The 57671-nt window shown below is 57.6% G+C and carries 43 protein-coding genes and 2 tRNA genes (1 of these 45 running past the window's edge); 28 read left to right on the top strand and 17 right to left on the bottom strand.

Annotated elements, in window-relative coordinates; genetic code table 11:
* The 12 genes from cobA to HFP54_RS20005 form a co-directional block, all read left to right on the top strand.
* A protein-coding gene (cobA, locus tag HFP54_RS20060; RefSeq protein WP_315853944.1) for a uroporphyrinogen-III C-methyltransferase crosses the window boundary here: on the top strand, nucleotides 1-1419 show its 3' portion. 129 nt of this gene lie to the left of the window's left edge; 1419 of the gene's 1548 nt are visible here — the last part of the coding sequence; the start codon falls outside the window, past its left edge; the stop codon is at nucleotides 1417-1419.
* Nucleotides 1403-1789: a group I truncated hemoglobin gene (locus tag HFP54_RS20055; RefSeq protein ID WP_146416314.1), complete on the top strand. Its 387-nt coding sequence runs from the start codon at nucleotides 1403-1405 to the stop codon at nucleotides 1787-1789. The genes cobA and HFP54_RS20055 overlap by 17 nt, the downstream gene beginning before the upstream one ends.
* Nucleotides 1790-2143, top strand: a complete 354-nt coding sequence (locus tag HFP54_RS20050; RefSeq protein ID WP_197138447.1) for a carboxymuconolactone decarboxylase family protein — start codon at nucleotides 1790-1792, stop codon at nucleotides 2141-2143. It begins immediately after the preceding gene.
* Nucleotides 2144-2213: 70 nt separating this feature from the next.
* Complete coding sequence (locus HFP54_RS20045) at nucleotides 2214-3989, top strand: molybdopterin-binding protein (RefSeq protein ID WP_168566541.1); 1776 nt, start codon at nucleotides 2214-2216, stop codon at nucleotides 3987-3989.
* 237 nt (nucleotides 3990-4226) lie between these two features.
* Nucleotides 4227-5321, top strand: coding sequence for an isocitrate/isopropylmalate dehydrogenase family protein (locus HFP54_RS20040; RefSeq protein ID WP_168566540.1), 1095 nt, complete (start codon nucleotides 4227-4229; stop codon nucleotides 5319-5321).
* Nucleotides 5318-6259 (top strand): 3-hydroxyacyl-CoA dehydrogenase family protein, encoded by a 942-nt coding sequence (locus HFP54_RS20035; RefSeq protein WP_168566539.1) that lies wholly within the window; start codon nucleotides 5318-5320, stop codon nucleotides 6257-6259. The genes HFP54_RS20040 and HFP54_RS20035 overlap by 4 nt, the downstream gene beginning before the upstream one ends.
* 194 nt (nucleotides 6260-6453) lie before the next feature.
* Complete coding sequence (locus HFP54_RS20030; RefSeq protein WP_168566538.1) at nucleotides 6454-7746, top strand: MFS transporter; 1293 nt, start codon at nucleotides 6454-6456, stop codon at nucleotides 7744-7746.
* Nucleotides 7743-8774, top strand: a complete 1032-nt coding sequence (locus HFP54_RS20025) for a Gfo/Idh/MocA family protein (RefSeq protein WP_168566537.1) — start codon at nucleotides 7743-7745, stop codon at nucleotides 8772-8774. The genes HFP54_RS20030 and HFP54_RS20025 overlap by 4 nt, the downstream gene beginning before the upstream one ends.
* Complete coding sequence (locus HFP54_RS20020) at nucleotides 8771-9409, top strand: cyclase family protein (protein WP_168566536.1); 639 nt, start codon at nucleotides 8771-8773, stop codon at nucleotides 9407-9409. Before HFP54_RS20025 ends, HFP54_RS20020 begins: the two co-directional genes overlap by 4 nt.
* 57 nt (nucleotides 9410-9466) lie before the next feature.
* Complete coding sequence (locus tag HFP54_RS20015; protein ID WP_168566535.1) at nucleotides 9467-10870, top strand: four-carbon acid sugar kinase family protein; 1404 nt, start codon at nucleotides 9467-9469, stop codon at nucleotides 10868-10870.
* A 76-nt stretch (nucleotides 10871-10946) separates the two neighbouring features.
* The gene (locus HFP54_RS20010; RefSeq protein ID WP_146416444.1) at nucleotides 10947-11363 is read left to right on the top strand and encodes a VOC family protein; all 417 of its coding nucleotides are present in this window, start codon (nucleotides 10947-10949) and stop codon (nucleotides 11361-11363) included.
* Nucleotides 11364-11521: 158 nt separating this feature from the next.
* The gene (locus HFP54_RS20005; protein WP_168566534.1) at nucleotides 11522-13066 is read left to right on the top strand and encodes a sulfatase family protein; all 1545 of its coding nucleotides are present in this window, start codon (nucleotides 11522-11524) and stop codon (nucleotides 13064-13066) included.
* A gap of 74 nt (nucleotides 13067-13140) precedes the next feature.
* Here the strand turns inward: HFP54_RS20005 and HFP54_RS20000 are convergent, their stop codons facing one another.
* Together HFP54_RS20000 and HFP54_RS19995 are read right to left on the bottom strand one after the other, a co-directional pair.
* Entirely contained in the window at nucleotides 13141-13389 is a 249-nt protein-coding gene (locus HFP54_RS20000; RefSeq protein ID WP_146416305.1) for a hypothetical protein, read from the bottom strand.
* A gap of 101 nt (nucleotides 13390-13490) precedes the next feature.
* On the bottom strand, nucleotides 13491-13703 hold the full coding sequence (locus HFP54_RS19995; protein ID WP_146416304.1) for a hypothetical protein: 213 nt from the start codon (nucleotides 13701-13703) through the stop codon (nucleotides 13491-13493).
* Nucleotides 13704-13766: 63 nt separating this feature from the next.
* On the opposite strand from HFP54_RS19995, the gene HFP54_RS19990 reads away from it, so the two are divergent.
* On the top strand, nucleotides 13767-15236 hold the full coding sequence (locus HFP54_RS19990; RefSeq protein ID WP_146416303.1) for an SDR family oxidoreductase: 1470 nt from the start codon (nucleotides 13767-13769) through the stop codon (nucleotides 15234-15236).
* 138 nt (nucleotides 15237-15374) lie between these two features.
* Nucleotides 15375-15752, top strand: coding sequence for a carbon storage regulator (locus tag HFP54_RS19985; RefSeq protein ID WP_146416302.1), 378 nt, complete (start codon nucleotides 15375-15377; stop codon nucleotides 15750-15752).
* Here the strand turns inward: HFP54_RS19985 and HFP54_RS19980 are convergent.
* From HFP54_RS19980 to HFP54_RS19945, 8 genes are all read right to left on the bottom strand, one after another.
* Nucleotides 15749-17170, bottom strand: a complete 1422-nt coding sequence (locus HFP54_RS19980; protein WP_206036310.1) for a sulfatase — start codon at nucleotides 17168-17170, stop codon at nucleotides 15749-15751. The genes HFP54_RS19985 and HFP54_RS19980 overlap by 4 nt on opposite strands.
* 56 nt (nucleotides 17171-17226) lie before the next feature.
* Nucleotides 17227-18294, bottom strand: a complete 1068-nt coding sequence (locus tag HFP54_RS19975; RefSeq protein WP_168566532.1) for a nucleoside hydrolase — start codon at nucleotides 18292-18294, stop codon at nucleotides 17227-17229.
* A gap of 194 nt (nucleotides 18295-18488) precedes the next feature.
* Nucleotides 18489-19289, bottom strand: a complete 801-nt coding sequence (locus HFP54_RS19970) for a PEP-CTERM sorting domain-containing protein (protein WP_168566531.1) — start codon at nucleotides 19287-19289, stop codon at nucleotides 18489-18491.
* A 120-nt stretch (nucleotides 19290-19409) separates the two neighbouring features.
* Nucleotides 19410-21602, bottom strand: coding sequence for a DUF1559 family PulG-like putative transporter (locus HFP54_RS19965; protein ID WP_168566530.1), 2193 nt, complete (start codon nucleotides 21600-21602; stop codon nucleotides 19410-19412).
* Between the two features lie 20 nt (nucleotides 21603-21622).
* Complete coding sequence (gene pilM, locus HFP54_RS19960; RefSeq protein ID WP_168566529.1) at nucleotides 21623-23767, bottom strand: pilus assembly protein PilM; 2145 nt, start codon at nucleotides 23765-23767, stop codon at nucleotides 21623-21625.
* Nucleotides 23764-24954: a DUF1573 domain-containing protein gene (locus tag HFP54_RS19955; protein WP_168566528.1), complete on the bottom strand. Its 1191-nt coding sequence runs from the start codon at nucleotides 24952-24954 to the stop codon at nucleotides 23764-23766. Before HFP54_RS19955 ends, pilM begins: the two co-directional genes overlap by 4 nt.
* A gap of 95 nt (nucleotides 24955-25049) precedes the next feature.
* A complete protein-coding gene (locus HFP54_RS19950) occupies nucleotides 25050-26324 on the bottom strand; it encodes a DUF1559 family PulG-like putative transporter (protein WP_146416295.1) in 1275 nt (424 codons plus the stop codon).
* 364 nt (nucleotides 26325-26688) lie between these two features.
* Nucleotides 26689-27864, bottom strand: a complete 1176-nt coding sequence (locus HFP54_RS19945) for a DUF1559 family PulG-like putative transporter (RefSeq protein WP_315853943.1) — start codon at nucleotides 27862-27864, stop codon at nucleotides 26689-26691.
* Nucleotides 27865-28253: 389 nt separating this feature from the next.
* Here HFP54_RS19945 and HFP54_RS19940 point away from each other — a divergent pair, with 389 nt between their 5' ends.
* The 3 genes from HFP54_RS19940 (at nucleotide 28254) to HFP54_RS19930 (ending at nucleotide 31272) form a co-directional block, all read left to right on the top strand.
* Nucleotides 28254-29549 (top strand): phenylacetate--CoA ligase family protein, encoded by a 1296-nt coding sequence (locus HFP54_RS19940; protein ID WP_168566526.1) that lies wholly within the window; start codon nucleotides 28254-28256, stop codon nucleotides 29547-29549.
* A gap of 163 nt (nucleotides 29550-29712) precedes the next feature.
* Nucleotides 29713-30093, top strand: coding sequence for a DUF971 domain-containing protein (locus HFP54_RS19935; protein ID WP_168566525.1), 381 nt, complete (start codon nucleotides 29713-29715; stop codon nucleotides 30091-30093).
* Between the two features lie 147 nt (nucleotides 30094-30240).
* Complete coding sequence (locus tag HFP54_RS19930; RefSeq protein WP_146416291.1) at nucleotides 30241-31272, top strand: calcium/sodium antiporter; 1032 nt, start codon at nucleotides 30241-30243, stop codon at nucleotides 31270-31272.
* Here HFP54_RS19930 and HFP54_RS19925 read toward each other — a convergent pair.
* Nucleotides 31269-32765, bottom strand: a complete 1497-nt coding sequence (locus HFP54_RS19925) for a sulfatase (protein ID WP_168566524.1) — start codon at nucleotides 32763-32765, stop codon at nucleotides 31269-31271. The genes HFP54_RS19930 and HFP54_RS19925 overlap by 4 nt on opposite strands.
* Nucleotides 32766-33150: 385 nt before the next feature.
* On the opposite strand from HFP54_RS19925, the gene carB reads away from it, so the two are divergent.
* The 8 genes from carB (at nucleotide 33151) to HFP54_RS26245 (ending at nucleotide 45480) form a co-directional block, all read left to right on the top strand.
* A complete protein-coding gene (gene carB / locus HFP54_RS19920) occupies nucleotides 33151-36402 on the top strand; it encodes a carbamoyl-phosphate synthase large subunit (RefSeq protein ID WP_146416289.1) in 3252 nt (1083 codons plus the stop codon).
* Nucleotides 36403-37663: 1261 nt separating this feature from the next.
* Nucleotides 37664-39103, top strand: coding sequence for a sigma-54-dependent transcriptional regulator (locus HFP54_RS19915; RefSeq protein ID WP_146416288.1), 1440 nt, complete (start codon nucleotides 37664-37666; stop codon nucleotides 39101-39103).
* 62 nt (nucleotides 39104-39165) lie between these two features.
* Entirely contained in the window at nucleotides 39166-40125 is a 960-nt protein-coding gene (locus HFP54_RS19910; protein WP_168566523.1) for a rhomboid family intramembrane serine protease, read from the top strand.
* An 85-nt stretch (nucleotides 40126-40210) separates the two neighbouring features.
* A tRNA-Arg gene (locus tag HFP54_RS19905) sits at nucleotides 40211-40284 on the top strand.
* Nucleotides 40285-40444: 160 nt separating this feature from the next.
* The gene (locus HFP54_RS19900) at nucleotides 40445-41848 is read left to right on the top strand and encodes a glycoside hydrolase family 140 protein (RefSeq protein ID WP_168566522.1); all 1404 of its coding nucleotides are present in this window, start codon (nucleotides 40445-40447) and stop codon (nucleotides 41846-41848) included.
* The gene (locus HFP54_RS19895) at nucleotides 41845-42462 is read left to right on the top strand and encodes an esterase/lipase family protein (protein WP_168566521.1); all 618 of its coding nucleotides are present in this window, start codon (nucleotides 41845-41847) and stop codon (nucleotides 42460-42462) included. The genes HFP54_RS19900 and HFP54_RS19895 overlap by 4 nt, the downstream gene beginning before the upstream one ends.
* A gap of 234 nt (nucleotides 42463-42696) precedes the next feature.
* Entirely contained in the window at nucleotides 42697-44055 is a 1359-nt protein-coding gene (locus HFP54_RS19890) for a PhoH family protein (RefSeq protein WP_146416284.1), read from the top strand.
* A gap of 390 nt (nucleotides 44056-44445) precedes the next feature.
* Entirely contained in the window at nucleotides 44446-45480 is a 1035-nt protein-coding gene (locus HFP54_RS26245) for a GGDEF domain-containing protein (protein WP_146416283.1), read from the top strand.
* A gap of 16 nt (nucleotides 45481-45496) precedes the next feature.
* On the opposite strand, the gene HFP54_RS19880 is transcribed toward HFP54_RS26245, so the two are convergent.
* Entirely contained in the window at nucleotides 45497-46564 is a 1068-nt protein-coding gene (locus HFP54_RS19880; protein ID WP_146416282.1) for a tRNA dihydrouridine synthase, read from the bottom strand.
* Nucleotides 46565-46745: 181 nt separating this feature from the next.
* Here HFP54_RS19880 and HFP54_RS19875 point away from each other — a divergent pair, with 181 nt between their 5' ends.
* Nucleotides 46746-47789, top strand: coding sequence for an aldose epimerase family protein (locus HFP54_RS19875; RefSeq protein ID WP_168566520.1), 1044 nt, complete (start codon nucleotides 46746-46748; stop codon nucleotides 47787-47789).
* Between the two features lie 193 nt (nucleotides 47790-47982).
* Nucleotides 47983-49248: a 3-keto-disaccharide hydrolase gene (locus tag HFP54_RS19870; protein ID WP_168566519.1), complete on the top strand. Its 1266-nt coding sequence runs from the start codon at nucleotides 47983-47985 to the stop codon at nucleotides 49246-49248.
* Nucleotides 49249-49298: 50 nt separating this feature from the next.
* On the opposite strand, the gene HFP54_RS19865 is transcribed toward HFP54_RS19870, so the two are convergent.
* The 4 genes from HFP54_RS19865 to HFP54_RS19850 all read right to left on the bottom strand — a co-directional run bounded on the left by HFP54_RS19865 (nucleotide 49299) and on the right by HFP54_RS19850 (nucleotide 53619).
* The gene (locus HFP54_RS19865; protein WP_168566518.1) at nucleotides 49299-50225 is read right to left on the bottom strand and encodes an ABC transporter ATP-binding protein; all 927 of its coding nucleotides are present in this window, start codon (nucleotides 50223-50225) and stop codon (nucleotides 49299-49301) included.
* A complete protein-coding gene (locus HFP54_RS19860) occupies nucleotides 50222-52792 on the bottom strand; it encodes a hypothetical protein (protein ID WP_168566517.1) in 2571 nt (856 codons plus the stop codon). The genes HFP54_RS19865 and HFP54_RS19860 overlap by 4 nt, the downstream gene beginning before the upstream one ends.
* A gap of 87 nt (nucleotides 52793-52879) precedes the next feature.
* On the bottom strand, nucleotides 52880-53206 hold the full coding sequence (locus tag HFP54_RS19855; protein ID WP_145292771.1) for a DUF6793 family protein: 327 nt from the start codon (nucleotides 53204-53206) through the stop codon (nucleotides 52880-52882).
* Nucleotides 53207-53445: 239 nt separating this feature from the next.
* Nucleotides 53446-53619, bottom strand: a complete 174-nt coding sequence (locus HFP54_RS19850) for a hypothetical protein (protein ID WP_168566516.1) — start codon at nucleotides 53617-53619, stop codon at nucleotides 53446-53448.
* A gap of 443 nt (nucleotides 53620-54062) precedes the next feature.
* Here HFP54_RS19850 and HFP54_RS19845 point away from each other — a divergent pair.
* Nucleotides 54063-54136: transfer RNA gene (locus HFP54_RS19845), tRNA-Asp, on the top strand.
* 865 nt (nucleotides 54137-55001) lie between these two features.
* On the opposite strand, the gene HFP54_RS19840 is transcribed toward HFP54_RS19845, so the two are convergent.
* On the bottom strand, nucleotides 55002-56756 hold the full coding sequence (locus HFP54_RS19840) for an integron integrase (RefSeq protein ID WP_315853942.1): 1755 nt from the start codon (nucleotides 56754-56756) through the stop codon (nucleotides 55002-55004).
* Nucleotides 56757-57671 lie beyond the last annotated feature (915 nt).

Here is a 57671-nt window from a genome sequence, read left to right as displayed (position 1 = left end):
CCATCGGCCACCCAGATTTGTGTCGGCAAACACGGCCAATCGCGGATTTGGTCCCAGAATGAAATCAACGCTGAAATTGTCCGCCATGCTTCGGCGGGCCTGCGCGTCGTGCGGCTGAAGGGGGGCGATCCGGCGGTGTTCGCTCGAACCGGCGAGGAAATTCAGGCCGTGCGATCGGCGGGGCTGCGGTTCACGATCGTTCCAGGGATCACCGCCGCGTTGGCGGCCGGGTCCTACGCCGGCATTCCGATTACCCACCGCGGCGTCGCATCGGCGGTTGCCTTGGTCACGGGGCACGAAGAGCCCGGTAAGCCACAGTCCGCACTGGATTGGCCTGCCCTGGCCCGATTTCCGGGCACGTTGGTGATCTACATGGGCGTGACCACGGCAAAGGTCTGGTCCGAATCTCTGATTGCCGGGGGCAAGCCGGCCGATACGCCGGTGGCGATCGTACGGCGTTGCAGTCTGGCCGATCAGCAGGTGATTCATTGTCGCTTGGACGAAGTCGCCGACCGTCTGGCACCCGGGCAACGAATTCGCCCGCCTGTGATTTCGATCGTGGGCGATGTCACACGTCTGGCCGAAACGATGTCTTGGTTCGATCGTCGCCCTTTGTTCGGAAAACGCGTGCTGGTGACGCGGCCTCAAAGCAAAAACGACACGCTGGTTCAGCGGTTGTCGGCTTTGGGAGCCGATGTTCGTCACCAACCCGCGATCGCGGTCGGCGCGTTGGATGACCCGACGGACCTGGATCAGGCGATCGACCAGCTGGAACGACAAGATTTTCTGGTCTTCTGCAGCGTCCACGGGGTGGAGTTTTTTTTGGATCGGTTCTACCAGCAGCACGACGTTCGAAAGCTTGCGGGCCTACGGATTGCCGCGGTCGGAAGAAAAACGGCCCAGGCACTTCGCGGGCATCGAATCCATGCTGATCTGGTTCCCAACGATTACACCGGCGACGCGTTGGTGGACTTGTTGGTCGACCAGAAGCTGTCGCGTGGGCTGGTCGTCCGCGCCAGTCGTGGCAACGACGCATGGGTCCAACGGCTGTGCGAATTGGGTGTCAATGTGTCGCAGGTGGCTGCGTACCGCAACGAAGATGTGCAAGATTGGCCGTCGTCGGTGTGCGATGATGTCCATAGTGGTCGGATCGACTGGGTGACGGTCACCAGCAGCGCGACGGCGCGTTCGGTGGATCGATTGCTCGGCCACCGCTGGGGAAAACTTAAAGTGGCGGCTCTCAGCCCCGTGACGGCGGACACGTTGTCGCAGTTGGGGGTGCGCCCCGATGTGGTGGCCGATCCATACACGATGGACGCGCTTGCGGACGCAATCGCACACTTCGAAACCAACGTCTCGGCTAAAATGGACGCGGGGTCCGATCAACCATCAGGGGAATCCGATGAACGGCGAAACTAACCAACAACTGTTTGAACGGATCGGTGGCCCCGATCAGATGAAGGCGATCGTCGACGACATGTACGCTCGTGTGTTGACCGATCCGGAACTGGCGCATTTTTTTGCCGACACGTCGATGGAGCGGTTGAAGAAGATGCAGTTTCAGTTCTTGGCGTCCGCGTTCGACGGACCGGTCGAATACACCGGCGCCGAATTGACCAAGGTGCACGCCGGTCGCGGCATCATGGCTTATCACTTTGCCAAGTTTTGCGGCCACTTTGCCGATGCGATGGAAGCCCACGGGATTGAAAAGGTCGATATCGATCTGGCGCTTGCTCGTTTGGCGATCTACAAGGACCGAGTCACCGGCGACACCAACGTGGACGGCTGAATGATTCCCAAACGCTATAAGCAGATGCACCAGGACCATCCCGAGTTCATGCGTGCCTACGAATCGTTGGGCAAAGCCGCGCGGGAAGCCGGACCGCTTTCGGATCGCGAAGTCGCTTTGGTCAAGCTGGCCATTTCTTTGGGGGCCGGATTGGAAGGCGCCGCGCATTCCCATTGTCGAAAGGCGCTGGAAGCGGGATGCCGCCCGGATGATCTTCGGCATGTCGCGATGCTGTCCGCACCGACGATCGGTTTTCCCACCATGATGCGTGCCAAGTCTTGGGTCGAAGACGTCTTGGCAAAACACGAATCGCTGTCCGCGAGCGATGGCGATTCACCCACGTCCACCTCCTAGGCGTGTGAGGCTCATGGCCGCGACGGACTCGTGTTCCCAGGCCCGGGATTCGGATGAATTATTTCCGGTCGTGGGTGCCGTGCTTTGTGGTGGGCGGTCGTCGCGTTTGGGGACGGATAAGTTTGCCCTGCGTCATCCCAGTGGGCCCACGCTGTTGCAACACGCTTGCCGGCGGCTGGCGGCGTTGACTTCATCGGTCGCCGTCGTTGGTGGTGGCGACGCTGATCCCGATTTCCTGGCTTTGCCCGATGCTGCTGATGATCAAGGTCCGGTCGCGGGCATCGTCGCGGCGCTTCGCTGGGCCAAGTCGCAAAACGCCGCAGGTTGTCTCGTCACTCCGGTGGACATGCCCAGTTTGATGGTCGCCGATCTGGCCGCATTGTTGGGCCTTTGGAAACGAAACGCATCACAGCCGGCGTGTCTCGTTCATGCCGACGACGGACGGGTACAACCGCTGGTCGGTGTTTATCCGATCGCTGTTTTGGACCAGTTGCAGGCTTTGCTTCACACGCCACACCGTAGTCTGTCTCGCTGGCTGAACCGGCATCCTTTCGATTCGCTGGTGCTGTCCGCCGATCGAATGGTCAACATCAACCGGCCACAGGACTGGCAAGCTTTTCTTCAATCCTTCCGATCTAGCATGAACGCAAACCTCCGCTTTCAAACACCCGGCCAAGCCATTGATGCTGTTGCCGATCGCTTGTCGGTCGTTTCGGTGGATCAAACCGTCGATGACGTTTGCGGTCGTGTGTTGGCGTCCGACGTGACGGCCGATCGCGACAGCCCGGCGGCCGATGTGTCCGCGATGGATGGCTACGCCCTTCGCGAAGAAGATCGAAAACAAGGCGTTGCACTGGAGATTTCAGGTCACGCGATGCCCGGAAGTCCGCCGCCCCGCATCGCGCCCAGGTGCGTGGTAAAGATCTTCACTGGTGCGGTGGTACCCGACGAAGCGGATTTGGTCATTCGCCGCGAAGATGTGATCGAATCCGAGCATTCAATCGTGCTGGCGGATGCGGCGATGGCGTGCCCCGCGGGAGCAAACATTCGACGCGCCGGTGAAAACGTTCCTTGTGGTGGACCTGTGTTGTCCCGCGGCCAGTTGATTCGGTCGCCACAGCGGGCCGCCTTGGAAAATGTTGGCGTCGATCGCCCGCCGGTCTATCGTCGTGTCCGTGTCACCGTGATCACCACGGGTGACGAATTGGTCAATGCATCCCAATCGCCGCTGAAACCATGGCAGATTCGCAACAGCAACCAAGCGGCATTGGTTGCAGCGCTTCGGCCACACCGGTGGATCGATTTGGCAAACCCCCTTCACGCGATCGACGATCCTGAAACGCTTCGCCAAACCGTTGATCAAGCGATCCATGACAGCGACGCGGTCTTATTGACCGGCGGTGTTTCGGCCGGCGATCACGATTACGTTCCCGCGATCGTTCGCCAACTTGGCGCAGACGTGGTCTTTCACAAATTGCCCATTCGCCCGGGCAAACCGATTTTGGCCGCCGTGTCGGAACAGGGGAAGCTGATTGTCGGACTGCCCGGCAACCCCGTCAGTGCCACAATGGGATGTCGGCGATTCGTTCAACCTTGGCTGTCGAAAATGGCTGGCATCGCCGATTGGACGCCGTCGCCGCCGTCGGTGCACTTACAGTCCCCGGGGACAAAGACTTTGCCGCTGCACTGGATGCGTGGTGTGCGTCTGATCGCACCGGGGCTGGCCGTCCCCGTCGTCGGTCGTGGTTCCGGTGACTTGGTCGCGTTGGGCCAGACTGACGGATTCGTTGAACTGCCGCCCGATGCTTCCGGCGAAGGTCCATGGCCGTTTTTCGGTTGGGCATGATTCCATTGGGTGTTCGCCACGCCGGGCGTGTTCATGCGACTATGATTGCGGCATCGCGTGAGTTCCGGCGACCTGTTCTCGGCATACTTCAAGGGTGAACCGCGGGTTGGATAAGACGCCGGACGACGTGTTGCGGATACGTCGAAGTCCTTGCCGTTTCGGCCGCGTGTGGGCATGCTAAGACGACTCCCGAAACGCCCTCCCGCCTTCGTTTATTCCAGCCTTATTAACATTTCTATGACCAAGACGTTTCACATTGTCGTCCTCGGTGGCGATGGCATCGGACCCGAGGTATGTGATCAGTCGGTTCGGCTGTTGCAACAGATGCAGCCGCATTTGGACGGCGTTGAATTCCACTTGGATCCGCATGACGTCGGTGTGGGCGAATACCAGCGCAGCGGTGAAGCATTGCCTGATTCGGCTTTCGAAGCCTGCTTGGCATCCGATGCAGTCTTATTGGGCGCGATGGGCTTACCAAATGTCCGGTATCCCAACGGCAAAGAGATCGCGCCGCAACTTGATCTGCGCGAACGATTGCAGCTGTACGGTGGAGTTCGTCCGATTCAGTTGTTTCATGAATCCGACACGCCGCTGAAAAATTATGGTGCCGGCGACATCGACTTTGTCCTGGTTCGTGAAAGCACCGAAGGGCTTTTTTATGGTCGTGACGCGGTCGCCGATCTGTCGGCCGATGAAGCCACCAATCAATTGCGAATTTCCAGACAGGCTTCCGAGCGAGTTTGTCGGTTGTCGTTTGAATTGGCACGACGACGTGGCGGCAAGAAGAAGGTGTCGCTGATTGATAAGGCCAATGTTCTGTCGACGATGGTCTATTTCCGACACATTTTCGACGAAGTCGCCAAGGATTTCCCCGATGTGACCGCCGAACACATCTACGTCGACGCGATGGCGTTGTTCATGGTTCGACGCCCGCATGACTTTGACGTGATGGTGACCGAAAACATGTTCGGTGACATCTTGTCGGACCTGGCCGCCGGCATCGTTGGCGGAATGGGCATGGCCCCGTCGGGCGACATTGGTGACAACGCCGCCGTCTTTCAACCATCCCACGGATCTGCACCCGACATTGCCGGCCGTTCGCTTGCCAATCCGATCGCCATGCATCTTTCGACCGCGATGATGTTGGACTGGCTGGACCATCCGGAAGCCAAACGCGGTGCCGAAGCGCTGAAGGCGGCCGTTGCCGACGTTTTGAGCGATCCCAATCAGCGTACCGCCGACATGGGCGGAAAACTGTCCACGGTGGAAATCACCGACCGAATCGCACGGTCACTGGATCGGCAACTTCAAAGTCAAGGATCAACGGCGTGAATCTGGACGACATCCAGACGATCGCGATCGCCGGCATCGGTCAGATGGGAACCGCATGCGCGGTGGCTTTCCGACGTGCCGGGTATCGAGTCCTGTTGTGGGGCCGCAATGCGGAAAAGCTTGCTGCCGTCCAGCCGACGCTTCAGCAGATGGATCAATGGTGCGACCAGAACAGCGACGACCCGGTCGTTTCCGGCGGCCGAATCGATTGCCAAGACGACGTAGCGATCCTGGATCGCGAAGCCGATGTCGTCCTGGACTGCGTCGTCGAAGTCATGGATGACAAAGTCGATGTGCTGCAAAAGTTCTCGTCCGCGGCACGTCGTGACGTCCTGTTTTTGTCGGCAACCAGTGCATTGTCGGTCACGGAAATGGCCGCCCGTGCGAAGGTGACCGAGTTGTTGGTGGGGGCACATTTCTGGAACCCTCCGCATCTGATTCCCGTCGTGGAAATGGTTCGCGGTACGGACACGCCCGAGTCAAAAGTTCAATTGGCTTGTGACCTGATGCAGCGGATCGGAAAGATACCGATCGTATGCAAGGACGTTCCTGGGTTTGTGGGCAATCGGTTGTTGCATGCGATGTGGCGGGAAGCACTGCATATGATCGATGAACAAGTGTGTTCGCCCGCAGACATCGATCGTATCACGCGATTGACCTTTGCCCTGCGCCTGCCCTTGCTGGGACCGATCGAAAACATGGACTACGTCGGGTTGGACGCGACCGAGCGTTTGCAGCGGTTCATGGCACCGCGATTGTGTAGTCAGACAACGCCTGCACGGTGTCTGACTGAAAAGACCCGGTCGGGTGACTTGGGCGTCAAGTCGGGTAAAGGCTTCTACGATTGGTCCGAACGAGACATCGATCAAGTCATCCGCAAACGTGATCAACAAGTCGTCCAACAACTGAAATGGCTGAAGGAAATGGGCGAACTGTAAGATTTATTGTGCGCAATACGACGGCAGCATCACAAAAATGGTCCTGCCGAAAGTGGCAAGCCGTGATTGCCGTTCGATGATTGCCCTGACATTACTCAATTCTTTGTTGGGCAGATCGATGCCCAACCCATGACCTGCGACGGTATGGTTATCATTCCGATGCTCGTTCAATGTTTCGTTATTGGTTCTAGTCGATGCCCACACGCTTCTTTCTGATCTTTGGTGCGTTTCTAGTCTCGGTTTTGATGTGGGTGGACCGCGCCTGTATTTCTGCCGCGAAAGAAGACATGGCGACGGACCTGGGGTTTTCGGATCAGCAGATGGGCTGGGTCATGTCCGCCTTTGCCTTGGGGTATGCCCTGTTCCAAGTCCCCAGTGGTAAGCTTGCCGATCGGTTCGGACCACGTCGGGTGATGACGGTGGTTTGCCTCGTTTGGTCAGCATTTACGGCGTTGACCGGCGTGGTGCGTGGGCTGGCGCCGATGATCGGACTGCGGTTCTTTTTTGGAATGGGAGAAGCGGGGGGGTATCCAACGCTGGCCAGGGCTTTCACGTCTTGGTTGCCGATGAACGAACGTGGCATCACCAATTCCATCAGCTTTTCCGGCGGTCGCTTGGGAGCCGCCTTGGCGATGCCAGGGGTCGTCTGGCTGATTCATACGCTGGGCGGATGGCAGCAAACCTTTTGGTTCTTCGGCGCCCTGGGGATCGGGTTTGCGGTGATGTGGTTCTTGCTGTTTCGTGACCTTCCGGAAAACCATTTTGCCGTATCCGAGGCGGAAGCCAAACATATTGTTCATTCGCGTTCGCCTAAGCGTGATAATGAAAATGGCAATGTTCGTTCAGCTGAAATGCCCATTCGTTTTACACAGATGTTGCAATCGCCCAACATGCTGATGCTGATGGTTCAGTATGTCGCGCATAACTTCACGTTTTTCTTCACGGTCACCTGGTTCTTTCCTTATTTGAAGGGCGAATATTCGCTGACCAGCGAACAAACCGGTCTGTATGCCGCAGCGCCGTTGTTGTGTGGCGTCGTTGGTAACTGGCTGGCCGGATTCACCGTCGACCGGTTGTACAGCCAAGGTCGATGGACGCTTTCACGTCGCTTGCCCGCGGCGATCGGTTTTGCTTTGGCAGCGATCGGAATGAGCTTGTGCGTGAACATGACCACGCCGGCAGCGGCCGTGATCTGTATGTGTGTTGCCATTTTCGGCAGTGATATGATTCTTAGCCCGTCTTGGTCGACCTGCATGGACATCGGCGGCAACAGTGCGGGTGCGGTCAGTGGGGCGATGAATATGGTTGGCAACCTGGGGGCATTTGCAACCTCATTGTCATTCCCGTACTTGCTAGCGTACTTTGACGCGCATCAACCGTTTTTCTACATCGCTGCGGCATTGAATGTGGCCGCGATCTTCATGTGGTTCCGAATTCGTCCGGACCGTTCCATGCATGAAGAACTGAATTTGAGTGCAGCATCATGAGTCAGCTTAAAGGCGCGGTCATCGGCGCCGGCTATTTCAGCCAATTTCATTATGACGCTTGGAATCGGATCTCCGACGTGGAAATTGTTGCTTGTTGTGATCGCGATTTGACACGAGCAAAGGACGCGGCACAGCAGTACGGCATCGACCATGTTTACGGCGACGTCGGCGAAATGTTGGATCGGCACGACGTTGATTTCGTCGACATCATCACGCGTCCCGACACGCACTTGCCTTTGGTGCAATTGGCGGCTGCCCGTGGTTTGGCGGTGATCTGTCAGAAGCCATTGGCCCCCACCGTAGCCGAGGCAAGAAAGTTGGTCGATGCGGCCGATCAACAGGGGGTTCGGCTGATGGTGCACGAAAACTTTCGTTTTCAGCCGTGGTACCGAGAGATCAAAAAACTCTTGGATGACGGTGCGATCGGAGACCGTTTGCACACGCTGTCATTTCGTAATCGTGCCGGCGATGGTCATGGCGATGATGCCTATCTTGCCAGACAGCCGTACTTTCAAACGATGGAACAGTTCTTGATCTTTGAGGCTGGGATTCACACGATCGACACCTTTCGTTACTTGGGCGGCGAAATCACCCAAGCGTGGTGTTGGCACCGAAAACTGAATCCGGTGATCGCCGGCGAAGATACCGCCATCGGCGTGTTCCGTTTTCAGGAGGGTGCGACGGGACTATACGATGCAAATCGTTACAACGAATCGACGGCAGACAATCCACGATACACGTTCGGGGACGTCTTGGTCGAAGGAAACAGCGGATCGATTCGGCTTTATGACGATGGTCGTCTGACAATACAGCGGCTTGGTCAAAAGGAAACGCCCCACGACTATTCACCCAGTCGTCATGGGTTTGCCGGCGATTGTGTCTTTGCGACCCAGGAACACTTCGTCCAGAATCTTTTGTCGGGCCAACCGTTCGAAACCGATGGCCCCAGTTACCTGAAAAGCTTGGCCGTCCAAGAAGCGATGTATGCGTCGTCGCAATCCGGGTGCTGGGAGTCGACCGAACGATGAAGATCATCGATTTAACACTGACGCTGCAGCCTGGGATGCGTGGTGTGGAATTTGAGACCAAGTACACGGTGGAACGCGACGGCTGGAACGCGCGGACGTTGCATCTGTATTCCCATTGCGGGACACACATGGATGCTCCACTGCATTTCGAGGCATCCGAGCAAACGATCGACCAAATTCCTTTGGATCGATGCATCGGTAAAGCTTGGGTTGTGGATCTATCGGACCTGCCCCCGAAGACGCCCATCGATGTGTCGCATCTGGGAGACATCGCTGAGCGGCTTCAGCCGGGCGACGCACTGTTGTTGCGGACGCTTTGGAGTCGCCACGTCGATGACGCCCAGTACTATCGCGATCATTTTCAACCCATATCACCAGAGCTCGCCCGATGGATGGTGCAACATCATGTTCGGATGGTCGGCGTGGAACCACCGTCCGTGGCTGACGTCAACGATCTTGCTGCCGTGACGCTGGTTCATCAGATCTTGTTGGGTGGCGACGTCATTATTGTCGAAGGTTTGACAAATCTGGACGCGATCCCGGGACCGTCGTGTACGTTTGCCGCACTGCCCTTGAAGATTCACGGTGGCGATGGTGCGCCGTGTCGGGCCTTCGCAATGGTCGACGATGAATGATCACCTGCATTGTGAATGCCTGGGACGCACCGTAACAGCTTTTCGAAACGACCGACCATGACGATCAATCTACAAAAGGCTTTGGCGGGACTTCCGAATCCGCGAAGCGAATCGCTGTTGCCCGCGATCCGACAACACCACGAAGGAACGCGACGGAAGATCGTCGTTCTGGACGATGACCCGACGGGGACACAGACAGTTTATGACACGCCGGTATTGACCACGTGGGGTGTCGACGAATTGCTGCATGCCATGCGGGCCGACGGTGACTTATTCTATGTGTTGACCAATTCGCGGTCTTTGGTCAAACAGGACGCCGTCGATCTTGCCCGGCAGATTGGCAAAAACTTGCAGCAGGCCGCCGCGGCATCTGGAAAAGACTTTGTGTTAATTAGTCGCAGTGATTCAACACTGCGAGGACATTATCCCGCCGAGGTCGATGCCGTCGCCGCGGCAACGGACCAGCCGGACGCGATTCACGTCATTGCACCGTTCTTTTTGCAGGGCGGTCGTTACACCGTCGATGACGTTCACTATGTCGCCGACGGCGACGACTTGATACCAGCGGCGGAAACGCCTTTCGCCCAAGATGCCGCGTTTGGTTTTCAAAACAGCAACTTGATCGATTGGGTGATGGAAAAATGGTCTGGCACGATTGAACGACAGCAGATTCACTCGGTCGGTCTGGCCGACTTGCGGGCCGCCGATCTGTCGCCGGTGGTGAAGCAATTGCGTTCGTTGGCACCACGATCGGTCTGTGTGGTCAACGCGGCGGCTATGCGTGACATGGAGGCCTTTGTTTACGCGGCGTTGCAGGCCGAGTCATCTGGTCAGCGATTCATTTATCGAACGGCCGCTAGTTTTGTTCAAGCGTTCGCGGGGATGGAACCCAACCCGTTGTTACGATCCGATCAGATGGTCGATGCCAACGCAAAATCAGGACTGATCGTGGTCGGGTCATACGTGCCAAAGACGACCGGGCAACTGAACGCATTGTTGTCGGCCGAGCCGAATCTTGTCCCCGTCGTCTTGGACGTCGCGGAACTGTTGGCCGACTCCACCGATGCCTACGCCGGGTCGCTTGCCCAGCAGGTCAACGAGGCTCTGGCATCGGACCAAGATGTTGCGCTGTATTCGTCTCGACAGCTGGTCAAAGGTGATGATGCGCGATCCAGTTTATCGATCGGAAATCGCGTATCGGCCACGCTTGTGGACATTGTGCGTGGTGTTCAACAGCGACCGCGATTTTTGATTGCCAAAGGCGGAATCACCTCCAGCGATGTGGCGACCAAGGGCTTGGACGTTCACCGCGCGATGGTGTTGGGCCAAATTTTACCCGGCATTCCGGTTTGGCAACTTCAACAAGAGAGCCGTATGCCGGGTATGCCCTATGTCGTTTTTCCGGGCAACGTGGGCGGTGAATCGGCGCTACTGGATGCGTACCGGATTCTGAAACGCTGAAGCACACGGTGGTTTACCCTGTGTCGCCCTACCCTGTTCATTGGATTCGATCACCAGTCGACCTAGGAATTGAATGATGTCAAACAAACCCTTGTTTTCACGTCTGGATCACATTGCGATCGTCGTCCGCGATACTGACGAAGCGTTGACGTTCTATCGTGATAAGCTTGGGTTGCCGGTCGTTATCGATGAACGAATTGAATCGGGTAATGTGCGTCTGACTCACTTGGATATGGGCAATTTGCATCTGCAATTGGTCCAGCCCTTAACGGCGGATCATCCGCTGAACCAGCATTTGGACCAGCATGGCGAAGGTCTGCATCATTTGTGCTTCGAAACGGACGATGTACGCACCAGTTTTGCCGCATTGCCGGAACGTGGGATGAAGCCAAAAAGTGACACACCCCATGACGGGCCTTTGGGACGAAAAGCGGGATTCATTGATCCGTCAACCAGTCGTGACGTGATCTGGGAAATGACTGGCCCGCAGTAGGCTGCGGGCGTGCGGGTCGATGGAGACGGCAAAAACACAGCATGTCGTCCTCCACCGGGGTACATTGTGACGCTGCGCGTCCGAACTACCGTGCGTTTCGTTTCGGAACGGACGGCGCTATCCCGCCCATTCATCCCATTGCCCACGGGAAAAGTCTCATGAGATTGGTATTGCTGTGTGCCACCGTTGTTTTACTCGGATGTTCGTTGAACACTCCGGTGCGAGCGTCGGATCGTCCGAATGTGTTGATCGTCACCGTGGATGACATGTCGTGCGATTCAATCGGTGTGTTCGGATGTCCGGTTCCCGAGACCACGCCCGCGATCGATGCGTTTGCTAAAACGGCCCTTCGCTTTACCAAAGCGCACGTGTTGGTGGGCAATTGCATGCCGGGACGCAACTTGATGTGGTCGGGTTTGTACAGTCACGTCAACGGTGTGGAGGGGTTTCGTCAAAACCCCGAACCCGATTATCCGGTGCTGTGTGACTTGGCCAAAGATGCGGGCTACTTCACCGCGATTCGTGGAAAGGTCAACCACAGCACGCCCTACACTCCCTACGCTTGGGATGCCGTGCTGGACACCGATGCCGACGGCAAAAAGTACGGTGTTAAAGACGTTGAAAGCTACGGAAAATCAACCCGCGATGCGATTCGTTTGTCCAAGCAATCGGGCAAGCCCTTTTGTTTGATGGTCAACATCAGCGATCCACACAAACCGTTTTACAGTCAGGGTTTCAAAGAAGGAAAGTCGGATCCGAACGTTCCCAGCAAGGTCTTCACGGCGGATGAAGTCGTCGTACCCGGCTTCCTGTTCGATGATCCAGTCGTTCGTGATGAACTTGCGCTGTACTACAGTTCGGTACGCCGTGCCGACGATTGTTTCGCGACGGTCATGGATGCTTTGCAGCAAGAGGGCGCCGCCGAAGAAACGATGGTGATGTTCTTGTCGGACCATGGCATGCCATTGCCGTTTGCCAAAACCCAGTTGTATCACCACAGCACTCACACGCCATTGATGGTCCGATGGCCCGGCAAGACTGAGCCCGGATCGATAGACGACCAGCATATGGTTTCGGCGATCGATTTTCTGCCGACGCTGATCGATGTGATGGGGATGTCACATCCCACTTCGGATCGTCTTCACGGGCAATCATTCGCCCCAGCATTGACGGGCCAGTCTGTTGACGGATTTGGGTACGTGATCAAACAGTACAACGAAAATTCGGGACGTTGGCGTCAACCCATGCGAGGAATCCAAACGTCTCAGTGGCTGTATCTGTACAACCCATGGAGCGACGGCAAACGGATTTTTTCAACGGCGACCAACGGCACGAACACGGCGCGACGGATGGCCGTGCTGGCGCGTTCGAATCCCAATATCCAGCGTCGGCATGACATCTATCAGCATCGAACGGTGGAAGAGTTGTATTTCGTTTCGAACGACCCCGATTGTCGCGTCAATCTGTTGGAACACCCGACCGCCGACCGTGCCAAAGTCCAGCAGACGGTCGACAAGTTGCGTGAACAACTGGCGATGGAATTGGAACGCATCCACGATCCGGTTGCGCCATTGGTACGCGATGTGGAAAATGCTCAGTTGCGGCAGCAGTACATGCAGCGGCAAGACCAGTTTGGCGACCAACTGCGAGGCAAAAAACGCAAACGAGCCAATCAGAAGAAGTCATCCACCAAGGCAGGATGAACCGATCGCAACAGCGGCGAAAGAAAATCATTTTGGTGCACTCGCCGCCAATCTAAGTTTGACTGCGTGTTGCTTCAGTGGCCGACAAGACGTTGCATCGCGAGCGTCCACCAGGCCGTTGATAGTTTCGCGGTGCCTTCGTTGGACACACGAACGCGGACAACCTGCTTGCCTTGGTGACCGATGATGATGTCGTGACCGACTAGCAGGGCGAACTCGCGTAAAGCGGATCGGAGTTGGAAGAATTTCCGCAGCGGTACTTTCGGAAGTTCGCCCACCGAATCGATCCGCAGGGCGCGATCCGGTGTTGTCGTGATGGACATCGACTGAAGTTGCCCAGAAGCATCGAACCGCTCCAGCCGCAATTCGGCATCAATGTCCAGATGAAACCTGGCGTTTGCTGGACTTGTGGACCCTGGCAAGCTCATGCGCCCTGTGACGTGTCACGAGTGCGGATCTTCAGGACGCCGTTCAGCTTCCAATGAGCGTGTTGGACGCTTTGTCCGCCTGTTTTCGCGGGCACGTGGACCTCCATGTTTTGGAAATCGTAGGTGATCTCGGCGTTCCGACCGGTCAAGGCATCGTAAAGACCACCGGCAAGTTCGGGCCATGTGTGCGTTGCTGCGTCTGTACTCATCGCTAACCTTCTGTTGTGTGTGATGAAACTCGTTCGGCTTCTCTTTTCCAGCCACGGCAGTCTATGGCGACAGCAACCCCTGACAGTTCTCGAATTTTGGTTTGTGGTGCCACCGGATATGTAGGCGGTCGATTGGTCGGACGGCTTCTGGAAAAGGGTTACCGAGTGACTTGCTTGGTTCGCAGTCCCGAAAAGCTGACGAAGTTCGCGTGGTTTCGTCATGAGCGATTGCGTGTCGTGGAAGGCGAACTGGAAGACCCCGTTGCGACCAAAAAGGCATTGGCGGATGTGCATGCCGCTTACTACTTGGTTCATTCGATGCAGTCGGCCAAGGGTGAATATGCCAAACGTGATCGAGAGCTGGCTGTTTCGTTTCGGCAAGCGGCGGAAGCCTCGGCTTGCAAACGCATCATTTATCTGGGCGGGCTTGGCGAACTCGGACCCGATCTGTCGCAACACTTGGACAGCCGTCGTGAAGTCGGCGAAATCTTGCAAGCGGGCGCGGTACCAACGACAGTCTTTCGTGCCGCCATGATCATTGGTTCTGGTTCGGCTTCGTTCGAAACACTGCGGTATCTAGTCGAACGGTTGCCCGTGATGGTGACACCTAAATGGGTCAAAACCGAAACGCAACCGGTCGCCATTCGCGATGTGTTGCGTTACCTGGTCCAGTGTTTGGAAGTTCCGGAGACGACCGGCCGGACGTTGGACATTGGCGGGCCAGACGTGATGACTTATCAAGAAATCATGCAAGTCATGGCGGAGAAGCTGAAACTAAGGCGACGGATCATCTTTCCGGTTCCCGTGTTGACCCCAAGGCTGAGTAGTTTGTGGATCGGCTTGGTCACGCCGGTCAGTGCCAGCATTGCGCGTCCACTGGCCGAAGGACTGAAGAACCGGACGGTTTGTCGTAACGACGATTCGGTTCGACTGATTCCCGGCGAAAGGCTGGGGGTTGAATCCGCGATTGATGCGGCGCTGGGAAAGACGAATCGAGGTGAGATCGAGACACGTTGGTCCACCGCGGGGCAAATGCCGGGCGACCCCGACTGGGCCGGCGGCACGACGCTGACCGATCAACGTCAAACGGTGGTGGAAGGTTCGGCCAAGCAAACGTTTGCCGAAATTCGCTCGATCGGTGGTGCCAATGGTTATTGGGGCGCCGGTTTCTTGTGGCACGTTCGCGGCTGGATGGATCAAGCCATCGGAGGTCCGGGACTACGACGCGGACGCCGGCATCCGACCGACTTGCACTATGGCGAAGCGGTCGATTTCTGGAGAGTCACCCGATTGATTCCAAACGAACGTCTGACGCTAAGGGCGGAGATGAAACTGCCGGGAGAAGCCGAACTGGATTTCCAGTTGCAGCCACAGGAAATCGATAAAACGCAACTGGTGATGACGGCTCGGTTTCGACCGCGAGGCCTGTTGGGGCTGGCCTACTGGTATGCCGTTTACCCGCTTCACGGCTTCGTCTTTCCCGTCATGCTGCGAGGAATCGCAAGGAATGTACAGTCGGCCAAAAGCCCCTGAATTTGTCGGGCACGCCAACGGATTGGCTCAAAACGGGAGAGGTGTTTTTTTGGCCAGTGGTGGACTTGTGTTACGTTTCCCGTGTGGGTAACTTGTTATTGGTTCAAGGAGTCTTTGCAAGTTCGATGGAGTGAAACAATGTTGGTTCTGTCTCGAAAAGTCGGCCAGGAGATCCTGATTCCTGAGCTGGGAGTCGTCATTCAGGTGACCAGCACCGGGTCATCGAAAGTCCAGTTGGGCGTTCAGGCGCCGCGCGACGTTCGAATCTTGCGGGGCGAGCTTGCCGACTGTGATCGTCAGGTTGCGGAACTTCCTTGTCGCAAGCAGCGGGCTTCGACCGTTTCCGAATACCTTCGATCCTGTCCGTCTGGCGAATCTACGAAGTCCGAGGGTGTCGAGAATAATGATGTGGCACGTCGTGTTCGCGAAACGTCGATCGGTTATCGAATCGATCGTTTTGAGAACCAAGAATGGACCTCCGGGCTGACGGCAGCGCCGGCACGTGTTTCCGCCTAGCGTTTCAATTCATGACGCTTGATTTTGTCGTCCATGCGTCGACGTGATGCTTCCAAATGCGCCGCGTATTCCGGCAACTTGGCCAAGTTCCGGAATTGGTTTGGATCGGAATCCATGTCGTACAACTCTTCTGACCCATCGACGTACCGCATGTAGGCCCATCGGTCACCGCGATCGGCGAATTCCCATCCGGATTTGATTCGGTCAAGGGACAACGCGCTGTCACGGACCGATCGCATCGGATCGTTCAGCACGTTGACCAGGCTGACACCATCCAGATCGTTCGGTGCGGCCAGTCCAAGCAATTCAGCCACCGTGGGATAGATGTCGACAAGTTCGACAATGGCATCGGTTTGGCCGCTTGCTATACCCGGGACCGAGATGATCAGCGGAACCCGTGTGACTTCCTCGTGAAAATTCTTCTTTTGCCAAAGTGTGTGTTCGCCAAGGTGGTATCCGTGGTCGCTGGTGAAGACGATCGCGGTGGAATTGGCCAACCCCAAGCGATCCAGTTCATCCAAAATGCGTCCGACCTGCCGATCCATGAACGTCACCGTCGCATAGTAACCCTGCCACATCCGTTTTTGATTTTCGGGGTACTGGCCGATCGTATTGTTTCCGTTACGGGTTCCCCGTAGTCCGGCCGCAGGGATGTCGTCCAAGTCGTTTTCGGGAACATGTGGCGTTTCAATCGACGACAGTGGGTATTGGTTGAAGTAGTTCCGAGGTGCCACCATCGGGTAGTGTGGACGAACGAATCCGACGGCCAAAAAGAAAGGCTGGTCGGCGTGTTCACGAAGCAATTCGATGCTTTTCGCCGCCGATTTGGCGTCCGGTTGATCATCGCCGGAACCGTCGTATTGGACCGTCACAAACATGCGGTGTGGCATGCGGGTGGACTGACGATTCTCCGGTGCATCGGTGAAAATGTTTTGATTCAAACAGGCGTAGTCACCCGGTGTGTGGGCTTCGCGACCGGCGCTGTTGAAACGTTCGGTCCAACACGCTTCGACATCTTCCCCATGGGTGCCGTCGATGATGTCACCGGGGACTCGCATATGAAAGATCTTGCCCACCCGGGCGGTGTAATACCCATGTTCCTGCAGAAAGCCCCCGAGTGTTTTCTGGGAAGTGCCCTGGTACTTGCTGTACATGAACGACTTCCGCGAAGGTAAACACCATGTTCCCTGGCAATAGGCCCTTCGGAACAACATGCCGCGGGCGGCCAGTCGATCAATGTTGGGTGTTTCGCATCGGGGATCGCCATAGCATCCCAAAACGCTGGCCTTCAAATCGTCCGAGACGATCATCAGCACATTCTTGATCGGTTCATTTTCGGCGGCATGTGTCGCCGGCCCCGCGGTGGCAATAGCGATCAAATACAATCCGCAAAACAGAATGGATGTCGTATGTTTCATCGACAATCTCCACTTCAATAGGGGCGAACGTTTCATCGCCGGACATTGGTCAGTTTCTATCGTGATGGTTCGGGCGAAACGCTGGGCGGTTGGCTGGATAGCAACACCAAAGCTTCGGTGATCCGATCGGCCTTGCCGTCAGGAATGATCAGATAGCGGTGCTTTCCATCTGCTTGTGCCATGAAGGTGGTCAGGCTGTCGTCGGCAACGGTGACAGTTCCCGGCGGCGACAGATCAAAGTAGTGGTGATCAGGGCGAATCGCCACCAACACGCTGGTCAAATCCCAGGTCGGGCGATCGTGTGGTGGCGGGATGTACAACGTGTAGGCTTCGGATAGCGGGTGATGGTCCACATAGTCATAGTCGTTCAAGATGCTTTGGTGCGGGTACGGCAACGCCTTGCCAATTTCAAATCCGCTCCACCAAATCGGCGTCGGCCATTGTGATGCCAGCTTCTGTGCCGCCGGTATGTCCATTTTGACGTTGTACTCTTGGTGATCGTACAGTTGGCCTTTGTTGTTCTTGATTTGTGTGAAAGCGCCCGCCATGGCCGAAACCAGACGAACCTTTTGACGCACCAACTCGTTCCCAGACATGGGGCTGATCGAATCGCCGGGGCTGTCCAATAGATTGGCCAAGTTGGTTGAAAAACCGACTTGTGCGATGACCACGCTGTGATCTTTGGCGTCGGCCAAGGCTTTGCGCAGAACAGAAACCGCATCGGGGGCCTGTTTTCCATCCCGAAGGTCGTGGGGAAATCGCAGATGGCCCGAATCGTCTTTCGCATCGGCAAGCACGTTGAAGCGACCGGCATGATTCGTCACGCCACTGTCGCAGACGCCGATCGGGATCTGACCTCGACCATAAAACGTGTTCACCGCGTCAGTAAACGCGGCGGCCTGTGGATGATCTTTGGTAATCGTGACGGCCAACAACTCGCATTCGCCGCGGGATTGCAAGGCGTGGATCATTCCCAGGGCCAAGACGTCGTCGCAATCGTTGCCGATGTCCGTGTCGAAGATGATCGGTACCGGGGCGTCCTGGCAACTTGCCGTTGAGCAGGCGACCAACGGGAACATGACGCCAAACGTGATCAAGGCAACGACAAACGAAGCCGCTTTCATGGCAGGGACTCGGGAAGGCATTGGGCGGGATGGTGGGAGGGGGCCGAGGTCGTTTCAGTCGACATCGACGACCCGGACAGTCTAACCCAACGATCGGCGGCGGGTGGCGCACGAAAAAAGCCGAGCCCCAGAAGGTGGGGACTCGGCTTTTGCGTTCGAATCAGCCGGTGTGCCGGACCGACGAAGGAGGTCGCTTAGGCGGCAAGTTTGGTTCGTCGCTTTCGCCACGCGACAACGCCGCCCATGGTCGCCATTGCAAACAGGCTGGACGGTTCCGGGACCGCGGCTGCGTCCAAATTGTCGATCACGATGTTGTCGAACTGGTGACGACCGACGTGGGTTTGCGACCAACGAATACTGTTGGCCACATCAAAACCTGCTGTCGAGGTAAAATCAACGGTGAAAGGACCTGCGTTGCTGTTGAATGAGGCACCGGCCGAGCCAAATGCAAAGGATAGTGATCCGATGACTGCATCACTGGTATCTAGCGCCTGGAATAGGACCGTTTGGTTTGACGAAGTAGACTCGCCGGGATCAAAAAATGTGCTCAGTTGCAACGATCGAAAGTCAAAGTTGGATCCGTCGGTTTGCTCCAGAAGGAACCTGATTGCAGTGTTACCACTACCGGAGAAGGTGCCATCAAGATTGTCCTTGCTCGTCACATTCACTGTCGACAAGCCGGTCGACGTCGCCGATGTATCAACGTGGTTGCCTGATCCATTTTGCCCATAGATGAAATTGGAAGAAACATCAACGCTTCCCGTTGATAAAGCAGTGATACGGAACCCTTCCTCCTCATAGACATTGGAAGCAGCCGCAAGGCCGAAGGTAGGATCCGCGGTTTGACCGGAGCCGGGTAAGGCATCAATCACAGATCCCGGTACACCTTCGCCGTCGCTGAAATCCATCATGACGATTTCGGCGTTGGAGTTGCCGGCGTGACAGGCGTGAAAGACTGCGACCGTGGCGGCGAGCACAAAGCCTGCGGGTTTCATTGATATTCTCATCGGATGTGTGATGCTATTTCTAATGGTCGTGAGTCTACTAGCCGGGGGGCTATATTCTGTGTGGATTTGATGAAATCCAATTGGATTCCGTCGAAACTTGTTCACTGTTTAATCGTCGTCATCATCGTCGTTTCCGAACGCACGGCCGTTCCCGGTGGCAAGTTGTTCCAACGTTGCATCGGGAGGAATTTGTAGATGCAGACTGAGTTGTCGCAGGGCTGCAAGCGGGCTGCCGGGAACCCCTTCGTTCAATTCATCCAGACGCGCTTTGACGTGCAGCTTGTCCAACGATTCCGGCATCACTTCGTAGACCGATTCGTACCAGAAACCGGCGCGATCCAACGCACCTTGCTTGTACACGCCGGCCTTTGCACGCTGGCCAAGTTCCCACCACATGTCGCCTAGGGCGACCTGTTCGCCGACGTTCGCCGCGCCCTGCAAGTCCCGCTGCGCCGCGGTTTGCAACGCTTCGATACCGCCTTGGGTTAGCAACGGCAAACCGGTTTGCCAATCGCCTTTGATGAAGCAAAGAAAGCGTCCGACCGATGAAGCGGCATCGCCGTCGCTGTCGTCTTGCCGAAACCGAGCCAATTGTTCCGCCGCGTCGGCATAACGTTGCTTGGTCGATGACAAAAGACTGCTAAGCCGTGTCCATAACTTTTGAGGGTCAACTTCGTTTCGGTTGCGAAGATTCAATTGATAACGGTTGCCCGAGGCAGTTTTCTGCATCGCCGCGGCCATGCTGGCCAGCTTGCCGCAACCGTCATAGTCGTCTTGCAGGATTCCGTCACGGATCGTCACCACGGCCCGTTTGGCAAACTCGCTGGCGGCGCGTCGCGCGTTGTCGTTTCGCATGTTCCGTTCGGCAAACGCCGCAAGTGCGGTTGCGTTGACTTCGTACGGGTCGACGGCAAAACGTTGAACCCGTGAATCAACGGCTCGCAGTAACGATCGGATGTCTCCGGTATCGACCGCCAGTTTCATCGCGGCGGATCGCAGCGCGTAGGCTCCCGCCGGATCGGCTTCCAGTCGTTCCGCCTGGATCAACATTTCGCTCAGGATTTTGCGCTTCTGTGTCAGCTGTTCTGCTTCGCGAATGCGATCGGCATAGATGTCCTGCAGCCGTTTGCCCGCGCGATTGATTTCTTCGCGGCTGGGTTTCATTTCATTCAGACGCTCGACGGCTCGGCCGCGGGGCCGCGAGCCTTGCGAAACTGTTGCGGTCGTGGTCCGTGGCGTGCTTGGCGATGTTGCCGCCGCCGTCGTCGTGGAGACGGTTGATGTCATCGCGTTGCTCGCGACGGGACCGACATCGGGATCGCGATGAATTTGAGCGGCCCGGAAAGGTTCCCCCGATTCATAGCTCATCGCGGCGGCCAATTGACTTGCGCCCACGCCGCTGGAAAGAAACGTTGTGTAGCCGTTGGCCCATGCGCCCAAGATGCCGTCGCCACGTTGGGCGCCCAACAGGTCTTTGAAATCACGGCGATCGGGTGGATCGAAATCTTTAGGCTGGGTCCACTCCACGGCCAAGCCGTCTTGGACCTCGACCAGCATCAACGTGTCGCCCAGACCGTCTTCGATCCGAACATCACGTGGGGCACGGTTTTCGCCAAAGATGAAGGCCTCGTGTGCTGGCAGCAACCAATTCGTCTTGGTGTCAAATCGTTCCGGCGAGACGTACACATCCGGAATGTATTTCAGCAATTCCTTGTTCTTGCCACGGTTCCACGGCAATGTTGGATCGAACTGGTCATACAGATCCTGGTAACCGAGATACGGCAGCAGGCTGACGCGCCAAGACAACGTCGGGAAGCCTTCGTGCACCATTGCGGCGGTGGGCAATCGACCGTTGTCGTCCTTGTAAGAAATCAACGCCTCGGTGATGGCTTCCAAGTTTTTGATCGCCATCGCCCGGCGTTGCTGATCGTCCAGCGGCGCTTCGGGCTTGCGTTGTTCGATCGGTTGCATCCCGATCGACGGTGCGTCATCCGGGGTGGCGTCGCCGGCCGGTGGATTGGCGGATTCTTGCGCAGCGGGGGCCGGCTTCGACGGAGCCTGTGCCGCGGCGGCAACCTTTTTTTCCGGTGCCGGTTCGGCGGCGGGCTTTGGCGCGGGTCGGGATGCGGGCGGATCCGGTTCGTCACCGTCGGCTTGCGGACGAACGCGCATCGCGGCCCGCATCATTTTGTCTTCGGCACTTTCGCCACATCCCGGCAAGGTGCCGAAAAGGGCCAGCGTGATGAACATCAGCGACCATCGACGGGCAATGTCTCGACGCGAAATACTGCAAAGGGACATGAGGAAAACTCGTGGGGTCATCAAGACGTGGCGGCCAGCATGACGCGTCGGATCCAAGCATGCGCTAAACACGCGCCGCCGAAGCACCAGGTCTGTTGCACTTGAAAATGTTCATGTTCGCCCAGTCCTTCGCCGGCGATACGTTCCAGTCGGCCGCGAAGTGCCGCCAATTTCTGTTCCACCGGGTCGTACATATCCGCCGGCTTGGGCAACGCGGCGGGGTTGCACTTCAGTTTCTCCGCCTCTTCCTTGGTCTTCTGAGAGATGCGTGCCAGAACACTGGTCAGTTCTTCGCTGCCTGAATCGATGGTCCAGTACCAACAATGCTCGGCTGATACAAACGCCAATCGTGTTGATGAGGCACCGGCATCGACCAAGGCGACCGATGGGACTTTGGTCACGCCGCCGGCGGGTTCGATTTCTTCTTCGAAAACGTCTTGGAATTCGAACGCGGCGAAGTTCACCAGAGCGACCGATTCGTTTTGTAGGCCGACGACATTCAGCCCGCTGTCTTTCAACAGGTCCATCCGAATTTGGACCAAGTGTTTCTTTGCGGCGGCAATCAGAGCCGGTCGACCTTTGGATTCGTCGTCGCCCAACTTGCCCACATAGGTGACCACGTCCAAATCTTCGATCGGGATTGGAATCTGTTGCCGTGTTTCCTGTTCGATCAAGTTGGCGACCATCTTGTCTTTGACCGGTGGCAAAGTCAGAAAGCGGCTGACCACCTGGCTGGACGAAAAACTGGAAAAGACATCGGTGTCACCGACATCAATGGTCTCCAGCATCTTTTCGATTGCGGCCTTGATGATGACTGGTTCCCGTTGGTCATTGCCGACGCGACAAACCGGGCTTTCCAATTCCGCAAAGTAGGTTTGCACCACCACGGGACGTTCATCGGACTTTTCCTTGCGTAGTAGGACCGCGTGGATGGTCGACGTTCCGATGTCGATTCCCCAGCAGGTCGTTCGCCCGCGACCACCGAGTCCGCCCAGCAACCGCTTCTTCATTCCCAGTGCACGATCGATTCGCGCCAACCCCAAACCCTGAAGGGCCAACCCCGTGGCGACGGCAAAACGGCCGGGCCGACGGCGAAAGTCGGGGGCGGCCTGGGTATCGATCGATTTGGGTAAGGCAAACAACGCCACGTCACCGCCAACCCAAGCGGCCGGTGACGCAAGGTAGGACGGCGATGCCCGCCGCTGGTCTTGCGGTGCCTTTTTTAAACGTGCCGCCAAATCGTTGACCAATTGTGTGGCACGTCCGTCATGCGGTGAGTCCTTGGAATAACGTACCGCGATGCGTCCCAACGTGGCGGTGGCGTAGGGCTCGGGTTCGAACTGAGACGCCAGCCAGTGGATGTTGCGAATTCGATTCAGCTCAGCAGCGTGTTCATCGTTACGACAGAATTCGGGTACCGCGTCCAGTTTGCCTAACGCACCCAAGTAATCATGTCGGGCGGCACGACGGCCGGCGCTCTTGATCAGTTTCCCGGCCGCCTGTTGTGCCAGCTTCGTGTACTTCGGATCGCCCGGCACGAGTTCGAGCAACTGTTCCAACAAATGCCCCGCGGTTGCCCAATCCTTATGTTCGATTCTTTCGGACAGTTCGCCTCGCAAGGTGGAAACTTGTTCGATGTGATGACGACTGACACGAAGGATGCGTTTGGCTTCCTCCGTCAAAAGCGATTCAGAAACCTTGCTCAGGCATTCAACCACTTGGGGGTAATCACGCGACTCGAAAGCCTGTTGAGCCAGCTGTAGTCGTTGCTGTGTGTCCGATTGAAGAGTGTTGGAGATGCCTTCGACTTTCTCGATGGCCTTCTTGGCATGGTCGGCCAAATCGCGATAGCGGACGTCGGTTTGATTGGCGACACGGTTCAACAAAGCCAACGATTCTTTGAAATCATTTTGCTTTGTTTTGTCGATGGCCATCGCCATCCAGCTTTCCAACTGGGCACGATGTTTTTGAACCGCGGCATTCAGGTCCGCACCGCATGAACCACAGAATTTTTGATCCAACAGAACCGGCTTTCCGCATTGGATGCACGATTCATACAGACTGTGTCCACAGCCCGCACAGAACTTTGCGGACGGATCGTTGCTGTGCTGGCAGGCAACGCAGGCAATCCCGGTGGACCCGGCGGCAGAGGCAGGCGGATTCATGATTTCTCCAGTTCGACCACACAACCTTGGATGGGAAACCAATTCGACAGTCCGGGCGTGTCGGGATCGCCGACCTGCACATAGCCTTGCTTGTTGTCCAGGTTGAAGATGGCTGGTGTCGCGCCCGCGGGGACTTCGATCGTTAGTCGATAATTGCCCTCCTTGGCCAACGGTTTCATCGATGCCTGCAACGATTCGGGTTCGACCTTCAGTACCTTCAATTGGCGATCCAAGCGGTCACGTTGTCGGACCAGCACGTGGGTGACGTGCTGGCGGTCGTTGACCATCGTGCCCAGTTCCAGGCCGGTTTGGGAATGAATGTCGGGGCTGTGAAAGCTGATCGCTTGGTGAACGCGTCCGGTGATAATGGCTTCGCGGATCATCGTTTCGTCGTTGTCCGTTTGGCGGAAGGTCAAGGTCGCCGGGATTTCAAAGATCCCCGACGATGCGGACACGCATGACAGTTCCACTTTCCAAGCCGACCGGGCTTCGGCATCGGCCAAGCGGCTTTCCTTGGTTGGGTCCAGCTGAGTGACGTTCCACTGCAGACCCTCCGCATCGGATTGAATGCTTTCCAAAACTACGTCGCCGGGCAATTGGCTGTAATACAGAAACGATCCCTGGTTGGGCTGTCCCGGATTGGCCGCTTGCAATGGGATGGATTCGGGCGCGACCAAGCGTGCGCGGATCGTGCCTTCGATGGTCAGCTTGATGGTGGGTCGGCCCGGATCATTGGTTTCGATCAGGGCGGTTTGTTCGTAGTGTTCGGCTTGATAGCCCGTGTTCCACTGCAATGAGACGTCGGTGGATTCACCCGGCATCAGAAGTTTTTGCTGCACGTTGCCGACCGTGCATTTGCAAGTGGTGTCGGTCACGTCCAAGGTCAGTGGTGCGTCACCTCGATTGGTGACGCGAAACTGGTGGGTTGCGGTGACGTGAGGATCCAGCATCCCGAAATGATGCCGTGTCGCATCCACGGTGGCTTTGGGCTGTGCCGTGTCCGCGTTTTGTTTGCGGTCCAATTCATGTTGACGAAGGGCGGCAACACGGGCTTCGTATTCGGCACGGCGGTGGTCCGGAACGCCGTAGGGTTTGTAGCGAACGATCAGGGTCAACGAAGCGGCGACCAGGCCGATGAAAGCAAGCCCGCCCAGTGTGGCGAGAAGGCTTTTAGAAAACCGAGACATAACGGACTGCAGAAAGCAATGAAGGTCAAATCAAAGAAACCCTCGCCACCATGACGGCGGCGAGGGTCGTGGTATTCAAGGTCAGGACACGAGGATCACTCGAAGATGCCCTTGAAGTATCCGTCGTCCAGGAAGATGCCGGCGAAGAACTTGTCGCGAGGCATTTCCAAAACGTCGTCGGCGTAGCCAACGCCGGAAACTTCGGCGTCGGTCAGACCGGTGACGGGGAATCCGGGGTTCAGGAATCCGTCGGCGTTGGTGTCGACGAAGACTTCGACGTGACCATCGCCCATCAGGATGTTGCACGAACCTTGGTGAACGGCGAACCAGTCACGGGTGTCTTGCAAGTAGAATCCGTTGCCGGTCGAACCGGTCGGGGCTGCACAACCGGCGGTCGTCGGTTGGCCACGCTCACACGTTTGTTGTGCGGCCAGCGAAACGCCCGAGCCGATCAGGTCCAAGTTCTTTGCACCGTCGTTCCAGAAAGCCGGACCGTCGTTGAAAGCTTCGGTCAGCAGCGAGCCGGCCGGGATGTATTCGACACTGTCGGAGGTGCCCAGGGCGGTACCGAAGGTGCCCGACGGGTCGTGCGAAATGGTGGCGGCCATGATGGCTTCGTCGACGTCGCCGGGGGCTGCACAGCCGATGAATCCGATGTTGCTGCTGCTGATGCGGCTACGCTCCAGAACGTTGACGCTCAGCGGGCCGGTCGTTCCGGCCAGCCCCTTGAATCCGCCGGTGGTCGCGGTGGTCAGGACCGGAGGCGAAACCGAGGTGTCGGTGTCGGTGCGGACCATGCCGCGGACCAAGTGCCAGCTGGCGGCGTAGTTGGTGTTGTAACCGTTGGTCAGGAAGTGGCGCGAGATCAGCTCGGCTCGCTCGTCGGTCAGCGGGTCGGTGCTGGCAAAGGTGGTGCCGCCACCGGTTCCCGAGATGCCTTGCCAATCGGCAGCACCGCAAACGCCGGCGCTCAGGCGAGCAAGCGGGGCACCGTCTTTGTTGTCGGACGTGTCTTTACCGTACAAGTCGTTCAGCTTTTCCGAACCCTTCAGCGGGTTGGACGGGTCCAGCGACTCGTTCATGTTGGCATCGCCAACGTTGACCAAGTCGGCAACCCAGCCGTAGGTGTCCATGCATCCGTCGCGACGGAAATCGCTGGCACCGCTGCAGAACGTGCCGCCGGGGCTGCGGACGCTGTACTTGTACAGGCCGATGCCGACGTTCTTCAGGTTGGCTTGGCACTGAGCCGCGCGGGCGGCTTCACGTGCACGGGTGATGGCCGGCAGCAACAGTGCAGCCAACAAGGCGATGACGGCGATCACCACCAACAATTCGATCAGGGTGAAACCTGATTTTTGTTGAGATTTCATGAAGGTTCTCTTGGTAGTTTCTCTGGACTTGGACACACGTCCGGGCCCAGAATGGGGTGTCACAGGGAGGAATGCGGCGTGGAACACTGGTTTCGTCCGGTCCGTCGGTAGCGGGCCTGGCGAACGTTCTGCGTCGCGTCCTCTTTTGTTATTTGGATGTATGAAAAATCGTTCGTGTCATGTTCAGCGGCACATCGAAGCGGAACGTCGCCTCCACGGCCAAGGTTTGGGTCAGGGTTCGATGCAGGTGAGGGCTCCTTGTCAAAGGTGATGGGGGGAGAGTTGTTCGGTCGTCAAGGCGAGCAAGCCTGGGGTGGCTTCTTCTGGATCCGCGGTGGGCATGTTTTGGTCGCCGGTCGGCGGGTTAGTTCTGTTCGCCTTTGCTGGTCAACGTGTAGTAACTGGCAAGCGTCAGGTCCGTGGTTTCTTCCTCGGCACTGGTCCACATCCCGGTGACCGCGGGAAAGCCGTTGTTGATGAAGCCGTCGCCGTTCTTGTCGGTGATGCCGTGGACCGAACCGTCGGCCATCAACACATTCACCACGCCGCTGTGAATGGGGGCCATGCCCCGGTAATCTTGGCGAGTTTCGTAGTTCCAGCTTCGCAGCCATCCGCTAGCACCCGTCCGCGTCGTACCGGCTGGAAAACTTGGGATCTGAAGCACACCCGACTTCGACGGGGCCGACGGTGTTTCCACGTGATGAACGGGCATCCCAACCATCGGCACGGTGAACGGTGTCCCTGACAACAGTTCGCCCGCGGATGAGGTCATGATGCCGCCGTAGGATGCATCTGCCAAAAGAGGAACCGTGCTGATGGCCGCACGACCGCTGTCCAGCAAACGTGTGGTTAACGGTCCTCGGGTCACATGGCGTCCACGAGGATCTGCATCGCAGCCGGCCGCATCCAATTGGGGATTGCCATCGGCATCCAACCGAAACTCGCTGCGGGTCAGGAACCAAGACGCGGCAAAGTTCGTGTTGTAGCCTTCTTCCAACATTTGAACGCGAACCAGTTCGCTGCGTTCATCCGACCCGGGTGCGAAGCCGCCTTCGGCGATGCGTCGGGCGATGTTTTTGACTTCGACGCCCATTTCGTCGACGTAACCGGGGTTGCCCAGTCGGTCGTTGCAATTATCCGTTACGAATGCTGTCAGCGGAGAATCCAGGATCTGGTGGATCGCTTTGGATGTCTGGGCACCGTTGCTGGGACAACGTAACTCCGACGCCAGGAAGCCTCGTTTGACCATGTCGGCGACCCAGCCGATTTCCGTCGGCACACCGTCACGTTCGAAATCAAAACTGCCGCTGCACAAAGCCCCGCTGGGATCCGCCGCCGCGCGGCTGGCCATGCCGATGCCGAATTGCTTCAAGTTGTTTTGGCACTGGGTGCCACGTGCCGCTTCGCGAGCGCGAGAGATCGCTGGCAACAATAACGCCGCCAAGATGCCGATGATGGAGATCACCACCAGCATTTCGATCAGCGTAAAACCGGTTCGCCCAAAACGACGTTGCGGTCGTTGGGCCTTACAATCTGTCACGTTCAATCGGGAACCGCCTGCGGAAGAATACATACGTCCGGTCATTCGGGCCGTAATTCAAACGCAGCCCCGTTGACGTGCAACGGGCAATTGCCGATCTCACAAGTTCTTAACGCAATCTTTAGCGTGCCCTCGTATTGACAGCAGGCTCAAAGTGAAGGTGTGCTTTGATGGATGAAGGTGCACTTGTGGAACCCTCCAGCCCCTTTGGAAGGCGGTAACGGGGGATGGCTTCACTTTGGGCCGTCGCAGAAGTTGCCGTGTTGACTGTGGCGACCGAAAGTTTCCCGCTGGCGGCCAGTTTGTGGCCGTTTGTTCATTGATGGCGGCGCCGCAAATCTTCATCTTTCAAAACTCCCTCGAACCACCTGATCCAGGCGAACTTTGACATGTCCGTGCCCAGCTTTGACGATCCGAACCGCTATCCGACGTCGGTGCGTCTGAAGCAGCTTCAGCTGCAGAAGCTGAACCGGACGTTGGCCGCGTTGGTCGATCGCCCGTTTTATCGCCAGCGCCTGACGTCGCTGACATCGGCTGGACTGAAATTGCCGCTCTCGGATCTCAGCCAGCTGGAACAGTTGCCACTGTTGCGAAAAGAAGAACTGGTTCCCGAACAGCCGGGGCAGCCGGCGAAGATTTTCGATCTGCCGTCAATGCACGACTACGTTCGCATCCACCAAACCAGCGGCAGTCGCGGGTGGCCGATGCCGGTGTTTGATACTGCCGAGGACTGGGATTGGTGGATCGATTGTTGGCAGTATGTATTGGACGCCGCGGGCGTGACGGAGCGTGATGTCGCGATGATGGCGTTTTCGTTTGGGCCGTTCATCGGATTCTGGACGGCCAATGATGCGCTGATTCGACGTGGTGCATTGGTGGTGCCCGGCGGCGGTCTATCCAGCGAAGCCCGGCTAAAGATGATTCTGCAACATCGGTGTACGGTCGTTTGTTGTACCCCCACTTATGCCCTGCACCTTGCCGGGGTGGCCGACGGCGACGGCGTCGATCTGGCGGCGTCCGATGTTCGGACGGTGATCGTCGCCGGTGAACCGGGTGGCAGTTTGCCCGCGGTCCGCCAGCGAATCGAATCCGCGTTCGGAGCCACCGTGGTCGATCATGCCGGTGCCAGCGAAGTCGGCGCCTGGGGGTGCGGCGATGCCAACGGGGCCGGCATGCATGTGATCGAAACGGAGTTCATTGCGGAACGCTTGGTGATCAATGATGACGATTCGTGGCGAAAGGCCGATGACGGCGAAACCGCGGAATTGGTTCTGACCAATCTGGGACGCCTAGGCGGACCCGTTTTGCGGTATCGCACGGGGGACTTGGTACGGGGCATACAAAACCACGACCAAGCTTGCCCGTTTTTGTGGCTCGACGGCGGCGTGCTGGGGCGAGCCGACGACATGCTGATTGTTCGTGGTGTCAATATTTTTCCCAGCAGTATCGACACCATCGTTCGAGAGATTGAACCCGCCGGTGAATACCGCGTGACGGTGACGCGGAGAGAATCAATGGATCAACTAAAGGTTGAGATCGAAACATCGACCGAGCGCATGGACCAAATCCGTACCGCCTGTCGCGACCGATTGGCGATGCGGGTGGACTTGGTGGCGGCGGTGCCGGGCAGCCTGCCACGATTCGAAGCAAAGGCCAAACGTTGGGTGGATCGACGCACGGACTAGGCGATGATCGCGTGGACGTGCCAAACCCGGCGCACCGATACCGTCGTTGTGATGTTGTGCATTGCACTGACGGTGCTGGGCCGCTTTACGAGAAGAGCCCGCTTTACAGCAAGATCGAACTTTCGCGAAACGAGAGTCCCATGACCACGACGAGACCCCTGTGATGACGTCTGAACCACAACGAAACAGTGAAAGCAGCAACGCCACGCCGACGGAGATTCGTCGTGACGGGGAAGCTGCGATTTGCATCGTCTGGTCTGACCAGCAGACGACCCGTTGGACGGCCAAGGAACTGCGTGACCGGTGCCCCTGCGCAACATGTCGAGAAAAGCAGCGGGCAAGCGATTTGGATTCGTCGTCCGCTACTGGGCCGATCGCCCTGCCCGTACTGAGTGCCGCGGAGGCGCGGCCGTTGACCATTGTGGCGATGCAACCGGTCGGGACCTACGCCTACAACATCGCATTCAGTGATGGTCACAACAGCGGGATCTATACGTTTGATCGGCTGCGGCGGGACAATCTCGATGATGCCCAGACCCCTTGAGCGATTATCTGTGCGATCATCCGGTGGTTTAGTGGGGCTTGGGGCGATGTTGATCCGGCCAGGGACGTGCCGATACAACAGTCGCGACCGACGCCACGTTCGACTTCGGTTTTCATTGATCTGACCTGCGACATCGAGCCGACAAGCATGTTCCTGACGATTCTTGCACTGCTTGCCGGTGGCGTTTTATTGGTCCTGGGCGGGGAACTGGTCGTTCGTGGTGCGTCGCAGTTGGCGTTCGCCGCGCGTCTTTCACCGCTTTTTGTCGGATTAACGGTCGTGTCTTTTGGGACCAGTGCGCCGGAGCTGGCCGTTTCGGTGCTGACCGCTCTGCAAGGTCAGGCCGATATCACGGTCGGCAATGTCATCGGCAGCAACCTGTTCAACCTGTTGATGATCGTCGGGCTGTCGGCCGCATTCGTTCCGCTGGAAGTACGCAGCCAAGTCGTGAAATTCGATTTGCCTGTGATGATCGCCGCGGCCGTATTGATGTACCTGCTCAGCGACAACTTGAACCTGTCACGCATCGATGGGTGCGTGTTTCTGATTTTTCTGTTCGTTTATTTCACCGTTTCCTTTCGACTGGGCCGACGCCAGTTCGAATCGGATGCGGCTCGGGACACGTCACAGACCGATTCCGACGATTCCGATGCCGCCGCCCCGGTGGATGATCCGTCGTCGCCCCTGGTTTGGCGGGTGATCAAGAACCTGTTCATCTTGGCGGTCGGCATCACACTTTTGGTCGTCGGTTGCCGCCTGTTTGTTGATGCCAGCGTCGCGATCGCTCAGCGGTTCGGAATGTCGGAAGCATTGATCGGTTTGACGATTGTTTCGGTCGGTACGTCGCTGCCAGAATTGGTTACCAGTGTCATGGCCAGTTTGAAAGGCCAACGCAGCATCGCCATTGGCAACGCGGTGGGCAGCACGACGTTGAACATCCTGGCCGTGTTGGGCGTGACCGCCGTGGTCGCACCGGCTGGAATTCCGGTCGCCGAAAAGCTATTCGCCAGCGACCTGCCGATGATGATCGGCAGCTGTGTTTTGATTTGGCCTTTATTCGCGACGTCCAAACGCGTGTCGCGGTTGGAAGGCCTGTTTTTGTTGCTGGTCTATGCGGCCTACATGGCGTACTTGATTTATCAGCAAGTCAGCCAGAATGCCGTGGCGGTTCCCGCCTAGCGGTTGCGTTTGTTTTTCGCGGCTTTTCGCTGCACGTCGGCCATCGCCTTTGCTTCGGCCTCGGCGTCAAACTTTGGATTTGCCGTCGAAGGCACCGGTGCATCGGTTCGTTCGCGCCAGCGGATCATGGCTTGGTGCAATTGGGCAGCCTTGTCGGGCATCGAATCCGCCAAGTTCTTGGTTTCCCCGATATCGTCCTTCAAGTTGTAAAGTTCCAAGTCTCCGGATTCAAAGTACTCGTGCAGTTTCCAATCGCCCTGGCGGATGATCCCGCACGGTCGAGTTCGAAACAGCGGGTCACGTTGTTCGTCGACGTTGGAATAGCCTTGAAGGTAAGCCGGGAAATGCCAGAACAACGCTCGACTGGCCAACGTTTGACTTGGCTCGGTCAGCATCGGCCACAAACTGACACCATCCAACGATTGGTCATCCGATCGTTCCAGTCCGGCAATGTCCAGAATCGTGGGGTACCAATCCAGTTGGGAAACCGGTGTGTCGATGCGTCGTCCGGCCGTCACCTGTCCCGGCCAGCGGACGAACATGGGCACACGGATTCCGCCTTCGTAATACGTGCCTTTGTATCCTTTCAGCGGATGCATGTCGGTGGCCGGACCATATCCGCCGTTGTCCGACGAAAACAAGACAACCGTGTTTTGGTCCAAATCGAGCTCGTTGATCGTGCGCATGATTCGACCGATCCCTTGATCAACCGCTTCGATCATCGTCGCCATGGCAACATGTTGGTGCAATTCACCCGCTGGCTTCGATTCATACTTGGCAACCAGTTCACGTTTGGCAATCAGCGGAGTGTGAACGGCAAAGTGCGTCAGGTACAGCATCCACGTCTGATCGGCCGAGCGACGGATGAACTTGACCGCTTCGTCGCTCAATCGATCCGTCAGGTACTCGTCCTCCGGTGCATCGTCTAGTCCGGGGGCGTTCGGGTGCGGCGGATAGTATCCCTTTGGCGGGCTGCCCGAGTGGGAACCGCCGACGTTGATGTCGAATCCATATTGGGTCGGATCATCGCTCAGGTGCCACTTGCCCATCAATGCGGTTTTGTAGCCTGCCGCATGCAGACGCTGTGGCCATGTCGTGATGGACGGGCGCAACGTGTCGGTGCCCGGGACGTGCAGCAATCGTCGGTGCTGGGCTTTACCACGCGGGCCGGTTCCCACGTTGAAGATTTCGTGACGTGGCGTGTACTGGCCCGACATCAAGCAGGCGCGAGACGGTGCACAGTTGGCCGCACCCGCGTACGCGTCGGTGAAGACGGTGCCCTGTTCGGCCAGCCGGTCCAAGTTCGGGGTTTCGAAAAAATCGCTGCCCATGAATCCACAGTCTCGCCAACCGAAATCGTCCAGATAGATCACCAAGATGTTGGGTCGGTCGGACGGCCGCTGGGCCGCCCCGGCTTGGCCCACGCAAAGGCAGCTCAAAGCGGCCAGCGTCGCGACGGAGATTCGGAGAAACGTGGCGGGAATCTGGATCATGGCAGGAATCTCGGGGTGGAACGGGGGGCAGCTTTGCCCGGCGGGCCCGCTGGGCAACGTTGATCGATATCGTCGCGATGGATCTGCGTCGGAGGCAATCGCCGGTGTTTGCGGTCGGTTATCGGCCGATTTGATGGCTGTTCGTTCAATCGGGGCGAGCCGGACGATTCGATCCCAAGCGGTCAATTCGGCCAAAGCAGCGCAATCGGGGGCGAACCGGTGGGATGCCCCGGACAAGAGACGGCTAACGGAGCGAAACGGCCCGTCGACGGCCAGTTCGCGGTCCGCACCCTACGCAATGGATAGGGTAGCGTGATATCCTGCCCGGAATTTTGCATACCGCTGGTCTTCACGACCAATCTCTCGCTTTGATTTTAGGTGTTCTGTGCCACGTCGCGACGACATCAAGAAAATTCTGTTGATCGGTAGCGGGCCCATTGTCATTGGACAGGCTTGCGAATTCGATTATTCCGGGACCCAGGCCTGTAAAGCCCTACGCGAAGAGGGTTACGAGGTGGTTCTGGTCAACAGTAACCCCGCGACCATCATGACCGACCCCGCCACCGCGGATTCGACCTATATCGAACCGTTGACTTGGCAGGTTTTGGAAAAGGTCATCGCCAAGGAACGTCCCGACGCTCTACTGCCCACACTGGGCGGTCAGACCGGTTTGAACGTGGCGATGGATCTGGAAGCCAACGGTGTGCTGGAAAAGTACGGCGTGGAAATGATCGGCGCTCGGGCCGACGTGATCGACAAGGCCGAGGCGCGGGACAAGTTCAAGGCCGCGATGGAAAAGATCGGCTTGGACGTCTGCAAAGGTTTCACCGTGCACACCTTGGAAGAGGCCCGTGCGGCGATGGAACAAGTCGGGCTTCCCGCAGTCGTCCGGCCCAGCTTCACGATGGGCGGCAGCGGTTCGGCAATTGCCTACAACAAAGACGATTTTGACGCTCTGGTCCGCAACGGTTTGGACCAGTCGCCGGTGACGGAGGTCTTGATCGAAGAGTCCATCATCGGTTGGAAGGAATACGAGATGGAAGTCGTCCGAGACATGGACGACAACGTGGTCATCATCTGCAGTATCGAAAACTTTGACCCGATGGGCGTCCACACCGGTGATTCGATCACCGTCGCCCCGGCCCAAACACTGACCGACAAAGAATACCAACGGATGCGCGACGCCAGCTTGGCGGTGATGCGTGAAATCGGCGTCGAAACGGGCGGCAGTAACGTCCAGTTCGCGATCAATCCGAAAACCGGCCGGATGATCGTCATTGAAATGAACCCGCGGGTCAGCCGGTCCAGTGCCCTGGCCAGTAAAGCGACGGGGTTTCCGATCGCAAAGATTGCCGCCAAGCTTGCCGTGGGTTATCGCTTGTGGGAAATCCCCAACGACATCACCCAGAAAACGAAAGCATGTTTCGAACCGACGATCGACTATGTGGTGACGAAGATCCCGCGTTTCGCGTTCGAAAAATTTCCCGACGCCGATGCCACGCTGACCACGCAAATGAAAAGCGTCGGCGAAACGATGGCGATCGGTCGGACGTTCAAAGAATCACTTCAAAAAGCGCTGCGTGGTCTGGAGATCGGCGCCTTCGGTCTTGGCTGCGACGGACGCGACCTCTGGGGAACCGAAGACCAACCGAGCAACGATGAAATTCGAGCCAAGTTGACCGTCCCCGGCGCCGAACGAATTTTCCACATTCGTTATGCGCTGAAGTCCGGTATGACGATCGATGAGATCTACAAACTGACTCATATCGATCGCTGGTTCTTGGACCACATTGCCCAAATCGTTGAACGCGAAGAATGGCTGGGCACGGTTGGATCGTTGGAATCGTTGACCGCGGATCAAATGCGTGACGCCAAACGCGACGGTTTCTCCGATCGCCAGCTGGCCAAGCTGACCGGTACGAACGAAGTCAAGGTCCGCGCACGCCGCCTGGAACTGGGTGTCCGGCCGGTCTTCAAGAGTGTCGATACGTGTGCGGCGGAATTCGAAGCCTACACGCCGTACTATTACAGCACCTATGAAACCGAAACCGAATTGCCCGGCAAATCGGACAAGAAACGGATCGTGATCTTGGGCGGTGGTCCCAACCGGATCGGCCAAGGAATCGAGTTCGATTACTGTTGTTGCCACGCCAGCTTCGCCGTCAAAGACATCGGCTATGAAGCGATCATGGTCAACAGCAATCCGGAAACGGTCAGTACCGACTACGACACGTCGGACATCCTGTTCTTTGAACCGCTGACCATCGAAGACGTGTTGAACATCTGCGACGCGACCGAGCCGGACGGAGTGATCGCACAGTTCGGCGGTCAAACACCGTTGAACCTGGCCCGCGGGCTGCAAACCGCCGGCGTTCCGATCATCGGAACCAGCGTCGATACGATCGAGGCGGCCGAGGATCGCGAACTGTTCCAACAACTGATCGAAGAATTGGGCTTGCGCCAGCCGCCCTCGGGCATCGCACGAAACATGTCCGAAGCCAAACGCGAAGCCAAACGCATCGGCTATCCGGCCCTGGTGCGTCCCAGCTTTGTTCTGGGCGGTCGGGCGATGGAAATCTGTTATGACCAGTCACAGTTCGAACGATATGTGGCCGAGGCCTTCATCGTCGCCGACGGACAACCCGTGCTGATCGACTCGTTCCTGGAAGACGCCATCGAAGTCGATGTCGACGCGGTCGGCGATGGCACCGATTGTGTGATCATGGGAATCATGGAACACATCGAAGAAGCCGGTGTGCACAGTGGCGATTCGGCGTGCTGTATCCCGCCGTTCAGTTTGACCGAACAAACGATCGCGGAAATTCGTGACGCCACCGTGCGGTTAGCCAAGCGGATGAACGTCGTCGGGCTGATGAACATTCAATACGCGGTCAAAACCGAAGACGGCCAACCGGTCTTGTATATCTTGGAAGTCAATCCGCGGGCCAGCCGCACCGTGCCTTTCGTTGCCAAAGCCACGGGGGTTCCCGTCGCCGGCATTGCGACCAAAGTCATGAACGGAATCAGCTTGAAGGAACAAGGCATTCTGGACCAACCGGTGCCCAAGCATGTGTCGATCAAAGAAAGTGTGTTTCCGTTCCGCAAGTTTGCCGGTGTGGACATTGTCCTGGGACCTGAAATGCGGTCGACCGGCGAAGTCATGGGGATCAGCGACCAGTTTTCCATTGCGTTTGCCAAAAGCCAAATCGCCGCCGGCAATGTGTTGCCCGAATCGGGCAAAGTCTTCCTCAGCCTGAACGCCCGGCACAAACACGCCGTGGTCGACTTGGGACGGCGGCTTGGTGAACTCGGGTTTGAAATTTTGGCGACCGAAGGCACCGCCCAGCGGCTGGATGAAGCCGGGGTGCAGTGCACGCGTGTCCGGAAACTGGCCGAAGGGCATCCGAACCTGATCGACTTCCTGAAGAACGACGACGTCCAGCTGATCGTCAACACGCCCAGCGGCAAAGGAGCGCGAACCGACGAAGGTCGAATTCGTGCCGCGGCGGTTCAGTACGGGGTGCCCTGCATCACGACGTTGTCCGCAGCCGAAGCGGCGATCAACGCGATGCAAGCCATGCGGGAAAACCCGATCCAGGTCGAATCGCTGCAGAAACGCTACGCCGGCGCATCCTAGGACATCGCGAACCTCAGAATCGGTTCGTCTTGGCAGGTGCGGGCAACGCCCGTTCGCGGCAACGGAGCGACAGGTTTTCAACAGGCGACATGCGGTATCGCGACTCGGCACGGCGTCGTGCGGACATTTTATGAAGCCATTCTTTCGAAAACCGCTTCGCGGAACGGTCGCGAAATTTTGTACCGACCGGTGTGTCTGAGGCTTCGTGTTCGGGGCAATCGCGGGGGCAAATTCACGGCTGCAGCGTCCGAGATGCCCGGTCAGCTGCGTCGGGATTCGGCCGTTTTTCGGCTCCTTGGATGCCATTAAGGCGTGTGCAAATGCGCGCCGCGAACCGTCACAGCGGACCGCGGTGGATCCGGCATTCGATGTGCGCTGGGGCACGGCGACCTGCGGGGTGCGACAATTTAGCGTCGCATCCACTGCGGTAGTGTTCGGATGCGAAGGAATCGCGTGAGCGAAAAAGTTCGCGGACTGCCCCGTTGCCCTTGGTTGACGCAGTCCGTGCGATCCATAAACTTTGCCCAGCTTGCCAGCTAGGCGGGCATTCCACTACTTCATTTGTGTAGAGAGTGAATCAGATGATTCGAACGATTATGGCCTTGACCCTGTTGGTCGCCGCTAGCATCGTCGCAGCCCCGCAAGCCGACGCTGGTTTGTTCGGACGGTTCTGCAAGAAAGACGCTTGCTGCCCCGAGCCGGTTTGCTGCGAGCCTGCTCCTGTTTGTGCTCCCGAGCCGGTTTGCGCTCCTGAGCCCGTTTGCTGCCCCGAGCCGGCACCGGTTTGTGCTCCTGAGCCAGTTTGCGCTCCCGAGCCGGTTTGCTGCCCCGAGCCCGCACCGGTTTGTGCTCCTGAGCCCGTTTGCTGCGAACCCGCCCCGGTTTGCGCTCCCGAGCCCGTCTGCTGCGAACCTGCTCCGACCTGCTGCCCGGCTCCCAAGAAGCACTGCGGACTGTTCGCGAAGCTGAAGGCAAAGTTTGCCGCTCGCAAATCGTGCTGCCCCGATCCTTGCTGCTACTAATCGGCACAGGATTGGCTTTGGCGCCAATAGCGAAATAAACGGGCCGGCGGTTTGAATCGCGGTCCGTTTTTTTATGCGCCCACAGGTCGGAAAATCGCTGATCGGGACGCCCCGGACCTGATCCGATGGTCGGCTGGCGCTGGGGCGTCACGATGGTTCTAAGCCGTCACAGATTGTCGTAAGCTGATCGGTTCGATCCACCCGATTTTTCTTACCCGCTCGATTTGCTTGACGACGACATGTCAAAGAAGACGGACGCCTCCGACGCCGAATCTGATCAGCCATCGATCGACCCGTCCAATTTACGTTTGTTGGTCGTCGACAACGAAGCGGCGCACGCTCGTGCGATGACGGACAGTTTGGAAAAGGTCGGGTACCAGTGCGATGTCGCCACCAGTGGTCCGGAAGCGGCCAAGCGGATTGAAAGCGATGTGTACGACATCATCGTGACCGACATGGTGATGAACGATGTCGACGGGATGCAGATCCTTTCGCTCGCGCGGCAAAAACTGCCCGACAGCGAAGTCATCATGGTCACCGGCCATGCCACCGTGCCCGTCGCCGTCGAAGCGATGCAAATCGGTGCGTTCAATTTCTTAGAGAAACCGATCACGCCCAACCGGTTGCGTGCGATCGTGGCCAAGGCGGCCGAACAGGTCGGGCTGAAACGTCAAAACACCGAACTGCGGCAGCGTTTGGACGAACGTTTCGGCTTCGAAGGCATCATCTATACCAGCAAGAAGATGCAGACGGTCATCGATCGTCTGCGACGCATTGCGGCCACCGATGCCACCGTGTTGATCACCGGCGAAAGCGGGACCGGCAAGGAGATGATCGCCCAGGCGATTCATCAAAACAGCCCCCGCCGGAACAAACGGATCGTCGCCATCAACACACGTGCGGTCAGCGAACAGTTGGTCGAAAGCGAGTTGTTCGGCCACGTCAAAGGTTCCTTCACCGATGCGGTGTCCGATCGCGAAGGCGCTTTCCAGTACGCCAACGGCGGCACACTGTTTCTGGACGAAGTCGGCGATATGCCGATGAGCACGCAGATCAAACTGCTGCGGGTGTTGGAAGAAAGTCAGATCACCCGCGTCGGTGACAATAAACCGATCAAAGTCAACGTGCGTCTGGTCAGTGCTACCAACCGGCCGCTGGAGGAAATGGTCGAAGCCGGAACGTTCCGCAACGACTTGTATTTCCGGCTGAAGGTCGTGACCGTGGAACTGCCCCCGCTTCGCGACCGACGCGACGACGTGATTCCGTTGATGGATCACTTCCGCAAGTATTTCTTGCGACGCCACGACAAATCCACCGCACACTTCACTCCCGCGGTGACCAAACGTTTCTTTGCGTACGACTGGCCCGGGAACGTACGCCAATTGCGCAATTTCGTCGAAACCATGGTGGTCCTGGATACCGATCAGTCATTGGATGTTGACGACTTGCCGCCGGAATTGATGGGCGAAGGCCAGGATGATTCCGGCGAAATCGTCGTCGCCTCCGGCGGTCCAAGTGACTTGATCGGCCAACCGCTCAGCCAGATCGAACGGTGGGCGATCGAGGAGACGTTGAAGCTGACCGGCGACAACCGCGAAGAAGCCGCCAAGATTTTGGGTATCGGTGCACGAACCCTGTACCGTCGATTGGACCAATACAAGAACGACGAAGAAGCCTGACGCCAGGCCGTTGATGTCGGCGATCGGGGGATGTCAGGGGATGGCGTCCGACCCTTTCATTCATGGACCGAATTGCAAAAGGCTGTCACGTGTTCCAACCGGCCGAGGGTTACGAGATCGTCGCGCAAACGCGATGTTCCGCCACCAGTTCCGAATATCGCTTGGTGTTGGGCGCCACCGGAATTCCGTTCGAATTGGTTCGTCAGCAACGGACGTGGTACCTGGTCGTTCGCAGCGAAGACGCGCCACGCGCGCTGGCCGAACTGGGCGAGTACCAACGCGAAGAATCGGCCACCGGTCACCCGTCGTCGCCAGTGGATGCACCATCCAGCATCGTTCGCACCGGATCGCTTTTCGGTGTCGTCGTATACTGCGTGGTATTGATGTTGGTTGCCTATCTGACCGCCAAGCATGCTCTGGGACACGACTGGTACTTGGCCGGGCAGATGAGTGCTGCCGATGTCATCGCCGGGCAGTGGTATCGAACCGTGACCGCGCTGACACTTCACGTGGATCCGGGGCATCTCGGATCCAATTTGGTTTACGGTTCGGTGTTCGGATTCATGGCATCTAGGATTCTGGGCGCCGGTCCGGGTTGGTTGGTCGTCTTGTTGGGCGGTGCTTTGGGCAACGGGATCAATGCCTTGCTGCGACCGGCCGAACACGTTTCGATCGGGGCATCGACGGCGGTGTTTTCGGCGTTGGGGGTGATCTTGGCGCACGCGGTCGTTTCGACCCCGCGCGGATCGGAAACGCGTCCGCTGGTGCGATGGGCGCCGGTCATCTGTGGGCTGATTCTGTTCGGCTACCTGGGCATCGGCGACGAACGCACCGATGTTGGCGCACACGCCGCAGGCATGGTGGCGGGATTTTTCCTAGCCCTGCCGCTGCTGCGAGTGTCCGATCGTTGGTTGGATTCACGACTGGTGACCTGGGCAGCCCTGGGGATCGGCGTGTCGCTGATCTCCGTTTGTTGGGTGATCGCGCTTTGGGTCGCCAAGCAAGGCGTCGCGATCAGCTGATGATGCGATCCCCAGACATGGGCCGGCCGATGCTTGACGTTTCATGTTGTTGCCCGTCACACTACGTTGTCAAAAGTATTCAACCGCGCCCGTGGCACAATTGGATAGCGCGTCGGCCTCCGGAGCCGAAGGTTGTGGGTTCGAATCCCGCCGGGCGTATTGGATTCTCAGGTCTTCTGTGGCCTTGCGGTTGTCTCCGAAACCGCGTCGTTGTCTGTCGCACCTTGCAACGTGATGAACGTGTTTCGCCGACGCTATCATGACGGCCATGATGGGCTTCTAGGCGGTAACAAGTGCACCTGTGATGGGAACAGTTCCGATGAAAAGTTTGGTGTCGGCGGGATGTGGGTTGGCGGTCCTCTTGCTTGTGACGGCTCGTGTCGGCATCGCGCAGGAACAGGACGATCCGAATCGCACTCGACTGCAAGTCTCGCCATCGGGGCGTTGGCTGCAGCACAGCGACGGTCGGCCGTTTTTCTATCTGGGCGATACTGCTTGGGAGCTGTTTCACCGTTTGGATCGCCAAGAAGCGGAACGATATTTGGATGACCGGGCGGCGAAAGGCTTCACGGTGATTCAAGCGGTCGTCTTGGCCGAACGCGACGGCTTGGGGACTGCCAACGCGTATGGCCATACACCGCTGGTGGACAAGGATCCCGCGCGTCCCGACGTCCGCCCTGGAAACAACGATGATTACTGGGACCATGTCGATTATGTGGTCCAGGCCGCCGCGAAACGAGGTCTTGTGATCGGCATGTTGCCGACTTGGGGCAGTCATTGGTCCAGCATGGGCGGCGGAAAGTCACGCGTTTTCGATGTGGACAATGCCAGGCAATATGGTCGTTGGATCGCTGCTCGCTACGCCACCGATCCCATCATTTGGATCTTGGGCGGGGACCGTAACATCTACAACGATCAAGACCGCCAGATCGTCGAATCGATGGCCCAAGGTTTGCATGAAGGTGACCAAGGATATCACCTGATCACGTTCCATCCGCGTGGGCCAGGACGATCATCCGACTATTTCCACAACGCAACTTGGTTGGATTTCAACATGATCCAGTCTTCTCATGCGGCCAGAGATCATGACAACGGTCGCTTCATCCAACACGACTATGATCTTCGTCCGGTCAAACCGACGCTTGACGGCGAACCACGCTATGAACGCATCCCGGTGGGCTTCTACCTGAAGGGGATGAATCCGGACGACCGGTTCGATGACGACGATGTTCGTCAAGCGGCTTGGTGGGCCATGATGTCCGGCGCATGTGGCCACACTTATGGGAACAACAGTGTTTGGCAGATGTGGTCAACCGACGTCTCGCCGGCCATCCATGCCGATGTGCCTTGGCATCAGGCTCTGGATGATCCCGGCGCGGCCCAAATGGGATGGGTCAGGAAACTATTCGAACAACACGACTATCAGACCCTGCGTCCCGATCGCGAATTCATTGTCGATGCGCCGAAGCATGGCGGTGCTCACGTGCGCGGATTGCGATCCGACGATGGTGCACTGGCGATGGTCTATTCACCACAAGGTGAACCATTCATGATCGATGTATCACTGATGCGGCAACCACGGACGCGTGCATCTTGGTACGATCCCCGGACCGGTCGATCCCAAGTTTTGCATACGATGGACAGCGTTGCATTTCAAACGTTCACTCCGCCCAGCCATGGCCGCGGCAACGATTGGGTTCTGGTGCTGGAAAGCGTCAAATGAATGCGCCAGCGACGTCACAGGATCTTTCGGCGAACCATCAAATTCGACGCGTGATCTTGGTTCACGGACTGCTGGAACCGGCTTGGGCCCTGGGATTGATCGGCCGGTTTTTGAACCGACATGGGTTGAAGGTCGAATACTGGCACGACCGTTTGGCGTTTCGCCGATTGGACGAAAGTGTCGACCGACTGGCATCGACCATCGCTTCGGTTTCCAGCGATACGCCGAAAGACACCGCCTTGGTCACGCACAGTTTCGGCGACTGGGTTTCTCGTGCGGCGATCGCCAAAACTTCACATCATCGTGTCGGGGCCCTCGTGTCGTTGGCTCCGGTGATGAAGGCGGGTGTCTTGCCGACGTTGGCCTGGTGCGTCAGCCGAAACTTGATGCCGGAAATTGCCGTCATCATGAATGCCGAGCAAGCGCAAGCCAACTTGGACTGCGACCCGGATCTGCGTCGCTTGGTCATCTGGGCCAAGCCCGATGAAAGCTTGCGTCAATGCGATCTGAGCCACTTGTCAAACGTCACCGTTCGCCAAGTTTGGGCGACGCATTTGACGATCGTGTTACAACCGAATGTGCATCGAATGATCGGTTCGTTTCTTCAACGTTAATCTTTCGTGATCGCTTGCCGACCAAGCGATTTTGCAAATCTGCGGGGCTTCCGGCTTTCATCCCGGCGTTTTGTGGCTCCAAGGTCCTGCCTTAATCCGCCCCCAAGGGCGGATACGGCGGCCTGCGTCATCCGTTGCAAACCATGACAGTAGGAAACTGCGATATGCTGCGCCCGTGAACGGTTTGTTTCCACCGCGATTAATAACGGAGGTGTGGCGTTGGGGATTCCAAACATGGATCAGCGTAGTAGGAGTGCAAACGTGGCCGGCCAGGAAGTCAAGCGAAAGCTTTTTGTACTGGACACCAACGTCATCTTGCACGATTCCCAGTGCCTACGTTCATTCCAGGAACACGATGTGGTCATCCCCATCACGGTTCTGGAAGAATTGGACGGATTCAAGAAAGGCCACGGCGACATCAACTATCAGGCGCGAGCCTTTTTGCGGGTGCTGGATGAATTGACCGGCGATGTTCTGAACGGACAAGGTGCATCCCTGGGACAGGGCTACGGTCGGATTCGTGTGGTTTGGAAACAAGGGCGACACGAACGCATCAAACAAGCGTTCTTTCAAGATTCACCCGATCACCGTATCGTCGGTACGGCGTTGGAATTGTCCGATCATGAAGATCGACCCGTGGTGCTGGTGTCCAAGGACACGAACATCCGAATGAAGGCGAAAGCATTTGGCTTGGTCGCCCAAGACTACATTCGCGATAAGGTCGAAAGCGTTGACAAGCTTTACACCGGCAAACGTCGCGTGGAAATCGACGAAGCCGCGTTGGATCAGTTCTATGACAATGGTCATGCGGTTCCTGCGGAAACGGTTCCCGTCGATCCTCCGCCGGTTCCCAACGAAAACTTGATCCTGCGCAGCGGTGCCAAATCGGTTTTGGCATCGTACGACGATTCGAAAAAAGAATATCACCGCGTCGACAAGACGCGTTGTTATGGAATCACGCCCCGCAACGCTGAACAGTCATTCGCGTTGCACGCATTGGTGAACACCGAAATCCGATTGGTGACGCTCGCGGGCAAAGCCGGAACCGGAAAGACGCTGTTGGCTTTGGCCGCCGCCCTGCAACGGCGATCCGAATACCGACAGATTCTGTTGGCCCGACCGGTCGTACCACTTAGCAACCGTGATCTGGGATTCTTGCCCGGTGATGTGCACGCCAAGTTGGACCCGTACATGCAACCGCTGTATGACAACCTCGCTGTGATTCGGCATCAGTTCGATGAAAAGTCGCAAGAAGCACAACGCATCAATCAGATGCTGGAACTTGAAAAGTTGGTGATCACGCCATTGGCGTACATTCGGGGACGCACGCTGCAGCGGACGTTCTTTATCGTCGATGAAGCCCAAAACCTGACGCCACACGAAGTGAAAACGATCATCACCCGCGCCGGGGAAGGGACCAAGATCATCTTCACCGGCGACGTGAACCAGATCGACCATCCGTACTTGGACGCCTTGTCCAACGGGCTGAGCTACCTGATCAGCCGCATGACGGGACAATCGATCTATTCCCACATCACGTTGGAAAAGGGTGAACGATCCGAGCTTGCCGATCTGGCCACGGCGTTGCTGTAGAACCGGGACTTTCGGCCATGCGATCCGGGCTGGGATTGTTTGTCGGCGACCGTTTGAACAAGCCTTTGTCGATGGAGTGTGCGGGTTGTAATGATTGGCGTTGTTGTTCGGATCGCGGCATCGACTTTGGATGTTGCCCTGCACCGTTGTCGTCCGAACAATCGGAAAGGTTTGCGGGGCAGGAAGCCCGACATGCCACATTCTTGTGGGGGGGATTCGCCGTTTGAATTCATAACCTAGACTCCCAATGACGACATTGTCACACAGCGATGAAGGCGTGGATCGATGGTGATCACGCCTACCACCGATGGGCAGGACGGCTTTGATGGGGCGGCCTGATTGCATCCTTTGCCCACGAGACAATCACGAAATCAACGGACGAAAAATTCAGTGCCGCAAAAATCGCCACAAAGAGATCCATTTGCGATCGCAAAGGAAGCTTTGCGTTTGGTGGGTGAATTCAGCACACCGCCGACGCCGGAGATCTATGAGGTCTGGTACCGCTACATCGAAGGTGCCGACGACGCGATGTTGGAACAGTTGAACCACGCGGTCAACGATGCAAAGTCCGTCAGCGTGGATCTGTTGGCGTCGCTGCATCAACAGTTTTGTGTCGAGGGACAGGAAACCGGCGCCAGTATCGGGGATGCGTTGGCTGCCGAATTGTCCAAGCTGCAAACCATCGTCTTGAAGCAGAAGGACGCGGGATCCGAATTTGGTGATTCCATTCAGCAGGCCAGCGATATTCTGAAGACCGAAGACCAGAATCGCGACCGACTGATCGCGTGCGTCGCCAACCTTGCCGATGGCACCGTCAAAATGCAGCGACAGCTTGACGACATGGCCGGAAAGCTGGACGAAGCCCAGCGACAAGTCTGTCATTTGCAAGCCGATTTGGAAGCTTCGCAACGCGGCATGATGACCGATCACCTGACCGGTGTGGGGAATCGACGTTTCTTCGATTCGCTGATCAAAAAGACGGTCCAGACGTTTGATCCGGATGCCGGCGAGATCTACTTGGTCCTATTGGACATGGATCGCTTCAAGCAGATCAATGACACGCACGGGCACGAAGGCGGCGATCAAGTCATACGTTTCGTTGCATCGGAGCTTGTCAGTTGCCGCAGTGATTCGTCCGTTGCACGGCTTGGCGGCGATGAGTTTGCGGTGTTCGTACGCACCAACAACCGTGACGAAATCTTGCGTTACACCGAACAAATCCGCGAACACTTGGGAAGCCAACAGTTGCAGCTTCGCAACAGTGGTCAAGTGATTTCGGGAATCCGGTTTTCGCTGGGCGTTTCACGGTTGCGGTCTAGCGACGACGAAGTGACCTGGTACACCCGCGCCGACAACTTGTTGTATCAAGCCAAGGATTTGGGGCGGAACCGCGCGGTGGTGGAAAAATTCGCTGCGACGGTCTGATCACCGGACCGGCGAATCAGCTTTCCGCTTGGCTGCCATGGACTTCGCGAGGCACATATCGACCGGCAAGGTCTTCGGCATAGTGCTCCGCCAGGACTTCTTCGAACTGTTCTCTTGATCGCAGACGTGCAAAAGCCAAACGGACCGCTTCGTGATTCGGATGGCACTGCGAATACTTGATACAGAACTTTCGCATCAGCAACGGTGCTCGTTCGGCCGTGTAAGTTGATTCGCACAATGAAAAATGGTCGCGCATCACCGATGCTTGACGATGCAATCGCGGCGGATCGGGCAACGGTTTGCCTTCGGCCAAAGTGCGGGCTTGTTCAAAGATCCAAGGGTTTCCAATGGCACCTCGCGCTACGGTGACACCATCGATGCCGGTTTGATCGATCATCCGCAGCGCATCCTCCGCGGCGAACAAGTCGCCACTGCCCAGGATCTTGATTCGGTCGCCGACGTGCTGTTTCACCTCGGTCAGAAATTCCCAACGACTCGGGCCGATGTACCGTTGCTCCACCGTCCGGCCGTGAACGGTTGCCGCCGCCAAGCCGGCAGAGATCGCGCCGTCCATGATTTCGAAGAAATGGTCGCGTGATTGTTGGCTATCGTCGATTCCCCGCCGCATTTTGACGGTCACCGGGATGGAATCCGGAACCACGTCGCGGGTCCGACGCAGGATTTCAATCGCAACCTTGGGCTGTGACAGATGAAAGCCGCCCCGGCATCGCCCCAAGACCTTTTTGACCGGACATCCAAAATTCACGTCGATGATGTCAAAACCCGCTTCGACCATCTTGGCCGCCCCGGCAGAAAACTGTTCCGGTTCGGCCCCCATCAGCTGGCCACCCACCGGCGGTTCGCTCGGGTGGATGTCCAGGAAGTGCTTGGTTTTTTGCCGTTTTTGAAGAGCCAGCAGGAACTGGTCCAGCATCACTTCGCAAATCGTATAACTGGCCCCGTGACGGCGTGCGATCACCCGCATGGGCAGATCGCTGTATCCCGACAACGCGGCTTGGACGACGGGGAAACCGATCGACACGTTCCCGATTTTCAGTGGGCGTAGCTGAACCGCAGGACTCATCGATCTCGTTCGTTCCAAGGTGACCGCGGTCACCGACCGCTACACGAAAAGGTCGGCGGGCGTCATCATTCAGCCGTCGCCGATGTCAGATTCGATCGACCGGTGGCCGACCCCTCATTCTCAACCGTCACGATACAACGCTTCACGCATCGAACCAAGGCATTCTCAGACGCCAGACGCCATGAAAATCCAGCAGATCGAGTTCGGAAAAACCGCTGACCAGCAAGTCGTTTCCAAATACGTTTTGACCAACAGCCACGGCAACGAGGTCGGGCTGATGGACTGGGGGGCCAGCCTGTTGCAGGTCGTTGTGCCCGATCGCAGCGGCGAATCGGTCAATGTGAATTGTGCCTTTGATTCGCTGTCGCCCTACCTGGGACGCCATCCGTATTTCGGCAGCACGATTGGACGATTTTGTAACCGAATCGAACACGCCAAGTTCACGATCGATGATGTCGAGTATCCGCTAGACAAGAATCACGGTGATCATCAACTGCACGGCGGGGCCGACAACTTTTCACACCGTCTGTGGCGATCTGAATCGTTCCAAGAAGGCGATGAAATCGGGGTGCGATTTCGCCTGACCAGCCCCGACGGTGACCAGGGATTTCCGGGCACACTGACGGTGGTGTGCGAATACCGTTGGAATGATCGAAACGAATTGTCGTTCCACTACGAAGCCCAAACGGACAAGCCCACCCATGTGAATCTGACCAATCACAGCTATTGGAATCTCAGCGGCATGCACGCCGGCAAAGCGACCGATCACATCGTGCAAATCGAAGCCGACCAATGGCTGGACGTCGATGCCGATTTGATCCCCACCGGCAAGCTGAACGACGTTTCCGGCACGCCGCTGGACTTCCGCCAGCCCACCGCGATCGGCAAGCGTTTGGCGCAGTTGCCCGACACCAATGGTTATGACCACTGCTATGTCGTGCGTGGGAAAGCGGGGACTCTGCGACCGGCCGGACGTGTGATCGACCCTGCCAGCGGGCGAACGATGGATGTCGAAACGACCCAAGTCGGCATGCAACTGTATTCGGCAAACCATTTGCCCGGCGATGACAGCTCGGCCAAAGTCGGCGGCCACGAAGCGTTCTGTATGGAAACCCAGCACTATCCGAACGCGCCCAACCGCCCGATGTTCCCCACGACCCTGCTGGTTCCCGGCAGCACGCTTCGGGAAACGACGCTGCATCGTTTCGGCGTTCTCAGTGACTAGCGGCGACTTGTCGGGAACGGGGCAACGGACGCCGTTTCGCCAATTAGAATGTTCCGCATTCGCAAACGATGGTTCGGTGCGGCCACGCCAATTCGATTGATTTCGAATCGGGTCGATCGGCCTTTCGCCATCCGTGTTGCGGATCCATTGCCCTGCCCCACCCCTTTCCTCCCGACAAAATCACTGGTGTTCGATGCGTCGTTCAACCGCTCTGTTGCTGGTCTGTCTCGCGGCTTCTCTGGTCGCATCCGGTTCCGCGACCGCTCAACAGGATTCGCCCCCCCAGAAGGAAGCGTTTCTGACTCCGCCGGCTGATTCGCCCGACTACCGACTGTTGGGCGAATACGTCGGCTCGGTCACGGATCCGTCGGGCGATGACCAGACACTGGGGCTGCAGGTCCGACCGGTGGGAAATCGAGACTTCGATGGTCTGTTGTTCTCCGGCGGCTTGCCCGGCCAAGATGGTCACGATCCCGACGGGACTCGGGTCGAAGGCCTACGCTCGGGTGATCTGATGATCTTGACCGGGACCGACAAAGTTTTTGTGCTCGACGCCGATCAGTGCCGCGTCATGTCGGTCGACGGCCAAGTCCTCGGACAGCTTCAGCGGATCAAACGCACCAGCCCGTCTCTTTCGGCCAAGCCGCCGGCCGACGCGGTGGTCCTGTTCGACGGGACCGGCACGGACCAGTTCAAGCCCGGGGCGATGGACGATGACGGGTTCCTGAAGGTCGGCGCGGACATGCTGCCGTTGTTCCAGGACTTTGATTTGCACTTGGAATTCAAACTGCCGTACATGCCCAAAAGCGATTCCCAGGCTCGTGGCAACAGCGGCATTTACATCCACAGCCGATACGAATGCCAGGTGTTGGATTCTTTCGCCCAGCCGCGATTGTTCAATGGTTGCGGAGCGATCTATCGGTTCAAGGCTCCTGATCTAAACATGTGCCTGCCGCCACTGGTTTGGCAAACGTACGACATACGGTTTACCGCCGCACGCTGGAATGCCGACGGTTCCAAACGTCGCAACGCAAGGATCAGTTCCTGGTTGAACGGTGTCAAAGTCCAAGACGATGTGGAAGTCGTCGACAAGACCGGACACGGACAGCCCGAGGGACCGACGTTGTTGCCGACGAAGTTCCAAAATCACTCGGATCCCGTGCTGTATCGCAACATTTGGATCATCGATCGCGGGCTGTCCGTCGGCGACGATTTTCCGCCCGTTGTGCAAGCGGATGAGTCCAAGCAAGCCCAGACATCGCCGAGTAAGAAACAAGCGGCAAGCAAACAGGATGATTCCAAGCCGTCCGCCGAAGACGAACCAGCCAAGACGCCGGCGTCCGATTCGGAACCCCAGCCTTCAGCATCCCAGACCTCGGAGGCTGAATCCTCGGAGTCCAAACCTGCAAAGGCTCAGCCATCGGGTGACGACTCGGACGATTCAGGCCAAGCCAACTAAGCTTCCACCGACGTCTTTGTCGCTCGACGGACCTTCCGTGCAACACGGCATCAGCTGACCAAGCCCTTGGTGACCGTCATGAACACGTCCTCCAACGTCGGATCACGGTCGTGAAAGGACTTCATTTTCACGCCAGCTTCATGCATCTGGTCGATCAAATCGGCCAGCCCCTGATCGTCAGTTTCCAATTCGGCGACGACCGAAATGGGTTCCACATCCAGCGATCGCAGCCCCGGATGGCTCCGCAGGACTGACAGCCCGGCGTCCTGATTTTCGATGAAACGAATCTCCACGACTCGGTTCTTGCGGATCTTCTGGTACACCTGATCGATCGGTCCGTGCAGCAACAGTTTGCCGCGTTCGATGATGCCGATCGATGTGCAACAATCGGCCAACTCGGTCAGAATGTGGCTGCTGATCAGGATGGTTTTGCCCATCCGCCGCAACTCCTTCAGCAACGCTTTGACTTCCACGCGGGCCCGAGGATCCAATCCGCTTGCCGGTTCGTCCAAGATCAGCACGGGAGGATCGTGGACCAACGTTTTGGCCAGACACAAACGCTGTTTCATCCCGCGTGACAAACCATTGACAAAGTCATCACGCTTGTGCGTCAGGTCTAACAATTCCAACACGTTGTCAATGATTTGGCGTCGTTCGGTTCGTCCGATCCGATAGGCGACGGCAAAGAAATCCAAAAACTCCCACACCCGCATCCCGTCATAAACGCCGAAGTTGTCCGGCATGTATCCGACGTTCTGCCGGACCGCGATCGGATCCTCCATGACATCGGCCCCCGCGATTTCACCCCGGCCCCGACTGGCCCGCAACAAAGTCGCCAAAAAGCGAATCGTCGTACTCTTTCCGGCACCGTTGGGACCGATAAAGCCGAACGTCTCGCCCTGACCGATATGCAAATCGATGGACTCCACCGCAGTGAAGTCGCCGTAGTCTTTTCCAAAACCATCCAAAGTGATCATCGGCTCTGGGGTCCACTGATGCGAATCTGGGTCGGGGTATCCATCCGGCGGGTTGTCACCAACGCACGGCGACGTTCGGTGTTCTCCGGTGCAACGAATTGCTGCGAAACGGATGGTCCGCTGGTGGCCAAATGACGATATCGAAATTTCGTCGATGCGTCCTGTTCCACCGGATCCACATCCGTCAGCACGCGGCGGAAATCACTCGGCAAATTTTCGTCGTTTCTGAACGTCTGCTTGATCGGATAACGAAGTTGCGACACCAAAACCGTATCGCCAGAGATCTGCGTCGCGGCGGGGCGAATCTCCATGCCATCGACACGTTGGCCTAATCTGCCGATCAGGCGAACCTGCCCCGGTTCGATCGGCCATGACCAAATCATCGTTGCCCAAATCTTCGTGGCAACGGAATCGATCGAATCCGGCATGCGAATGTCCGATGGCGAAACGAAAGCCAGCGGATGCGACGATCCCGCGACGCAATCGTCCACTTTTGCAATCGACACCTTTGATTCATTCGCGTCATCGCCCGCGCGAATCACATAACAATCACGCAAATCAAACCGACTGCCGTTGTACAACACCGTGACGGAAGACGGGGTGTTTCCCTGGGCTTTCAGTTCGATCGGGCCGTCCAATTCGATCATGCGTTCGGCGTGCAGAAACTCCGTGCGATTGCTTGCGACCGAAAACCCGCTCAGCGTGGTGCCCTCCGACGGTGAAGTTGAAAACGAAAATGGCGCGACTTCACCGCGACGCAATCGATAACTGGACAGATCAAACGGCGCCACCGCCGCGTCATTCGTCTCGAAAGCGACTTCGTAATCGGTGGAAAGCGAATTGTAGATCGCGGCAACTTGCGTCAGGTGCCCACGATCGTGACCCGGTTGGGTTTCCAAGACGGCGATCTCCGTGTGGCTCCTTGCGAATCCGATGTCCAGACGAGCCACTCTGGCGACCCAGACCGCGCCCGCGATCGCCAGTATCGGGATGGCAAACCATGCGTATTCGGTGCGTCCCATCAATCGAAAGATCAAGAAATTGACCGGTACCAAGCAAACGAAATAGATCGCCAGTGTTCGGCCCACCAACCCGATCGATGGAATCTCCACACCAGATTCGTTCTGCAGCACTCGGCGGATCTGCGCAACCACGCCGCTCATGGAATTCCATCCGGCGACGCCCTCAACCCCGCGACTTTGAAAGGATCCACCCTGGTCCTCCACCGGAATCGGACGCTCGGTGGTCTCCGGTGCAGTGTCTTGTTCGACGTTTTGGGGGGCAATCGCCGCGTCGCGTGATGCCAGACGTAAACCCGTGTTGATCAAAGCCATGTCTTGATCGACCGGCAAATCGGGGTACATCTGGTCCAGTTCGCTCTCGGCATCCCCCGACTCTTGAATCAAGCGTCGCCGCGGTCGATCCAAAACGACTGAATTGACAAAGCTGTCGAACGAATCCCAATTGGTGGCCCACTCGCTTAGCAAATCAAACCTGGACTGAACCACCACGCCACGGCCCATCGGCCGTCGCGCGATCAGTTCACCCGAACCGTCCACCCAACGGGTTTCCTCCCGCACTTGGGCCTCGCTCATCACTCGCGCGGTCCCATCGCGTACCAGCGTGATCTGTTTCTCGACGGATCGATCCGAGTCAACGGAAAACCGGTTCAGCATGGTTTCCGCCGCGTCGACGTCCAATTCCAGGTTGCCGATGACCCGCAACGGAAGGTCTTTGCCCAAGACCGACCGCTGAAGCGATTCCGCCGCATCACTGCCGTTCACGATCAAGCGACCGCCGAAGTGAATCCAGTCGTCGATGGCCTGCCACTGCGACGGCGTCAACGTCTCCGACGGCAGGTCATCCCAGAACAGGACGGACACCGACGACCAATCCAGCATCGTCTCAGGGATTTCGACCATTCCGTCGGTCAGCGGCAACACCACGCGATAATGATTCGACGGCGCCGCTTGGCTGAAACGAGCGTAGGGGCGCACCCAGTCGGCAACTTTCAGCCGAACAAAACGTTCCGGACGTTCGGTCAGTACGACAAAGAAGTATTCCTGCGGCGCCATCACCGAAAAACTGCCGCCACGCAACGTTTCCGGTTGGACCTGCCCGCGGACCTGCAGACGTGAAAAGATCTCGACCTGCGAACCCATCGTGCCCGCGATCGCAGGCGCCAAGAATCGAAATTCGAATTGCCGCGATTGGCCCTTCGGCAATACCACCGGTCGGTCCGCCTGAATAGGCCAAGTCCGCCTTTGCCCGGTCACCGTTCCATCGCGATCGAGGACCGGGAAACGAATTTCGCTTTGCAGTCGGCCACGACGATCACCCAAGTTGGACTTGATCGTCTGCGAAGCCGCCAACCAATGACCTGGCTTGATGGCAAAGCCCGCCCGCGTCCGGTCCGACGGAAAACCCACCGGTTCACTGTCGGTGTACTCGGTTTGTGGCAGCGATTGATCTTTGTTGGCCGACGACGATTCGTCACGGCATCCGTTACACCCTGGAATCAGCAATAAACAGATCGCGATCAACCCGGTTCGGTATCTTGGTCGCATCGTGATCTCGAACGTGTCGGATTCGAAAGGTGATTTTGCCGTCGGCCGGAACGTATCGTTCCATTGGGGACCGGGCAATCGCCGGCCTTACCAGCCCATCACCATATTCGATTCGATCGCCCGACGGGCATGTTCCAGATCGCTGCCCGTTTCCATTCGATACAAACGGATCGCGTTGACTTTGTCACCCGCTGATTTGCTCAGACAATCGCGAGCGATCACACAGGGGTCCAATTTTGTGTCGGTCAGACCCAGGGCACCCTTACTGATGACCCATGAATCTCGGGGGCGACGGGTCAGACGAACGACCTCGTCGGTCGGGTAAGCCTCGGAGACAACTTCACGAGCATCATCCTCGGTCTCCGCCCAAGTGATGATGATATGTGCTTCGGTTTCGATTTCGAAAAGTGGCACTTTACGACTCCTTGAACTGACGTATGCGAAACGGTGGGACGGCCTGACCCAAGTATACCGAATCCGCACGCCTTCCTTGCGCAGAAGCACCCAGTTTGTCGGACCCGCACGGTGCGGTCGAACGTCTCAGCCACCCTCATCAGTCACCGATCACGGCACCCCACGCCCGTGCATGTTGGCGACAAAGGCAACCCGTCCACTCAGCCCGATCGGCCCATCAGAAATCGCGTCGGCCAGGACTATGCCTTGATGTCATAGCCACGCAGGCACATGAATCCGAACGCGATGGTCGACGCCGCCAAGATTCCCCACTGTGTTGTGGACATGTGCAGCGTGTAACTGCACAGTTCACCCCACGCCGACCACAGCCAGCGGGTCACCGAGAATCCGGCCAGTAGATAGGTCAGCGACATGGGTTCATCCAAAAGCGGTGATTGCGAAAAAGAACGACGGAGCAACGATTTCGGGAGGCCACCTCCGCTCCGGCAGCACGGTCATGCCGTTCCGACCCCCGACAGGCCCGCAAAAGGCCCTGGAAAGACCCGCGACCGGATCAAACCAGATCGCCCAACGCTGCGTTTCGAAAACCTAGGTCGCGTGATCCAGCGACGACGCCCAAATCCCGCTCACGGGGCCCGAAAAATGGCGGCCAAATGCCCCGAAAGCCTTTCCAATCGTCACACCCGGAATCACCATCGACGCAGACCCAAAGATCTCGGCCGAAGTATCGCGTAACGGCTATTGTCACGGATTCTTTCGCCGATATACTTTGGCACTTCACGCGGGTGAGTCAGGCGTTTTCGCCAGCTTGCCAGCGTTGCCGAAGCCGCCACGAGACGACCTCTCGGACGCTTCCGGCGCGGTAGCTCAATTGGTTAGAGCCCCGGACTGTCGATCCGGAGGTTGCGGGTTCGAGTCCCGTCCGCGTCGCTTTCTTTCTCGCCACTCTGGCAATTTCGCTGCCATCACTGTTCCTTTGGCAGAGGCCCTCATACAAGCCCACCCATCACTCTCCCTCCGGGAGAGTCGGGCTCTCAGGCCCGGAGAGGGCATTCGCTGCGGACACAATCCAGGCCGCTTCTCATCTGGCTGATCCGTTCACGCCCACCCATCACTCTCCCTCTGGGAGAGTCGGGCTCTCAGGCCCGGAGAGGGCAAGTCGCTGCGGACACAATCCAGGCCGCTTCTCATCTGGCTCATCCGTTCACGCCACCCATTACTCTCCCTCCGGGAGAGTCGGGCTCTCAGGCCCGGAGAGGGCAAGTCGCTGCGGACACAATCCAGGCCGCTTCTCATTTGGCTCATCCGTTCAAGCCACCCATCACTCTCATTCTGTGAGAGTCGGGCTCTCAGGCTCGGAGAGGGCAAGTCGCTGCGGACACAATCCAGGCCGCTTCTTATTTGGCTCATCCGTTCACGACCACCCAGCACTCTCCCTCTGGGAGAGTCGGGCTCTCAGGCCCGGAGAGGGCATTCGCTGCGGACCCAATCCAGGCCGCTTCTCATTTGGCTCATCCGTTCGCGACCACCCATCACTCTCCCTCTGGGAGAGTCGGGCTCTCAGGCCCGGAGAGGGCATTCGCTGCGGACACAATCCAGGCCGCTTCTCATTTGGCTCATCCGTTCACGCCCACCCACCACTCTCCCTCTGGCAGAGTCCGGCTCCCAGGTCCTCATCGGACGGTCGCCTTACAAGACCACCCATCACTCTCCCTCTGGGAGAGTCGGGCTCTCAGGCCCGGAGAGGGCACATCACGGGGCCGGTCCAGCTCTCGAATCCCAGCCCGCCAATCCATCACGACTTCAGCTTCGCAAACACCCGGCCAAAGCGTATCAATCCAGACCGCAACCTCCGGCGCGACCAACTCGACCGCCTCCGCTTCTTGACACGAGCCCCCGCACGACCCAGAGCAACCGAAACGCTCGACCGGCCAGCCATCCCGTTCGCTGCCGCACCAGCCCCGGCAACCGCACACTCTCGACCACCGTCATCCCTTTCCACCGTTACCTGTCCACCCGTTACCGGCGCGCCTGCCACCGGCCCACCTGCCACCGGCCCACCTTCCACCGGATCACCCTCCCCGCTCGCGGGCGAACCGGCGACTCCGAGCTCCCCGATGTTCGCCAACTCTGATTCAGCAAAGCCGTTCTGGTGCCTTGGTGCCGTCGATTCCTCTGGCTTGCCCTGCCCCTTCGACGGATTGGTCTCCGCCGATTCTGATCTCGACATCCGGTCCAGCGGGCTGACCACTTTCACGTCGTCTCGGTTCAAGACGTGCGTATAGATCATCGTCGTCTTCAGGTCCGCATGCCCAAGCAACTCTTGAATCGTCCGGATGTCCGTGCCTCCCTTCAACAAGTGAGTCGCAAAGCTGTGGCGAAACGTGTGCGACGTGACATGCTTATGAATCTCCGCACCCCGCACCGCTCGTCTCAGCTGTTTCGCGAACGTGTCCGCATGGATGTGATGCCGATGAAAGCGATGGCTACGCGGATCCTTCGACAGCCTCTGTGACGCAAACACGAATTGCCATTTCAGTTCACGGTGTGCCTCAGGGTATTTCTTGTCCAACGCATACGGCAACCAAACCGACGCCTGACCCATGATCACGTCCTGTTCATGCAAATGCTCTCGCCATTGCATCTGCCGTTTCAGCTCGTCAGCCACACTCTGCGGCAACGGAACAAAACGGCTCTTATTGCCCTTGCTGTGATGGACCTGGATCTGCATCAAGTCAAAATCGACATCCTTCATCCTTAAACGCAAAGCTTCGCTGATCCGCATCCCGCTTCCGTACAACAACTGTGCGATCAAGCGGTGCACGCCCGTCAAACGACTCAGCACCTCGCAAACCTCCTCCTCGCTCATCACCGATGGGATGTTCGGGTGTTTGGTCGAACGCGTCGCGTTGATCGGCCCCATGTCACGTTTCAAAACGTGTTCAAAGAAGAATCTCAACGCATAGAAGGCTTGGTTCTGTGTCGACGGAGCCACATCGCCTTCGACCACCAAGTCCGTCAAGTAATGTTCGATATCACGCTCGCCCACCTCGGCAAAATCCGCCAAGCGTTCCAGACCCCGCGCCGCCATGAATCCACGCAGCTTCCCGACGTACGCCTTCTCCGTTTTCATCGCCTTGCCCTCCAAGCGACACTGACGACGAAGCGCTTGAACGGCATCCGGGTCTCGCGGACTGATCGGCCCGACAATCTCGTCAATCGTCAACGGGTCTTCACCCGTACCCTCGCGATGTGCCAACTCCTGCAACTTCGATCGAATCGGCTCCAAGCCCCCCAGAGATGATCTCGGGTGCAATCGCTCGTACTCGATCAATCCGTCCACGATCAACAATCGCTTCCATGCCGGCATCCCCGCCTGCAACTTCGCTCGCAAAAAAGCGACAACGTCGTCGACCGCAAAAACCCAGCGGTCCGGGTCTTTCACGTTGTGATAGCGAACCATGCCGCCGAACCAGATGTTGGCCCATCGCTCGCGTGCTTCACGCGGGTCTTCTGAATCAGCCCCGCCACCCATAGCCGGTGTGTTCACGTCAATCAGTCCTTCGAATCGCTGGAAAAGGCCAACGCGGTGGCCCAAGAAATTCTCAGCGGGACGTCCATGCACCCTTGGGGGTCAAGCAATCTTGCGTGACCCCGCCGAGTCTCGCAAATCAAAACAGGTTGTCAAGAGTTTACTAGGGAAAAAATGTTCATCCATTCGCGGCGCCGGTTCGATCTGCCCCTATTGCGTCGTCCCGGCAAGCTCCGCTGCAGAATTGTCAACATGCCAACGCTTGGTCTGCTCCGCCAATGCCTTGAGATCATTGTGTCCACCTCTCCTCGGTCGCAATGAAAGCTTCGAACGGATCGGACACCCGGCGTTCCCTCGCCGTTAGATCGATTCAATTCATAAGGCAAACAAATCAGCGGCGTTGGCTCGGCCGTACATCGGCTCAATTGCACCGTCTGCGCGGCCGAAACCACGGTGCGACTTAGACCCGACCCGCCGCTGTGACGCAGTGTCGCCATGAAAATCATGCCCAAATTTCCCACGCGGCCCCTCGCCAGCGTTAAAATCAAACCAACATCGTTGCAGGTCGACGCCGGAGCCGTCCGCTCTCGTCACAGGCGACGGTTCCATTCTTGCGGGGCATCGGGGCAATCGCTTGAGCCGACGTACTGCGGGACCAACCTTTCGGGCAAAAAGGGGCACCCAAAAAGATGGCGGTGTCACCCAAAGGCCCGAAGGCTAGACCCGGCAAGTGTCCCAAGGCTTTAGGCCCAGCCGCGCAAGACGAGACGTGCCGCTCGTGGCGGCAATTCTCAGAGAACGTGTTCTCCCAGAATGGTTGCTTTCCGGGAGAACAACGCAAACCAAGAGGACGTTTCTGGGAGAACAGGCCATCGCATTCGCGGAGAACACCCCGCCAAGCCCAACCTCCCCGACCCGTCCGGAGAATTCAAA

The organism is Crateriforma spongiae (assembly GCF_012290005.1).
Taxonomy (GTDB): Bacteria; Planctomycetota; Planctomycetia; order Pirellulales; family Pirellulaceae; genus Crateriforma; species Crateriforma spongiae.
The sequence above is the reverse complement of the archived record's forward strand: the minus strand, read 5'-3'. Positions and strand labels throughout refer to the sequence as shown.

Excerpts from the sequence above, each read along its gene's own strand:
- HFP54_RS19980 (WP_206036310.1), bottom strand. The coding sequence starts at position 17,170 with ATGAAACATACGACATCCATTCTGTTTTGCGGATTGTATTTGATCGCT.
- HFP54_RS19990 (WP_146416303.1), top strand. The coding sequence starts at position 13,767 with ATGGCGACAGCAACCCCTGACAGTTCTCGAATTTTGGTTTGTGGTGCC.
- HFP54_RS19985 (WP_146416302.1), top strand. The coding sequence starts at position 15,375 with ATGTTGGTTCTGTCTCGAAAAGTCGGCCAGGAGATCCTGATTCCTGAG.
- HFP54_RS19955 (WP_168566528.1), bottom strand. The coding sequence starts at position 24,954 with ATGTCTCGGTTTTCTAAAAGCCTTCTCGCCACACTGGGCGGGCTTGCT.
- HFP54_RS20055 (WP_146416314.1), top strand. The coding sequence starts at position 1,403 with ATGAACGGCGAAACTAACCAACAACTGTTTGAACGGATCGGTGGCCCC.
- HFP54_RS19865 (WP_168566518.1), bottom strand. The coding sequence starts at position 50,225 with ATGATCACTTTGGATGGTTTTGGAAAAGACTACGGCGACTTCACTGCG.
- HFP54_RS20000 (WP_146416305.1), bottom strand. The coding sequence starts at position 13,389 with ATGTCCATCACGACAACACCGGATCGCGCCCTGCGGATCGATTCGGTG.
- HFP54_RS19975 (WP_168566532.1), bottom strand. The coding sequence starts at position 18,294 with ATGAAAGCGGCTTCGTTTGTCGTTGCCTTGATCACGTTTGGCGTCATG.
- HFP54_RS20020 (WP_168566536.1), top strand. The coding sequence starts at position 8,771 with ATGAAGATCATCGATTTAACACTGACGCTGCAGCCTGGGATGCGTGGT.
- HFP54_RS19890 (WP_146416284.1), top strand. The coding sequence starts at position 42,697 with ATGGATCAGCGTAGTAGGAGTGCAAACGTGGCCGGCCAGGAAGTCAAG.
- HFP54_RS19870 (WP_168566519.1), top strand. The coding sequence starts at position 47,983 with ATGCGTCGTTCAACCGCTCTGTTGCTGGTCTGTCTCGCGGCTTCTCTG.
- HFP54_RS19910 (WP_168566523.1), top strand. The coding sequence starts at position 39,166 with ATGGACCGAATTGCAAAAGGCTGTCACGTGTTCCAACCGGCCGAGGGT.
- HFP54_RS19995 (WP_146416304.1), bottom strand. The coding sequence starts at position 13,703 with ATGAGTACAGACGCAGCAACGCACACATGGCCCGAACTTGCCGGTGGT.
- HFP54_RS19850 (WP_168566516.1), bottom strand. The coding sequence starts at position 53,619 with ATGTCGCTGACCTATCTACTGGCCGGATTCTCGGTGACCCGCTGGCTG.
- HFP54_RS19900 (WP_168566522.1), top strand. The coding sequence starts at position 40,445 with ATGAAAAGTTTGGTGTCGGCGGGATGTGGGTTGGCGGTCCTCTTGCTT.
- HFP54_RS20050 (WP_197138447.1), top strand. The coding sequence starts at position 1,790 with ATGATTCCCAAACGCTATAAGCAGATGCACCAGGACCATCCCGAGTTC.
- HFP54_RS20040 (WP_168566540.1), top strand. The coding sequence starts at position 4,227 with ATGACCAAGACGTTTCACATTGTCGTCCTCGGTGGCGATGGCATCGGA.
- HFP54_RS19965 (WP_168566530.1), bottom strand. The coding sequence starts at position 21,602 with ATGTCCCTTTGCAGTATTTCGCGTCGAGACATTGCCCGTCGATGGTCG.
- HFP54_RS19925 (WP_168566524.1), bottom strand. The coding sequence starts at position 32,765 with ATGATCCAGATTCCCGCCACGTTTCTCCGAATCTCCGTCGCGACGCTG.
- HFP54_RS20005 (WP_168566534.1), top strand. The coding sequence starts at position 11,522 with ATGAGATTGGTATTGCTGTGTGCCACCGTTGTTTTACTCGGATGTTCG.
- HFP54_RS19935 (WP_168566525.1), top strand. The coding sequence starts at position 29,713 with ATGACGTCTGAACCACAACGAAACAGTGAAAGCAGCAACGCCACGCCG.
- HFP54_RS19940 (WP_168566526.1), top strand. The coding sequence starts at position 28,254 with ATGTCCGTGCCCAGCTTTGACGATCCGAACCGCTATCCGACGTCGGTG.
- HFP54_RS19895 (WP_168566521.1), top strand. The coding sequence starts at position 41,845 with ATGAATGCGCCAGCGACGTCACAGGATCTTTCGGCGAACCATCAAATT.
- HFP54_RS19950 (WP_146416295.1), bottom strand. The coding sequence starts at position 26,324 with ATGAAATCTCAACAAAAATCAGGTTTCACCCTGATCGAATTGTTGGTG.
- HFP54_RS19880 (WP_146416282.1), bottom strand. The coding sequence starts at position 46,564 with ATGAGTCCTGCGGTTCAGCTACGCCCACTGAAAATCGGGAACGTGTCG.
- HFP54_RS19875 (WP_168566520.1), top strand. The coding sequence starts at position 46,746 with ATGAAAATCCAGCAGATCGAGTTCGGAAAAACCGCTGACCAGCAAGTC.
- HFP54_RS20030 (WP_168566538.1), top strand. The coding sequence starts at position 6,454 with ATGCCCACACGCTTCTTTCTGATCTTTGGTGCGTTTCTAGTCTCGGTT.
- HFP54_RS19860 (WP_168566517.1), bottom strand. The coding sequence starts at position 52,792 with ATGCGACCAAGATACCGAACCGGGTTGATCGCGATCTGTTTATTGCTG.
- HFP54_RS20010 (WP_146416444.1), top strand. The coding sequence starts at position 10,947 with ATGTCAAACAAACCCTTGTTTTCACGTCTGGATCACATTGCGATCGTC.
- HFP54_RS20015 (WP_168566535.1), top strand. The coding sequence starts at position 9,467 with ATGACGATCAATCTACAAAAGGCTTTGGCGGGACTTCCGAATCCGCGA.
- HFP54_RS20025 (WP_168566537.1), top strand. The coding sequence starts at position 7,743 with ATGAGTCAGCTTAAAGGCGCGGTCATCGGCGCCGGCTATTTCAGCCAA.
- HFP54_RS19930 (WP_146416291.1), top strand. The coding sequence starts at position 30,241 with ATGTTCCTGACGATTCTTGCACTGCTTGCCGGTGGCGTTTTATTGGTC.
- HFP54_RS19970 (WP_168566531.1), bottom strand. The coding sequence starts at position 19,289 with ATGAAACCCGCAGGCTTTGTGCTCGCCGCCACGGTCGCAGTCTTTCAC.
- pilM (WP_168566529.1), bottom strand. The coding sequence starts at position 23,767 with ATGAATCCGCCTGCCTCTGCCGCCGGGTCCACCGGGATTGCCTGCGTT.
- HFP54_RS19915 (WP_146416288.1), top strand. The coding sequence starts at position 37,664 with ATGTCAAAGAAGACGGACGCCTCCGACGCCGAATCTGATCAGCCATCG.